Source organism: Neolewinella persica DSM 23188 (assembly GCF_000373105.1).
GTDB classification, from domain to species: Bacteria; Bacteroidota; Bacteroidia; order Chitinophagales; family Saprospiraceae; genus Neolewinella; species Neolewinella persica.
The window spans coordinates 57672-112189 of the sequence record NZ_KB890430.1 but is presented as its reverse complement, the minus strand read 5'-3'; the positions used below and the strand labels follow the sequence as shown (position 1 = coordinate 112189).

Annotated in this window: 35 protein-coding genes, 6 tRNA genes and 1 pseudogene (1 of these 42 only partly in view); 29 read left to right on the top strand and 13 right to left on the bottom strand. The window is 52.5% G+C overall.

Features of this window, described 5'->3' with window-relative positions:
• Window positions 1-218 (top strand): annotated as a pseudogene (locus B036_RS34125) (transposase); the annotation flags it as partial.
• A gap of 77 nt (window positions 219-295) precedes the next feature.
• On the opposite strand, the gene B036_RS0112505 reads toward B036_RS34125, so the two are convergent.
• Window positions 296-706 carry a hypothetical protein gene (locus B036_RS0112505; RefSeq protein ID WP_020569059.1) on the bottom strand — a complete coding sequence of 137 codons (411 nt, stop codon included), beginning with the start codon at window positions 704-706 and terminating at the stop codon, window positions 296-298.
• 401 nt (window positions 707-1107) lie between these two features.
• Here B036_RS0112505 and B036_RS0112500 point away from each other — a divergent pair, with 401 nt between their 5' ends.
• From B036_RS0112500 to B036_RS0112490, 3 genes are all read left to right on the top strand, one after another.
• A complete protein-coding gene (locus tag B036_RS0112500) occupies window positions 1108-1503 on the top strand; it encodes a BlaI/MecI/CopY family transcriptional regulator (RefSeq protein WP_020569058.1) in 396 nt (131 codons plus the stop codon).
• A gap of 18 nt (window positions 1504-1521) precedes the next feature.
• Window positions 1522-3726: a M56 family metallopeptidase gene (locus B036_RS0112495; RefSeq protein ID WP_026231934.1), complete on the top strand. Its 2205-nt coding sequence runs from the start codon at window positions 1522-1524 to the stop codon at window positions 3724-3726.
• 165 nt (window positions 3727-3891) lie between these two features.
• A complete protein-coding gene (locus tag B036_RS0112490; RefSeq protein ID WP_020569056.1) occupies window positions 3892-5184 on the top strand; it encodes a Gfo/Idh/MocA family protein in 1293 nt (430 codons plus the stop codon).
• Between the two features lie 45 nt (window positions 5185-5229).
• On the opposite strand, the gene B036_RS0112485 is transcribed toward B036_RS0112490, so the two are convergent.
• Window positions 5230-6030, bottom strand: a complete 801-nt coding sequence (locus B036_RS0112485; protein WP_020569055.1) for an SDR family oxidoreductase — start codon at window positions 6028-6030, stop codon at window positions 5230-5232.
• Between the two features lie 197 nt (window positions 6031-6227).
• Between B036_RS0112485 and B036_RS0112480 the strand changes: the two genes are divergently transcribed.
• The 6 genes from B036_RS0112480 (at window position 6228) to B036_RS0112450 (ending at window position 18286) form a co-directional block, all read left to right on the top strand.
• Window positions 6228-6605, top strand: coding sequence for a hypothetical protein (locus B036_RS0112480; protein ID WP_157472138.1), 378 nt, complete (start codon window positions 6228-6230; stop codon window positions 6603-6605).
• Window positions 6606-6865: 260 nt separating this feature from the next.
• Window positions 6866-8005, top strand: a complete 1140-nt coding sequence (locus B036_RS0112475) for a hypothetical protein (RefSeq protein ID WP_020569053.1) — start codon at window positions 6866-6868, stop codon at window positions 8003-8005.
• 9 nt (window positions 8006-8014) lie between these two features.
• A complete protein-coding gene (locus B036_RS0112470) occupies window positions 8015-8929 on the top strand; it encodes an AAA family ATPase (protein ID WP_020569052.1) in 915 nt (304 codons plus the stop codon).
• A gap of 109 nt (window positions 8930-9038) precedes the next feature.
• Entirely contained in the window at window positions 9039-14075 is a 5037-nt protein-coding gene (locus tag B036_RS0112465) for a carboxypeptidase-like regulatory domain-containing protein (RefSeq protein WP_157472137.1), read from the top strand.
• Window positions 14076-14299: 224 nt separating this feature from the next.
• Complete coding sequence (locus B036_RS32055) at window positions 14300-17074, top strand: FG-GAP repeat domain-containing protein (protein WP_020569050.1); 2775 nt, start codon at window positions 14300-14302, stop codon at window positions 17072-17074.
• Window positions 17075-18286: a TCR/Tet family MFS transporter gene (locus B036_RS0112450; protein WP_020569049.1), complete on the top strand. Its 1212-nt coding sequence runs from the start codon at window positions 17075-17077 to the stop codon at window positions 18284-18286. It abuts the gene before it with no gap.
• 68 nt (window positions 18287-18354) lie between these two features.
• On the opposite strand, the gene B036_RS0112445 is transcribed toward B036_RS0112450, so the two are convergent.
• From B036_RS0112445 to glgB, 3 genes are all read right to left on the bottom strand, one after another.
• Window positions 18355-19071, bottom strand: coding sequence for a DUF5683 domain-containing protein (locus tag B036_RS0112445; protein WP_020569048.1), 717 nt, complete (start codon window positions 19069-19071; stop codon window positions 18355-18357).
• A gap of 91 nt (window positions 19072-19162) precedes the next feature.
• Window positions 19163-20098, bottom strand: a complete 936-nt coding sequence (locus B036_RS0112440; protein WP_020569047.1) for a ParB/RepB/Spo0J family partition protein — start codon at window positions 20096-20098, stop codon at window positions 19163-19165.
• A gap of 452 nt (window positions 20099-20550) precedes the next feature.
• The gene (glgB, locus tag B036_RS0112435; RefSeq protein ID WP_020569046.1) at window positions 20551-22461 is read right to left on the bottom strand and encodes a 1,4-alpha-glucan branching protein GlgB; all 1911 of its coding nucleotides are present in this window, start codon (window positions 22459-22461) and stop codon (window positions 20551-20553) included.
• Between the two features lie 187 nt (window positions 22462-22648).
• Between glgB and B036_RS29155 the strand changes: the two genes are divergently transcribed.
• Entirely contained in the window at window positions 22649-23041 is a 393-nt protein-coding gene (locus B036_RS29155) for a PEGA domain-containing protein (protein WP_020569045.1), read from the top strand.
• 220 nt (window positions 23042-23261) lie between these two features.
• Here the strand turns inward: B036_RS29155 and B036_RS32050 are convergent, their stop codons facing one another.
• Both B036_RS32050 and B036_RS0112420 read right to left on the bottom strand, forming a co-directional pair.
• Entirely contained in the window at window positions 23262-24035 is a 774-nt protein-coding gene (locus B036_RS32050) for a DUF4332 domain-containing protein (RefSeq protein WP_020569044.1), read from the bottom strand.
• A gap of 270 nt (window positions 24036-24305) precedes the next feature.
• Window positions 24306-24962, bottom strand: a complete 657-nt coding sequence (locus tag B036_RS0112420) for a chloramphenicol acetyltransferase (protein ID WP_020569043.1) — start codon at window positions 24960-24962, stop codon at window positions 24306-24308.
• 95 nt (window positions 24963-25057) lie between these two features.
• On the opposite strand from B036_RS0112420, the gene B036_RS0112415 reads away from it, so the two are divergent.
• The 6 genes from B036_RS0112415 (at window position 25058) to B036_RS0112390 (ending at window position 34144) form a co-directional block, all read left to right on the top strand.
• On the top strand, window positions 25058-25486 hold the full coding sequence (locus B036_RS0112415) for an HYC_CC_PP family protein (RefSeq protein ID WP_020569042.1): 429 nt from the start codon (window positions 25058-25060) through the stop codon (window positions 25484-25486).
• Window positions 25487-25728: 242 nt separating this feature from the next.
• Window positions 25729-29790: an efflux RND transporter permease subunit gene (locus tag B036_RS34270; protein WP_020569041.1), complete on the top strand. Its 4062-nt coding sequence runs from the start codon at window positions 25729-25731 to the stop codon at window positions 29788-29790.
• A gap of 173 nt (window positions 29791-29963) precedes the next feature.
• Window positions 29964-31223: a TolC family protein gene (locus B036_RS0112405; RefSeq protein WP_020569040.1), complete on the top strand. Its 1260-nt coding sequence runs from the start codon at window positions 29964-29966 to the stop codon at window positions 31221-31223.
• Window positions 31224-31225: 2 nt separating this feature from the next.
• Window positions 31226-33100 (top strand): efflux RND transporter periplasmic adaptor subunit, encoded by a 1875-nt coding sequence (locus tag B036_RS0112400; RefSeq protein ID WP_044102573.1) that lies wholly within the window; start codon window positions 31226-31228, stop codon window positions 33098-33100.
• A gap of 41 nt (window positions 33101-33141) precedes the next feature.
• Window positions 33142-33429 (top strand): heavy metal-binding domain-containing protein, encoded by a 288-nt coding sequence (locus tag B036_RS0112395; RefSeq protein ID WP_020569038.1) that lies wholly within the window; start codon window positions 33142-33144, stop codon window positions 33427-33429.
• A 145-nt stretch (window positions 33430-33574) separates the two neighbouring features.
• Window positions 33575-34144, top strand: coding sequence for a helix-turn-helix transcriptional regulator (locus B036_RS0112390; RefSeq protein WP_020569037.1), 570 nt, complete (start codon window positions 33575-33577; stop codon window positions 34142-34144).
• Between the two features lie 9 nt (window positions 34145-34153).
• Here B036_RS0112390 and B036_RS0112385 read toward each other — a convergent pair whose 3' ends face one another.
• Together B036_RS0112385 and B036_RS0112380 are read right to left on the bottom strand one after the other, a co-directional pair.
• On the bottom strand, window positions 34154-34402 hold the full coding sequence (locus tag B036_RS0112385) for a DUF7218 family protein (RefSeq protein WP_020569036.1): 249 nt from the start codon (window positions 34400-34402) through the stop codon (window positions 34154-34156).
• 12 nt (window positions 34403-34414) lie between these two features.
• On the bottom strand, window positions 34415-36373 hold the full coding sequence (locus B036_RS0112380; protein ID WP_211217394.1) for a phytoene desaturase family protein: 1959 nt from the start codon (window positions 36371-36373) through the stop codon (window positions 34415-34417).
• A gap of 36 nt (window positions 36374-36409) precedes the next feature.
• Between B036_RS0112380 and B036_RS29140 the strand changes: the two genes are divergently transcribed.
• From B036_RS29140 to B036_RS0112360, 3 genes are all read left to right on the top strand, one after another.
• Window positions 36410-36949 carry a DUF3347 domain-containing protein gene (locus B036_RS29140; RefSeq protein ID WP_020569034.1) on the top strand — a complete coding sequence of 180 codons (540 nt, stop codon included), beginning with the start codon at window positions 36410-36412 and terminating at the stop codon, window positions 36947-36949.
• Window positions 36950-37036: 87 nt separating this feature from the next.
• On the top strand, window positions 37037-37510 hold the full coding sequence (locus B036_RS0112365) for a DUF305 domain-containing protein (protein WP_020569033.1): 474 nt from the start codon (window positions 37037-37039) through the stop codon (window positions 37508-37510).
• Window positions 37511-37716: 206 nt separating this feature from the next.
• A complete protein-coding gene (locus tag B036_RS0112360; RefSeq protein ID WP_020569032.1) occupies window positions 37717-39864 on the top strand; it encodes a prolyl oligopeptidase family serine peptidase in 2148 nt (715 codons plus the stop codon).
• 76 nt (window positions 39865-39940) lie between these two features.
• Here B036_RS0112360 and B036_RS0112355 read toward each other — a convergent pair whose 3' ends face one another.
• Window positions 39941-41275 carry a T9SS type A sorting domain-containing protein gene (locus B036_RS0112355; protein WP_020569031.1) on the bottom strand — a complete coding sequence of 445 codons (1335 nt, stop codon included), beginning with the start codon at window positions 41273-41275 and terminating at the stop codon, window positions 39941-39943.
• A 590-nt stretch (window positions 41276-41865) separates the two neighbouring features.
• On the opposite strand from B036_RS0112355, the gene B036_RS0112350 reads away from it, so the two are divergent.
• The 6 genes from B036_RS0112350 to B036_RS0112330 all read left to right on the top strand — a co-directional run bounded on the left by B036_RS0112350 (window position 41866) and on the right by B036_RS0112330 (window position 42545).
• A tRNA-Leu gene (locus tag B036_RS0112350) sits at window positions 41866-41938 on the top strand.
• A gap of 141 nt (window positions 41939-42079) precedes the next feature.
• Window positions 42080-42152: transfer RNA gene (locus B036_RS33555), tRNA-Pro, on the top strand.
• Between the two features lie 7 nt (window positions 42153-42159).
• Window positions 42160-42233: transfer RNA gene (locus tag B036_RS0112345), tRNA-Arg, on the top strand.
• Between the two features lie 44 nt (window positions 42234-42277).
• Window positions 42278-42351 (top strand) — tRNA-Gln (locus B036_RS0112340).
• A gap of 11 nt (window positions 42352-42362) precedes the next feature.
• Window positions 42363-42430 (top strand) — tRNA-Ala (locus tag B036_RS0112335).
• Between the two features lie 40 nt (window positions 42431-42470).
• Window positions 42471-42545 (top strand) — tRNA-Trp (locus B036_RS0112330).
• 121 nt (window positions 42546-42666) lie between these two features.
• Here B036_RS0112330 and B036_RS0112325 read toward each other — a convergent pair.
• Window positions 42667-43659 (bottom strand): DUF4421 family protein, encoded by a 993-nt coding sequence (locus tag B036_RS0112325; protein ID WP_020569030.1) that lies wholly within the window; start codon window positions 43657-43659, stop codon window positions 42667-42669.
• 170 nt (window positions 43660-43829) lie between these two features.
• On the opposite strand from B036_RS0112325, the gene B036_RS0112320 reads away from it, so the two are divergent.
• Window positions 43830-47099: a S41 family peptidase gene (locus B036_RS0112320; RefSeq protein WP_020569029.1), complete on the top strand. Its 3270-nt coding sequence runs from the start codon at window positions 43830-43832 to the stop codon at window positions 47097-47099.
• A gap of 197 nt (window positions 47100-47296) precedes the next feature.
• Here B036_RS0112320 and B036_RS0112315 read toward each other — a convergent pair whose 3' ends face one another.
• Window positions 47297-47875 (bottom strand): Crp/Fnr family transcriptional regulator, encoded by a 579-nt coding sequence (locus B036_RS0112315; protein WP_044102569.1) that lies wholly within the window; start codon window positions 47873-47875, stop codon window positions 47297-47299.
• Between the two features lie 358 nt (window positions 47876-48233).
• Between B036_RS0112315 and B036_RS0112310 the strand changes: the two genes are divergently transcribed.
• On the top strand, window positions 48234-49262 hold the full coding sequence (locus B036_RS0112310) for a chemotaxis protein CheB (RefSeq protein ID WP_020569027.1): 1029 nt from the start codon (window positions 48234-48236) through the stop codon (window positions 49260-49262).
• Between the two features lie 973 nt (window positions 49263-50235).
• Entirely contained in the window at window positions 50236-53523 is a 3288-nt protein-coding gene (locus B036_RS0112295) for a CheR family methyltransferase (RefSeq protein ID WP_026231928.1), read from the top strand.
• A gap of 5 nt (window positions 53524-53528) precedes the next feature.
• Here B036_RS0112295 and B036_RS29135 read toward each other — a convergent pair whose 3' ends face one another.
• A protein-coding gene (locus tag B036_RS29135; protein ID WP_020569025.1) for a sigma-54 interaction domain-containing protein crosses the window boundary here: on the bottom strand, window positions 53529-54518 show its 3' portion. 789 nt of this gene lie beyond the right edge of the window; the window shows 990 of its 1779 coding nt (coding positions 790-1779); its start codon lies beyond the right edge, outside the window — the gene reads right to left on this strand; its stop codon occupies window positions 53529-53531.

The window sequence follows — 54518 nt, the reverse complement described above, 5'->3', positions numbered from 1 at the left end:
TTTGGGACAACCGCATGAAGCTGATGAGTATCGTCACCTTGGTCTATGACTTCATGCTCCAGATATTGCGCAACTGGAAAGGCTGGGTTCCTCTTTTTTTAAGAAATTACTGTCATAGAACTGGAAAGCGGTACCGAGATGCCTTGGTACCGCTCTACAGACTTAGAATGGCCATCTCGATTTGCCTCACTTTAATGTGGGCTCAAAATTCGGGATGACTCATGTTATTTAAGGAATAAGATGGGTAGCATCATCTCTTCCGGAACTGAGATCTACTAAGCACGAAGTTAATGCGCTACTGAGGGGTAAGCACTGCAGTACAATCAATGGAGCCACTGCCGCCAGTTACGGTAAAGCTGAGCTTAAGTTCTTGATCCGTCAGTGTGCCGCTTCCGGAAAATTCCCGCCAGGACGGCGCCAGTTGCATTGGTATAGTCAGGCGGTCCCCATTTACCGTAGCCCGAACTTCATCGCCTAAATTAAACAGGTTGGCGATAATTATTTCGTTGCTGGTAGCTCCGGCGGTAAGGGAGGAGTTATAGGTGTCCTGGCCGCCAGGACATACTTCCACTACAGAGTAGCTGCCGAGGTAATCCGCGCGGGTAAACATTGGTACTGGTATCATGTCTTCCTCATCCTCCCCACAACTGGTTACCAGGAGTGGCAGTACGAGAAAAAGAAGGAAGAAGAGGGATAGGTTTTTCATAGTCGAAGGCAGTTGGGTTAAGCAGATGATGCCACCGGCGCGGTAGCGACGGCAGCGTTATACTGCAAAGGACGGGGCGCCTCAAAAGCTGTTCCCTACCTGATCGGGTAGTTTTGCCTCGATTTGCTGCGTAGATAAACTTCGTGGCTCCGGCGCGCTCGGGTAGCTTAGTAGGTGGCCGTAGGACAGCCTAGAAATCGAGCGGCACCGCTTCCTTCAACCTTCTCTGCACCCGCGACCGCGCCCAAGAAGCCGAGGTCAACACACCCAATGCATCGGGCCTGACAGCAGTTGAACAGCATGTGTAAAGCCTGCAAAAGAAGTATTACGAAAAAAATCGTAGGGTTTTCTTGTGATTACGAAAAAAATCGTATAGCTTTGTTACGAAAAAAATCGTAGCCATGTCAAAACATACTAAGCCAACCCCACGGGAGATGAGTATCATCCGTATTCTGTGGCGATTGGGTCCGTCCACCGTCCGGCAGATACACGAAGAACTGATCAGCAAGCCGGGAGCAAAGCAAATAGGGTACACCACTTCCCTTAAGTTCATGCAAATCATGCTGGAGAAAGGTTTGTTGACCCGTGAGGAGCAGGATCGGACCCACGTGTACCATCCGACCATTAGCGAAAAGGAAAACGTGAAGGAGGTGCTCGAAGAAATCGTAGAGCGTACTTACCAGGGGTCTCGTTCCCGCCTGGTGATGCAAATTCTCGGTGGCGCGAAAACCAGTAAAGCGGAACTTCAAAGTATCCGAGATTTTCTCAATAGCCTGGACGACGAGTCTAAGTCCTAATCCCAAAAATCCCAACAAATGATTATTTCTGACTTAGTTCCCGCCCTGGGCTGGACGCTCTTACACTCTCTTTGGCAGGGAGCCCTGCTTTTTCTGGTAGTATTACCGCTATTTCACCTGCTAAAAAACAGGCCTCCACAATTGAGATACGGAATTGCCTGTACGGCATTGTTGCTGTTGCTGGGAGGTATGGCCTGGACGTTCGGTACCCAACTGGAATTCTCGAACCCAGGCATGGTACGGGAAATCACGCCGTTACCTTCCTTACCGACCACCACAGCGCTTGAAGAAACCATTGTACCGGTCGTAATCGCTCCTGAACCGTCTGCCTCTTTAAAACCTGATTTCCAGCGTGCCGCCTTTTCTCCGGCTGGCTTTTTGGAAGCCAACGTAGCCTATTTGGTAGCTATATGGGGGCTTGGTGTCTTAGTATTTACTTTCCGTTGGTGTAATATGCTACTGCTGACTTTCCGTTTGCGGAAACGCGGAATACGAAATTTACCACCGGTATGGCAGGAGCGCCTGTTTCGGCTCAAACGGAGCATGGGCGTTGAGCGGGTAATCGGATTAGTGGAATCCAACCAGATTGACTCTCCGTTGGTGATCGGCCATTTTAAACCAATCATTCTGCTACCCATCGGTTTGGTCAGCGGGCTAAGCGTAGCCCAGGTGGAAGCTATTCTGGCGCATGAACTTGCGCACGTAGGGCGGCAGGACTTTGTGGTGAATTTATTCCTGACTGGATTGGAAGTCGTGCTTTTCTACCACCCGGTGTACTGGTGGCTGGCGGGTAAGATCAACCAGGAAAGGGAAAAATGCTGCGACGACGTTGCGGTTGCGGCCTGCGGAAACCCCCGGATGTATGCCCGTACTTTGTTGTCGGTGGAAGAACACCGTCAGTCGGGTTTCCTGGCTATGGGTTTCGTCAAAAAAGGCGGGCAACTCCAAAACCGTATCCAGCGGATCTGCCAACCTACTCCCCGGCACCACCAGTCGCTTTCACTTCGTTTGTGGCTTCTATTACCCTTGCTTGGGTGCGCGGTTGCTTTTGCCTACGCCGGAGTCTCGCCGATAGTAGCAGGGGGTAATACTTTGGCGTCCCCGGACCTTTCTCAACAGGATAATGGTTCCTTATCTGGTGTTACGGATGATGAAATTCCCGTCAAGGACAATGCGTTCGCTCTTCTTCCGGTAGAGGAGCCTACGGAAGCAACACCAGAACACTATTCGGCAGTAACTCCTCTTCCTTCAACTTCTATCGACGCTCCGGTATCCTCTCTAAAATCAGGGGAAAAAGTACTGATTGTTGGGATCGTTACCCCAGAATTTTCCCAAACCAACAACGACAGCTTACCCAAACCTTCCGTTCCCCGGTTGGGGGCTGAACCAGCTTTGCCGACGGCACCGAAGCTCCCGCTTACGGAAACAGAAATAAGGGATTTATTGGCTAAGGGAGACGAAGGCCGTAAGCAACTCCGGGACCAGACGGATGCTTACAGGGCCAGTATCGAGAATTGGAACGAGCGCCTAAGCGAAGACTACCTGCAGCCCTGGGAGGCACATCGCCTGCGCATCATGGAGGCTTATGCAGATTGGAGCGAAGCATTACGAGCTCAGGCTGATAACGAATTAACCTACGCCCTGGCCCACAATGATATGACGGAGTTATTCGAACAAGCCCTTGACCAGAGCGAGGATACCATAGAAGAAGCGGAGGACGCCATCGAGTACCAGCCGGAACAATACGTTGAAGGGTTGGAAAAAGAAATCAAGCGCGGGGAAAAATCACTTGCAGAGCACGGGGACCGGATGGATGTTCACGGAATACGTATGTCCATGCACAGTGTCCGGATGAAAATACATGGAGGCCGAATGAGAGTTCACAGCGGTCGGATGAAAATGCACACTACCCGGATGCAGTTGCATACCGAACGGATGAAAAGTCACCAAATCATTATGGCCGCATTAGAAGCAGAACTGCGGGAGGCATTGATCGCTGATGGTTTACTGGGTAAGGATGACCAGTACTTCCGTTTGGAGGTGACCAGTGAGGTCATGCGCTTTAACAGAAAAATTGTCGATCCCATCTCTCTTGAGCCGAAATACCGGGCTATTTTGAAGCGCTACGGAAAAGGTGATTTTGAGGGAAATGAAGGGAATACCTTCATGATCAATATTAATCCCAGTGGCCGGAATATCGGTACTAAATATAACCGGAATTAATTGCTGAAGAGATAATGTAGTGGTTATGGTGGCGCTTTCGGTGCTTTATGGAATTGTTATTGTGCGCGGCCGCAGGTGCAGAGGAAGTTGGAGAGAGCTGTGTAATTCCAGTAGAAAACGGTCTTACAAACGAGCTTACTTTGGAGAAATCATTATCTTGGCGTCATGACGACACAGAAACGCCGTGACTTCCTCCGCTCCGCCGCGCTTGGCGCAGGCATCGTATTCGCTCCTTCCTGGCTTCGGGCCGGTGTAGTTGGCTCCAGTCCGAACGCCCAGATCAATATTGGTGTCATCGGTACGGGGAAACAGGCCATGGGCTTGTTCAATCGTGCCCATGGAATGCCCGAAGCCCGGTTCGTGGCAGCATGCGACGTTTACGCCACCAATCTGGAACGATTCGCTACTTCAGCAGCTACCCGCTACGCCGAATTGGCCGGCGGTGGCAAGGAGATGGCTCCCACGACTTATTCAGACTACCGCAAACTGCTGGAGCACCCGGGGCTGGACGCCGTCCTGATCGCCACGCCCGATCACCAGCACGCCCAGATGTGCATCGACGCGCTGGACCGGGGCCTGCACGTGTATTGTGAAAAGCCACTGGCCCACACCATTGAAGAAGGTCGGGCCATCGTCGACGCCGTCGACCGCAGCGGAAAAGTCCTGCAAACCGGTAGCATGCAACGCTCAATGCGAACGTTTCAACGGGCAGCAGAACTTATCCAGGCGGGTTCCATCGGAGAACTAAAGGAGGCCATCGTCAGCATCGGTGAACCTGCGCGTACTTTCGATTTACCGGCACAGCCAACGCCATCCGGCATGGACTGGGAGCGGTGGATTGGTCCCAGCGTTGATCGGCCCTTTCATAGTTCTCTGGCGCCGGGTTCCGATAGTCGACAGTGGGCGCAGTGGCGTAACTATGCCGAATTTGGCGGCGGGATGATCACCGACTGGGGAGCACACATGTTCGATATCGTGCAGTGGGTACGCGGAAAGGACGACACCGGACCCACCCAGTTCTTCCCGCCGGGGGGTGATGCGAAATTTGGCCTGACGATGTTTTACGATGATGGCTTCCGGGTGGAGCACCGCCAGTTTGGGCGGGGCAACGCCGTCCACTTCGTTGGATCGGAAGGAACGCTGGACGTAGCCCGGGGCTTCATTGATAGCAGCGTGCCGGGGCTCGTCGGCTACAACGATACGAATGCCTCGATGAAGACCAGCGCAAACGTCCTTCATTTTCAAAGCTTCTTCGACGCGATCCTCAAAGGAACGGCGGTAAACTGCCCGGCAGAAACGGGCCACCGTACCTCCAGCTTTTGTACGCTCGCGAACATTGCTTACCGCCTGAGAAAGCCGCTTACGTGGGACCCCGTCGCCGAAAGCGTCACCAACAACCGGGCAGCGAACCGGCTGTTGGGGCCGGAGTATCGGATGTCGCTGGAAACTAAAAGCTAGAAATCAGGAGCTGGAAATTAGTGGCGTGGTTCCTGGCTCTACCCCTTATCCATTATCCGCAAACCCCGGATACAGCATCATCCCCCCATCCACGTAAAGTGTAGCACCGGTAATGTAGTCGGCAGCGTCAGAGCACAGAAAGGCACATACATTGGCAATATCCTCCCCCTGGCCGATCCGGCCGTAGGGAATGAGGGTGAGTAGTTGTTCGAGGGCTTCGGGGTTGTCCCAGGCATCTTTATTGATGTCGGTCTGGATGGCACCGGGAGAGATCGCATTGACGCGAATCTTGTCCTGTGCCAGTTCCTGGGCCATGGATTCCATCATCATTTTGACACCGCCTTTGGCGGTGGCGTAGTTGACGTGGCCGGCCCAGGCAATCTCATCGTGAACGCTGGACATGCAGATGATCTTGCCGGCAGCGCGGCCGTGTTTGTGAACGCCCTGTTTTTGGAAAATCCTGGCCGCTTCGCGGCATACGAGGAACTGCCCGGTCAGGTTAACACCGATGACCTTATTCCATTGCTTTAGGGTCATTTCTGTAAAGGAAGCGTCTGCCTGGAGACCGGCATTAGCAACCATAATGTCGAGATGGCCGAATTTATCAAGGCAGGCCTTAATCAGTTTTTTGACCTCTTTTTCCTTAGACACGTCGGCTTTTACGGCAATGGCCTTGCCTCCGGCAGCCTTAATTTGCTTAACCACCTTTTTGGCCTCCTGATCACTCGAGTGGTAATTGATCACGACTTTGACGCCTTCGGCCGCCAGGCCGATCGCACAGGCTGCGCCGATTCCGGTACTTGATCCGGTGATGATGGCTACTTGGTTTTTGAGGTTGAGGTTCATGGTAATAATTTGATAGCGTAACCGGAATTGACTGGTGGATGTTTGCCCGAAGTACTTTCCTGACCAACCAAAAAATCAATTCCTTCCACCGATTAATAATTCCGGGTGGTGTAAACCCGCTTGGCCACCGATTATTGTTGGTGAAAAGAGGGCATCCAAACCCGGAAGCCCATCCTGTTACCCATAAAACTTATCCCATGTTTCGTCTTTTTATTTTTATCCTTTTGCTGGGAAGCTTTGGCACGTTGCAGGCCCAGACCGCCACGGGGCGACAGGCTACCAATGGCCTTTGCGGCAACTATGATGGTGACGACGACTGTCGCCTGCGGAACGATGAGGTCTTCCCGGGCAGCATACTTGACCTGGAGATTGTCTCCTGCGTACCCGATGTGGCCACCATCAGCCTGAGAAGGATGGCTGACGGCCAGCCCTTGGTGGAGGTCGCCCGACGCCTCTCTGCTGGCCGGCAGGTGATCTCGGTCGGTATCCCTGACTTCGCCGAGCCGGGCATCTATCGGTTGGAAGTCGGTGGCAGAACGGTAGGGGCCGGTATAGTTGTTTATGTTCTGGAGTAATTAGCGTTGAAACGGACCCTGCTTTTGAAACCCTTTTTTTGCACCTGCGATCTCGCCTCCTTATGCGCGGTCGCGGGTGCATAATTATTGGTGAAGGGCAGGGTGGGGCAGTACGGAACGAATGGTGGACCAACACTTAATTAACTCAGCCAAAGCTTAAAACGGAGTTAACAAATCCCAATTACGATTATAACCAAAGACATATATCAAATTTCGTAACTTTAGGCGACGTTACCCCTGCCCATAGCAGCGCCATATTCATGCTGGAAAATCTTAAAAATGAACTACGAGATCTCGTTGCTGAAAATCGGCAGGGGGATCTGCTGCGTCGTTTGATTGATGACCTGCTCCTGGAAGGGACCCGGTTACATGATTTATGTATAACCACCAGCGCCCGGGTGAGGAACTGGGAAATGGCCACTGCTGCCAACACCCAAAGTAAAGAGGAGCTGGGCATAGAGCAAGCGAACATCAACGGGAGCTTACTCTACGTGCTGGGAGAAATCTCCTCTGCGGACCTAAAACAGGACGGAGCGAAAACAAACCGGGAACAAGAATTCATTCCTCCTTTTCATGCCTTTGGCGTTGACCGGGCACCGCAGGAAGGGCAGTTCTTCGACGAACAGTTCGAGGCTTTTGACCAGAAAGTATTCTTCTACTACCTGCACGGAGACGACCGCCAGCAGGCATCGAGCCTTGCCGAGCGGCTTGGCTTCAAACTGGTGGGGCTCCAGCTCACCGCAGATGACCTGAGCGCTGACATAGAAGCTGATCCGCCCCTGATCGTGCATTGTCGCCCCGTTCTAAACGGAATGCGCGAAGAGCATTGCCGGGCTTTATTGGTGCATGCTATTACCCAGCAGTTCATGGGGGGAGCGGTAGGGATGTCCCAGATGCGGGGGATGCTGAACCTGACAATTCTGGATTTGCTCAATCGCCCCAAACTGAAGCGGGCTGACGGTAGCCTGCACCCCATCGTCTGCATCAACGTAACGGTTGGGCACAGCTACTGGCGTAAGGACCTGGTACCGGGGATGCTTCGCAAGTTTTACGAGACCTTTTGCAAAGTCGAACTTCCTGAAGATGCTCCGACTTTCTACTTCTTCTTTGGACTGGAGCACTGCGACAACAAACCTACCGTCCGCAAAGAGGTAGCCGAAGCCATTGCTGGGCGCCAGAACGGTAGTGCCCTGCCGGAGCTGGAACCGGTGTTGATTTCAGACATCGTCAACTGGTTCACGCACCACGGGCTGATGATCCCCGACGGCTACGACGCGGAACAACTGGTGGCCGAGAATTTTTCCACCGAAGGCGATCAACTCGATATGCTGGTGGTGGAAGCGGACTTGAAACGACTGATTGACAAATTCAACGAAGGCATCTGCCTGAAAAAGAAATAATAGAAAACCATGGCTTACCAGACCCAGGATTACGTTTTGCCCCCCGGCCTGAAAGAGGCCCTGATGGGCGCAATACATCTCAAGCGCCCCCTGCTGCTGACCGGCGAACCCGGCACCGGTAAAACAACGCTGGCTGACTGGGCGGCCTGGTACCTGAGCCAGCATTACAAGGATGCTGCTTTCGGGTTTGACCCCAAACCGCTCAAGTTCTCAACTAAAACGACGAGCCAGGCCAGGGACCTTTTTTATACCTACGATGCCCTCTCACATTTTCAGGCGGCGAATCTTCGTACGGGCGAAGCGACGGACATCAGCAAATACCTGGAGTTACAGGCGCTCGGTGAAGCGATTGCGCGCAGCAATCCCAGTCCGGAATTGGCTGCCAAAGTCGGCACCGTGTTACCCAAGAAACCGCAGGGTGGGGTCGTGCTGATCGATGAGGTCGATAAAGCTCCAAGGGATTTTACCAACGATGTGCTCGATGAGATTGATCGTCAGTGCTTTTACCTGCGTGAGCAAAACCAGGAGTTTAGCCGTGGTGATGCGCCAATTGTGGTTATCATGACTTCTAACTCAGAAAAAAACCTGCCGGATGCCTTTCTGCGTCGTTGTGCTTTCTTCCACATCGAATTCCCGGGCAACGACAATCCCTTACTCCGGTCCATCGTGAGTAAGCACCTGGGAGAAGCAACCGGCGCTACGGCCGAGGCCCGTGAAGAACTTTTCAAATTCTTCTATGATGCCCGCGCGGCGTCTCCCCGCAAGAAACCCGCTACTGCCGAATTACTCGGCTGGCTGGAGCTGCTGGAAATGCAGGACTACGCCAGTAAAAACGAAGCAGAGAAGAAGCAACTCCAGGAATACAACCTTTCCTTCCTGGTAAAGACCCAGGAAGATTTGGAGGCTGTGCGTAAACTTCTTTAAGCGCAAGGTCTCCTCCTCCGGTACATCATTTTTCGAAGGCTTAGCCGGAAAGAAAATGTTCATCGGAGGTGTAGAACCGACGAAGTAAATCCACGTAATCAATCCCTCCTTGACCAACCTCCCCAATCATCTTCCTCTTCCCTTGGCGGGCTTTGTCCGGCGCCTCCGCGCCGCGGGCTTCGCAGTGGATGCAGGTCGGGAGTTCCAGTTGCGAAGGGTCCTTCACGAGCAGGGAGCGGATTACATCGGAAGGTTTGAAGAGTTAAAGTATGCCCTGGCTCCTTACGTGGCCACAAATGCTGGAGAACAAAAGCGGTTCTACCGGCTTTGGGATGACTACGTAGTCAGCCTGGAGGAACAGCTGGTGGACAAAAAGGAAGATGCACCGCCCGCCGGTTGGCGAAAATGGGCCAAACAGCTCCGGTATTTACTGATCGGTACCATCTTGATTTTATTGATCTGGATGGCGTGGACCTTAGCTAAGAATAAGGGGCCCGTAAAATCTGAAGCTTTTGTAAAGGTTGAGTTGCAGCAGGAAGCGGAGGCCCGGGCCGGGCAACCGCTTCAGGTTCAGAACATGACCTTGCTGGAGACGGCAAAAGATTCGGTCGATTTCGTCTGGTCCATTCGTGATGCCAAAACTGGAATTTCACTGCACCGGCAGGATTCTTTTGACCTACATTACATTATTCCTGATTCCATGACGGGGCGGTCCCTGAAGGTTGTGTTGTGGGCACAACAGGTTGTAAATGAAAACCAACTGGGCGTAGATACGATTACGCTGGCGGTACTTTGTGGAGATCCACCTCAAGTGCCCTCACTTGCGACGATACCATTGAAGGTTTTGCAGGGAGAGTCCTGGGATTTACCAGTGTCTGCTAGCCAGGTTAGGTCTGCAGCAACATCAGGTCAAAGCGGGGAGACTAATTCGGATGTTGTTTTCCGGCTGTTGATCAACGGAGAGCTACTGGAAGAGACACCGGAAGAATATGTTTTTTCGGAGGAGGGACAAACCAAAGTCCAGTTTTTGGTACAACGGGCTGATGATCCGGAGAATTGTTTTGCCCTCTCTCCGCCGCGGACCGTTCAGGTAGGGTCGAACATTCCTATCATTCCAACTATTCCGCTAAAGAAGGATATTCCCCGGCAAATATTGCAGACTGGTAGTTGGTTGTACTTATTACCGCTCTTGTTTGGTCTTTGGATCTATTGGTTGCACCGTCGAAAATGGAACAAGAAAAAGGAGGATTCCCGGGAAAAAACCGATGAGGAATTGGCGGAAGAATACCCGTTTCATGACGTCGGACCCTATGTAATCCCCTACCAGGACCAGACAGGGCAGATAGCTGTTCCAGCTGATTTTTACCGAATTGCCGATCAGTTGCGCGTTCGGGAAGCGGGGCTGCGGAAGACTTTTGACGGTAAAGCAACGATAGAAGCTACCGTCCGGGAAGGCGGGTTTCCTTCCTGGCGGGAGCGGGCGGTTAAACGTCCGGCCAACTACCTGGTCCTTCTCCGCCATACGGATGAGTTCCAACAACAGGACCGATTGCTCAAACGCCTGACCGATTTCCTGATGTCCCGGGAAGCAGAACTCGACGTTTATTACCATAGTGGTGATTTCACCTGGTTCTGGAACGAAGCGCACCCCAAAGGCTGGAGTCCCGCCCAAATGAATGGCCGTTATGGCGAGCACCGGCTCATCATTCTGGGAGATGGGCACGGCCTCGTCGATGCCTTCTACCGTCGGGAACCACGTTTGGAACCAACCAAGGAACGGTGGCTTTTGAAGTGGTCGCGTCGTTTGCTGCTGACGACGGAACCTGCCGTAGACTGGTCCTTCCAGGAAGTCCTCCTGCACAAGGACCTGTTGTTGTACCCGGCCACGACCAACGGCATCCTGCGGGGCGTAGCGGACCTCAACCAGGTTGAGGAGTACCAAGGAAGTAGTTACCCCCGGTGGAAGGCCGAGCGCTTCCGCCGTAACCCTGAACCCAGCCATCGGTACCGGACCTGGACCACTGTTGCTGACCACCGCGATTACCTGGCCAATGACCCGGAACTCTTCCGTTGGCTAACGGCCCTGTCCGTGGCCCCTAACCCGAACTGGAGCCTGACCATTGCCATTGGGCGGGGACTTGGTCTGAACGTAACGCATGACCGACTGCTGCAACTCAGCCGGATCCCCTGGCTGGCAGCAAATGCTCCGGATCAGGATCTACGCCTGGCTTTGCTCGCCGAACTATCCGTTGCAGATGAACAACTGGCGCGCACTGCTGCCCTGGAACAGCTGGAGGCGGTCTCCGGAGAAGTAGAAAATACCTTTGCCGAAAGCGAATGGACGGCAAACCAGGCGGTACAAACCTTCGCCCTGGCGCCGCTGGAAACCGGTAACCAGGCTAAAATCCGTGACCTGCGCCGGATGGGGATGTTGACCCCCGATCAACTGGCGGAGCTTAACCAGGTGGCCGAGCGGCAGCTCCCGACCACTAAAAAAGGGGGGGGGACGATGGGAGATAATTCTTCCCTCGACGAATTGCTCAATCCACCGACAAAGGCCGGAGAAATCCTCAATGAACGAGAGAAAGAGTTACTGGGGCTGTTCATAGTCTGCCTGCTGATGTTCTTACCGATGTACCTGTATAATAGGGCAGGGCATGAGCTTCTGCCTGGCGAGACAAAGTCCTTATGGCAGGAACTGGAGAATCCTACGGATGATGCGCACCGGGCATTGGAAAAGAATAATCAGGCGGTTATCCAGTCGAATTTTTTAGATCGGGGTAATGGCTTTATGAGTTCAAAGGATAAAAAAGACCTTCTGGTAAACCGGATCGAGTCAGCGCTGGACAGTGCCCTTTTGCTGAAGAATCAGCAGTATCCTTTAGTAGACAGCAACCTCGCTGCTTTCCAACTTAACCGCCTGGCGTACACCCTGAATTGGGTAGCTGCCGACAGTGCTCTGCTGGGGCCAATGCTCAATGAGGACATCAATAAGTTGCTGGCGGCTGCTGACACGTCGATTACTGGCAAGTTCCCAGAGGACTCCCGCTTTGCGTTGCAAAGGCTTCATGCGGAGGGGATTTTTAACTGGCTGTCCTTTCGGGCGGTCCAGCTTACTGCTGAAGATAAATCCGGAGCAATAAACCCCTGGATTAATGCGCTCAGAACCAAAACTAGGATCGATAGCTTAAACCCTGCATTCTTCGATAATTTGTTGGATTCGATGCCGGTGAACCTCGCGTATTTGTTAACCAGTGACCCTCGGCCAACTTTTGATTTTGATGGCCAGATTATAACCGGAAGTGTGGTAGATACAACGGAAAAACCCCTCATCGGCGCTGTGGTCAGGCTTGGTGGGACCAATAAAGGTACGGTGACTGATGAGCAGGGTCAATTTGCGCTTGCCCTGACCCGGGGTAAACCCTACCTGGAAGTTTCCTGGCAGGATGCCACACCAATAGAGGTGAGCCTGCTTTCGCCGGGAGGAAATTTTGAACCAAGTATAGATCTTAAGCAAATTGTACTCAATGTGCCTGATGGGACGGAGCCACCAGTGCGACCTTCAAAGGAAGTATTCGGTCGGGTATTGGGCCCTAATGGGAACGGTATGTCTGGGGTAACGGTAACTGCCCGCCTTCAGGATGTTAATACGAAAACTGACCAAAACGGGTATTATTTCCTTAAACTGGAGGAGGATCCGGAAGCGCTTGTGCTTATTTTTGAAATTGGTGATTTACGGCGGGAGCGGAACTATCGTTTGACTACAGGGCCAAGGGTGGACCTGGGAGAAATCCTGTTGGTCGAACAACAAACATCTACACAGTCACCGGAGTCGCTTGAAATTACCTTAAGGGGACGTGTGATCGATGAAACCGGAGCGCCGGTCTCTCCGGCTTCAGTAATACTGGCGGGCACCTCAATCAGGACGACGACAGACTACGATGGGAATTTCTCCATAATTTGGGATAAAACTACGGGGTCTATTGAAATATCCTATCCTGGTTTCGCAACTAAAAGGGTCAATCTGGTGGATACAAATGGTAAGCTGAACAGAAGGTCTTTGGGGCTTATTGTGATGGTTGAATCCGGTAATGGTGGACAACCGACGGAAGAAGAGAAGAGTATTGAGCGAATATTGGACGGTTACGCCACCAATAAATTCAACCGCGGCCTAACCGCTACATGGACCCCCGCGGCGGCAAACAGCTGCATTAATAGTATCACTACGATTTTAAAATTGAAAGCCGGGAAAAGCAAGTTTTTCACGGGCGACGCGCTTATTACTGCATTACAGGAGGAATATGGAACAAGGGTTGCCGTTGGGAATGGGCCGGGTAATACGGCTGGTGGGCAGTTCTTGTTTTTTGGTCCATCCATCCGGATCCCCAGGTTGCGGGATCGCATTGATGGCTTGAGAAGAAACAGTGAAGCCCTGATCCTGACCACCTCTAGATTTGAAGATCCTGCCTTTAAAAATTATCCCGATCTGGCTGGGTCGACAGCCAACCTGACCAACGAACTAAGAAGCCTGGGCTTCAACGTCAGAACCATCCTTGACCCAACTCGGGCACAAATGAAGGCTGCGCTGCTAAAAGCTACGCAGGAGATCAAGGACCCCAATAGCCAGTTCTTATTGATGTTCAATACTTATAAAATTGGAGATGATATCATTGCATCAGACTCGAAGTACGGTGATCCGGCTACCTATCTGAGTGGTCGTGAAGTGGATGCCTATCAGAATAGGATGGCCAACGTACAGCATATGTTAGTATTTGGCAATTTTATGAAAATCAGCGAATTGCCAAATGGTGTTAGCCAACAAAATACCGGCACGCAACAACCCACTGCAGAGGGGGCAACTTTTTTAGCCAGTTCCGGTGTCACGAAGGGGGAACTAGGACTGGGAATTAGCTACCGGCCGACCCTCACTGTACCGGTTACCACTCCCGGTACCATGGTATTCTCCGTTTGCATCGATTCTTACGGACGGGTCACGAGTGCTACATTCAACCAGGAAAGGAGCGGTAAATTTGAGAGCGATCAGATTCAGGCCGTGGGACAGAATGCCAGTGACTGGCGGTTTGACATCAGCCCTAAGGGACAGCCTGATCAACAGTGTGGGGAGGTCAGTTTTGTGTTTAGGTAGTAGTCCCGAAGGGACGTCTAAGGTAGCGAGGGGTGACCGCAGGGCCGGAGGCCTGAGGGAACCCCTCCGCCTTCCGCCCCGACGTCCCGGCTGCTCGCTGAGGGGTTCCGTCGTTGGCTACGCCAACTCCATCACCCCTCGCTACAGTAGACGTCCCTTCGGGACTACCGGTTAAAAATCCCCCCGCCGCGCTACCTTTGTCCCCGTCAAAATCCCACGTCATCTTGCTCCGCAGACTCAGCACCCTCTTCCTTCTTTGCTCCCTCATCCCCTTTCTCTGCACCTGCGACCGCGCCCCCGATGCCGAAAATGCAGCGCCGCTCTTCCTGGACCGGACGGATACCGGCATCACCAGCACCAACCAACTAACCGAAACCGAAGACTGGAACATCGTCGAATACCTCTACTACTACAACGGAGGTGGGGTAGCGGCCACGGACATCAACGGTGATGACCTGCCCGATCTCTATTTCACCAACAACCAGGGGCCGAACAAATACTACATCAACGAGGGTAATTTCAAGTTTCGTGATGCGACAAATGAGGGCGGGGTCGCAGGTGCAGGGGATTGGTCTACGGGAATCAGTGTGGTGGACGTGAACGCCGACGGACGGATGGACCTCTACGTCTGCAACGTCTCCGGCTACAAAGGACTCACCGGTCGCAACGAACTCTTCCTCCAAAACGAAGACGGCACCTTCACAGAAGCTGCCGCCGACTACGGTCTCGATTTCGCCGGCTTCAACACCCAGGCCTACTGGTTCGACTATGACCGCGACGGCGATCTGGATATGTACCTCCTCCGTCACTCGGTCCACAACGACGCCACCTACGGCACCGCTAAATCCCGCGACATCCCCGATAGCCTGGCCGGGGATCTCCTCCTCCGTAATGACCTGAACGAGCGTCCTGCACTTATGGGCGGCAGCCAAATCAAGAATCAAAAATCGAGAATCGAGACCGCCGGAGGCAGCAGCGCAGCTAATCGAGAATCTTTTCGTGATGTCACGAAAGAAGCCAATCTCTACTCCTCCAAAATCGCCTACGGCCTCTCCGCCGCCATTGCCGACTTCAACCAGGACAGCTTCCCGGACATCTACGTCTGCAACGATTTCAGCGAGAACGATTACTATTATTTGAATCAGGGCGACGGTACCTTCAAGGAATCCGTCCGGGAACTCGCCGGCCATACCTCCAACTTCAGCATGGGCTCCGATGTCGCCGATTTCAACAACGACCGCTGGCCGGATCTGCTTACCCTGGACATGCGACCCGGCAAAGAAGAAATCCTTAAGTCGACCATGAGTGCGGACCCCGTCAACGTGTACAACATCAAGCGAAAACTCGGCTACCACGATCAACTGCCCCGCAACAACCTGCAGTGGAACCGGGGCGATGGCAACTTCTCCGAGATTGCCGAAATGGCCGGCTTGGCCGCCACCGACTGGTCTTGGTCCTGCCTGATCGAAGACTTCGACCTCGATGGCCGCCTGGACGTATTCGTCGCCAACGGTATCGAACGCCGGCCCAATTCCCTGGATTACCTCAAGTTCATTTCTTCCGACCTCGCCCGCTCCGCCTCCAACCTGGAAGTGATCGCCAATATGCCCTCGGGTCAGGTGGCCAACCAGGCCTTCCGGATGACGGCGGACTGGGCCTTCGAGGAAGTAGGCGCAGCCTGGGGACTCGACTTCGTCGGAAGTTCCACCGGCGCCGCAGTCGCCGATTTTGACCGGGATGGAGACGCAGATCTTGTCCTCAATAACCTTAACGCGCCAGCCAAGATTTACGAGAACGTCTACTTGCCGAAACCCCGTTCTCCCGGTGCAGCCTTTAACCCAACCTCTCCTTCAAAACGACGTTACGACCCCGACACCCGTCTATGCCCCCAACGCGGTATGATGTCCCAGTCAGAAGGCCGCTACGGTCCTGACCGGGGAACAGCTGCCCGCTATACGCCGCTATATACGGTAACGCCAACTGGCTTCACCCGCTCCGCTGCGCTGGATGGCTTCTTCGATCAGGCACCTCTGGCCCCCTTTAAGCCCAAGCCAAGTAACAACCCTGCACTTCTGTTGAAAAACGGGGACCTGGCAATTTCTATCAACGAGTCGGGGCAGCAGTACGAGATCCTGCATTGGGAATACGGACAGCTGGTTTCGGTGGGGGTGGAGCCGTGGTTGACCGTAAAACAGCGGTTGGCACAGCATGAACCTACGAATACGCTGCGGCTTGCCGCTACCCGGGCCAGAGAAGAAATCTACGCCCAGCCTTTTGCCGGGATAAGAAGTAAGCAATCAGATGGCAAGGAAACAAGCATTGCGCCTGAGAAGTCCGGTATCTGGCAATCGCTCTCCGATGCATCCGAAACCGAAGAACCCGGCACCGTTTTACTGGCTGGTAACTGGGGGCTGAACTCCGGACTCGGGAATCCAACCTCCGGGTCGCCGCTGCGGCTTTACATTGAAGATGTAGACGGAAATGGGCAAACTGAGCCCCTGCTAACGTACGTGCGGCAGGGCAAGGAAATAACGGTAGCAGACAAGGATGAACTGGCCGCGCGGATCCCATCACTGAAACGGAACAACCTGAATTACGTCGATTACGCAAAACAGCGCTTTCAGGAATTATTCCCATCGATCCAAAAGGAACCGCAGGTGGTAAATACCTTAGCCCACCTGCAGTTGGTCCGTCAAAACGGCGGAAACTGGAACGTTGAAGCCCTGCCCCGGGCCGCACAAATCACTACCGTCAATTGCGCCCTGGAGGTGCCACAGGGGATATTGCTGGGCGGGAACAAACACCACGTTCAACCGCGGATCGGCCGGCAGGATGCAGCTGCGCTGCAGCTGCTCCGTGAAGATGGTAGCGTAACCTTCATCGATCTGGGCGGAGCACGTAACCATCAGGAGGTCCGGCAGTTGGTCCGGTTGGATGATCGCCATATCTTGGTGGTGGTAGGTGAGGGGGAGCACCTGATCCTGAAAACTAAAAACTGAATGCAAAAGCCGCCCCGTAAAGCTGCCGTAAATTTTATCCTGATTACTGTCCTCATGGACGTGCTTGGTTTCGGTATCATCATTCCTGTATTGCCAAAGCTGCTGGCGGAGATGCAGGGAGTTGCCACGAATGAAGCCGCCATTTACGGAGGCTATTTACTGGCTGCATTTGCCATCGCCCAGTTCATTTTCTCTCCGATTATGGGAAGCCTCAGTGATCAGTACGGCCGCAGGCCGGTACTGCTGATCTCCCTGTTCGGCTTCGCGATAGATTACCTGATCCTGGCGCTGGCACCTACTTACATCTGGTTGCTGGCTGGGCGTATTTTTGCGGGCATATGTGGGGCCAGCTTTACCACCGCATCGGCTTACATCGCTGATGTGAGTACCGAGGAGAACCGATCGAGAAATTTCGGGATGATCGGTGCTGCTTTCGGATTGGGCTTCATCATTGGTCCGCTTATGGGCGGTTTGTTGGGAGAACTGAGCACCCGCCTCCCATTTTATGCCGCCGCTGGTCTGTCTTTTATGAATTTTCTTTACGGCTATTTCATTTTGCCCGAGTCGCTGGCGCCGGAAAATCGTCGCGCCTTCAACTGGCGGAGGGCAAACCCCATTGGCGTATTTCGCCAGCTGTTCAGCTATAAATCCATTGGCTATTTATTGGTCGCCTTCTTTCTGCTTTACCTGGCTTCGCATGCGGTGAACAGCAATTGGGCTTACTTCACGATGTACCGCCTCGGGTGGTCTGAATTCATGGTAGGGCTCTCCCTTGCGTTCGCAGGAATATTGGTGGCCATCGTCCAGGGCGGGTTTGCGCAAAAGGCGTACAACTATTTTGGGCCTGGGAAGAGCATCTACTACGGCATGGCTATGTATTTCCTGGGGATGTTTCTGTTCGCTTTCGCGTCCTCTACCTGGATGATGTTCCTGTTTACGATCCCTTATTGCCTGGGAGGTATCTGTACACCCAACCTGCAATCCTATCTGGTCAGCCAGGTCGCTGCCAATGAGCAGGGAGAGCTACAGGGAGGATTAACGTCTTTACAGAGCCTTACGACCATTCTCGGCCCCCTGATAATGACCGGCATCTTCTTTTATACCACCCAAGAAGGAACCCCTTTCTATTTTCCCGGCTCCGCATTTATGCTGGCAGCGTTGTTGATTGCGGGGAGCTTCCTGATTGCTTACCGGTTGTTGAGGGACAAATAAATCCCGGTGGTGTAGCCGGGAGCGTCCCAGTGCCTTACCCCTGAATGCTGATTCCTGACCCCTAAATACTACCGAGCCAGCGCCCGAAGTCGTTGAACCCGCGTTTCTTCTCCCTTCAATCGCTGTCCACTTCCCAGCGGAACGGTTAATCCGGCAGCCATCATCCCGTCGGGTTGGGCGATTGGTCCGAGTTGAATACTCAGATCATCCGAAATATCGAATTCCTGCAGGTGAGCGTCGGTATAGGCTTCTACGGCCTGGAGTAAGTAGACCACAAAGATGCCGATGTAGGCCGTTTGTCGGGATTTGTCGGCGTTGGCCCGGGCTTGTAACAGGGCGTTATCGCTGATTTGGTTGGCGGGGAAAGCATCCTCGGTAGGTACGCATTCGGAGGCAGGAGGAATAATGATGTTACCGTCGCCTAGGCAGCGGTTCTCCAATGCGGTAGTGAAACGGGTGTAGCTGGTTTGATTGAAATCCGCATAGGCAACCATACCAAGCAGGCCACCATACACGAGCGGCACCTTCCACCAGCGCTTATTGTACACTTGGCCGCCCCCGGGAATGGCACTCCACAGGAGGGCATTACGGGGTTTACGCCTGATTTCTTTCAACGCTACTGCCGTATCGGCACGAATGGATTCCAGAGCAGGCGGTGGCAGGGTGTCGGTAATTTGAGCTGGCGCGGTCGCAGGTGCAAGGAACAGGATGAAGAGGGCAATGAACGTGACTACGCTGCCTGCGGCAGCGTGGCAAAACCCGGTATTTCTGTTTGTTATGTCCATGCTTTACTGACCTCTCTTCTCCGCGAAACGCTGGCCGCTGGCCATACCTTTAACCTTCCGCTAACGGTTTCACTCCGGGCAACCTGGTTGTCTAGAGTTCTACGGTCTTGTAAAAATGCTCCAGCTCATCCTTACTGGTAAACTGGATGGTGATGGTGCCGGATTCCTTTGCCTTACCGTCAAGCTTTACGGTTACCTTCTTAGTCTCGAAGAAGTCTTCAAAAGCTTTTTTGACGGTTTTAAGGTCGTCGCTAGTGCCTTTAGCAGCGCTACTTTTCTTAGCGGCTGTTCTTTTTGCCTTATAGTCGGCTGCTTTCCGCTCTATCGCCCGAACACTCCAATCTGGGTTCACCAAAATCTCGGCCAGAAACATCTCCTGCAGGGAGATGTCTTTGATGCCGGCAACGGCCTTGGCGGCACCAATGCTGATCTTCTTATCCCGTATGGCTTGCTGAACCTGGGGGGAGGTCCTCAGGATGCTGAGGTAATTTGTAACCGTAGTTCGCTGCTTACCGACACGGTCGGCCACCTCGTGTTGGGTGAGGGAGAAGTCTTGTGAGAGTCGGAAATAGCTGTAGGCCACTTCCATCGGATTGAGGTCTTGGCGCTGAATGTTTTCGATCAGGGCCATTTCCAGTAACGTCTGGTCATCCGCGGTACGGATGAAGGCTGGAACTTCTTTCAAACCCGCCAGCTGGCTGGCGCGGAAGCGCCGCTCTCCACTGATGATCTGGTAAGTTCCATCACCCATGTGTCGAACCGTCATCGGCTGGATGATGCCGTGAATCCGAATGGATTCGGCCAGTTCCTGTAATGGGGCTTCTTCAAACTCCTTACGCGGCTGGTCCGGGTTCGCATGGATTTTACTGATCGATAAACGGAGAAAATCTTTGCTCAGTGCAGCTATTGTCTCTGCCGGAGATTCTTCTATCGCCTTATCCAGACGCTTTCCCTGGAAGAGAGCGTCGAGGCCGGACTTTACCGCTCCCTTGGGAGCTTTACGGGGTACAGGTCTTGGTTTAGCCATATTAGTCTTACAAAATTTTGTCTCGGTCGGCAAAGATAACCAACCCGACGGAAGGAAAAACCCGGACGACCGTAACGTTTTGATAACAAGCGGTATTAACACCCGAGAGCAATACCTTAGGGGTATTCGTAGGGCCGCTTCTGGAATGAATAATTTTCCGGAGGCGGTCTTTAGTTATACGAAAACGAGCGGAGCGAGTTTTCTTGTAGACGGCCGCTTCGCGACCTCGTAGACAGCACTTCGTTCTTTGTAGACGCTTCGCTTGTAGGCTGCCGCACAGAACTGCTCGCTCCTCTCGTCTGTTGACAACAGTCTATTCTTAATGTAGCTCCTTAATGCCTTAGTGGCCTTAATGGTTCTTCCTCAACTTAGTGTAGAACTTAATGCCCTGAGTGCCTTAGTGGTGAAAAAAACTGAGCCCTTAAACCTCCCATTGTACCTGCGCCCGCGCCCTACTTCCCAAACTTAAGCAACAAAGTACTCAACGGAGGCAGGGACAACTCGATGTGGTACGGACGTCCGTTCCACTCCGACTCAATAGCTTTTAGCGGCTTCATGTTAAAGTTGCCGGTACCGCCGTACTTGTCGTCATCACTGTTGAGCAATACGGAGTATTTCCCTTTGAAGGGAACCCCCACCCGGTAATGGTGCTGCACGGTTGGTGTGAAGTTGTTAAGTACCACTACAACATCTTTCTCCTTCTTGCCACGCCGCAGGTAGGTCAGGACGCTATTCAGGTGGTCTCCAAGGTCGATCCATTCGAACCCTTTGGGGTCGTAGGCCCGTTCGTAGAGCGCAGTGGTGGTTTTGTAGACCTTATTGAGGTCGGCAAAGAAGGTTTGTAATGTTTTGTGCGGCGCATATTCGGTCAGGGCCCATTCCAAGCCACGTTCGATGGACCATTCGCTGGTCTGGCCAAACTCCCCACCCATAAACATGAGTTTACTGCCCGGGTGGGTGTACATGTAGCCGTACATCGCCCGTAGGTTTGCGAAACGCTGCCATTCATCTCCCGGCATCCGGTCAATCAGGGGACCTTTGCCGTGTACTACTTCATCGTGGCTCAGCGGGAGCATGAAATTCTCGCTGAAAGCATACACTAAGCTAAAGGTAATTTCCCCGTGGTGATAGCTTCGGTGTATCGGATCTTGCTTGAAATAGTCAAGGGTATCGTGCATCCAGCCCATCATCCACTTCTGGCCGAAGCCAAGACCACCAACGTAAGTTGGCCGGGAAACACCGCTGAAAGAAGTGGACTCCTCCGCAATGGTCATGGTATCCGGGTATTCCCGATATACTGCTTCGTTGAATTCCCGGAGGAAGGAAATCGCTTCCAGGTTTTCGTTGCCACCATATTTATTGGGGATCCATTCGCCTTCGTTGCGACTGTAATCCAGGTACAACATGGAGGCTACTGCATCCACGCGCAGGCCGTCAGCATGGTAGCGATCAAGCCAGAACAGGGCGTTACTGATCAGGAAGGAACGTACCTCGTTCCGGCCGTAGTTGAAGATGGCACTCTTCCAGTCGGGATGGAAGCCAAGGCGGGGATCTTCGTGGTCGAACAGGTGGGTACCGTCGAAGTTGGCCAGGCCATGTGCATCAGTAGGGAAGTGGCTGGGAACCCAGTCAAGAATGACACCGATACCGGCCTTGTGTAACTCCTGGACGAGGTACATGAAGTCCTGTGGTCCACCGAAACGGCTGGAGGGCGCAAAGTATCCGGTACACTGGTACCCCCAGCTTGGGAAGTAGGGGTGTTCCATCACGGGCATGAGCTCTACGTGAGTGAAATTCATCTTTTTCACGTAAGCAACCAGGTCCACGGCAAGTTCCCGGTAGCTGAGGCTCTCGTTGCCCGTAGGCTTTTTCCAGGAGCCGAGGTGGACTTCGTAGACCGAATACGGACGGTCGATACCATTGTGCTCGGCACGCTTGGCCATCCAGTCCTGATCTTCCCATTCAAAGTAAGTATCCCAAACAACGCTGGCCGTCTTGGGAGGCATTTCCCATAACCGGGCAAAGGGATCACCTTTCTCTAACCAGCGACCGTCCGGGCCGTCAATGGCATATTTATATACAGTGCCATTTCCGACGTCGGGTATGAAGCCTTCCCAGATACCGCTACTGTCCCAGCGCGGACTAAGTTGGTGGGCACCCCGGTCCCAACTGTTGAAATCGCCGACTACGGCAACATATTTGGCGCTCGGCGCCCAAACAGCGAAATAGGTTCCGGACTTACCATCTACCTCAATGACGTGGCTGCCGAGCTTATCGTAAGCGCGGAAATTCTTGCCAGCTTTCCAGAGGCTGATGTCAAAATCGGTAAACAGGCTGTGTGCAATTACTTTAGGGGTGGTCATACTACTGGTTGGTTATACTTATCGAAAACTCCGACGAAGGTACGTGACGCTAACATAGTGGTAACGGATTAAATAGTCGGATGTTAATTTGATCTTACAATTTTCCCAATTCGGGGTTTTCTGACCCTACTTGTTGGATATTCAAGCCCTAATTACCGCAAAAACCTAATAACTCAATCCTTGAACCATGAAAACACTCTTATTCCTTGGCCTGGCGGTCCTGCTTTTTACCTCAAGTTGTGCCACCATCCTTAGTGGTACCCGGGAGGAAATCCTGTTTACTTCTGAGCCAAGCGGCGTTAAAGTAATTATGGACGGCTACACTATTGGTAAAACACCGATAATGCTCGATGTTCGGCGTAACCTCGGTGGCAGGTGGGTAGCCTTCGAGCTGGACGGCTATGAGAGCCAGTACGTTAAGTTGGAGGCTGATTTCAATGCGGTATCCATTCTGAACCTGACTTGTCTTATTTGTTGGGGGGTAGACCTGGCCACTGGCGCAGCCACCAGGTACTCACTTCCAAGTCTGTACATTGAGTTGGAACCGGAACTTCCTGAAACAATCAGAAATCCTAAGTAGGCGCGCTACGCGCTGGTTTCAGAGTCGCTTCGCTCCTGTTGCAGGGGTTGCAGGTTGCAACAATGCGACGTCTGCAACAACTGCAACCCCTGCAACTTGCAACCCTTGCAACGTGAGCGCAGCGAACTCTGCAACGTGAGCGCATGCGAACCTTCGCAAAAAGAAAGTGACCAACGGAAAACTCCGCTGGTCACTTTCAGTTGGGGTCGTAAAGAAGATGTTATTTCTTTACACCACCCTTCAGCTCGTCCTGGAGCTTCTTGAGTGCGTCAGTTTTACCTGCAGCGGCCAGTGTAGCCTGCTGCTGCCAGGTATCGGGCTTAGCCAGGCGGAAGCGTGCACCAGCTGCGGTGAGTACGTCGCCAAGTTTCTTGGGGCTTGCTTTGCTCAGTTCCGCGAAGGTGAATATACCTGCATCATTAAGCAAACCTGCAATCTTCGGGCCGATGCCTTCGATGCGCTTCAGGTCGTCTGCTTTAGCAGCAACGGCCTTCTTTGCGGGAGCAGCTTTTTTAGCAGCTGGCTTAGCAGCGGCTTTCTTTACGGCTGGTTTAGCGGCAGCTTTTTTAGCAACTGGCTTAGCAGCGGCTTTCTTTGCGGCTGGCTTAGCGGCAGCTTTTTTAGCAACTGGCTCAGCAGTGGCTTTCTTTGCAGCAGGCTTTTTTGCGGCAGCTTTCTTAGCTACGGCAACCTTTTCGAGGGAAAGCAGGCAGTTGTCGGAGTTGTATCCGCTTGAGGTGTACCCCTGCGCTTCCCAGTCGTTTTTCCATTCCTGGTTGTCGACGAGGTAGCGGAACTGGTACTCACCGGGGGCGAGGTTGATCTCAGCTTTGTAAGTGCCTTTTCCGTTGCTCATTGCCAGGCCTTTGTCCCAGCTCCAGCCGTTGAAGTTACCAAGGACACGAACGTCGCGGCCTTTGCCTAAATGTTCTACAGGTACTTCGAAAGTTACCTTGTACTGCTTCTTAGCTTTTACGAATGATTTCTTAATCATAATTCTAGTAGATTGGTGTGGTTTTCTTTGGGTTGTGGAGACACATTCTTAGTGTCTCAGTTACACTAACACGAATTATAAACGCAAAGTTAGGCCGAAGTCACTGAAAGTCAAATGTTTGGGCGGGGTCGCAGGTGCAGGGAAAGTAGAGGCAAAAGCAGTGATCAGGCTCAGTTTCCCTTAAATATTTTGTTTTTTAGCCTTTAAGCAAAGAAGTCGCATTGTTGACAAATGCCGACCAAATTTTTGTTTGGCTTGAAAAATTTGTGTTTATCTCAAAAAAAGTTCAAAAATTTCTTCACTTTTTTTAAATGATCGCTGAATTTGCTGAAAATAGCTTCCGAGATCACTTCCATCGACTACTGCGTGGTGGGCCTGTACGGCTAACGGCATCAGTACCTTTCCTTCCCGTTTGAAGTATTTTCCCCAGGCTATTCTCGGTACACTGTCTTTGCGGCTGTGATTCATCGCATGGGTTACGCTGGTAAAACTTACCCACGGGAAGGAACTGAGGAAGAGATAGTCGTCGGCGCCCGGCTCGTCTTCAAAACTGGGGTCCGATTTCATGCGCTCAATCATTGCCTCCGCTGCAGCATGAAACGCTATTGGGTCTTCTGTATACGGCACGGTACAAAAGCTAAAGGCAGAAGACGCAGCCGTTGGAACCGCGAAACTCGGTCTGAGCCCATCGTGCTCTACTACCTCGTCTCCCCGAATCCGCCAGCGGAACGGCTGCACCTTCATGGCGGTATCGGCAATCATATAAACCACTGCAGGGGTGAAACGCAGAGTGGGAGAGCGGCGGACGCAGCTCAGAAATTCGGTAATGTCCACTTCTGCGGTAATCCCGAAATGTGGCTGGTCCATAGACCGGAAGAAATCAAAATGCTTTTTTCGGTGAGGATCGGTGAAGGTTACCTTGCGCATGGGAGGAGATGAATTTGTCCCACATTACTCATTAATTCAGAGCTGACAAAACAAAATAGCTTATTAGGACGTAGATTGCAGTAGCAACCTATTATATGGTACTTCGCATTTCTACTTTCCTACTGACCATCCTGGTCTTGATCGGTTCGGTTGGCCTCTCGGTCAACCGGCATTTCTGTATGGAAGAGTTGAAGTCTGTCGCCTTTTTTGGCGAGGCGGAGAAATGCCACAAGGACCAGACCAAAAAGCAGTGCCCTTTCCATTCAGCTGCCGGGGAGAAAGTGGAAGGGAAGAAAAAGGGCTGTTGTGACGACGAGCATGAGTTGGTCAGGATCGACGATCAGGAACAAACCGTAGTCGAAGCGCTGCCTGCCATTGTAGCGGTACTACCGGATTTTCCACCACTGCTCATTAACTACCTGCCTCCGCACCCGCGGCCCCGCAAAAACACAAACTTCCAGAACTACCGCCCGCCTCCCTTGATACCGGATGCCATTCGCGAGTTCCAGGTATTCCGCATTTAACGACTTGATGATCTTCTGTTTCCCCGCCAGTTTTGGTGGTCTGTCAGATCGATTCTCATCACAATATCCACGATGTCTTTTAACGCCTGGCGGCGTTACTCAAATCCTCACTTAGCTATGGCTAAGTTCCGGTTTGAGTGCTTTGCCAGTCAACAAAATCCACCTGCGCATAATGTGACAGCATCAATCTGACAGACCACAATCTGACCGGGGCTTTCGTGATTTTCGTCAAGTGTCGTTTTATGATTAATGCTTTCGTGCGCTTTTTTCTCGAGAATAAGCTCGTAGTCTGGCTACTGCTCCTACTTTTTGTGGGCTGGGGCCTGGCTACCGCACCCTTTGAATTCAACATTCCGGGCCTGCCCCGTGACCCGGTTGCCGTAGATGCTATCCCCGACATCGGGGAGAACCAGCAGATCGTTTTTACCCAATGGCCGGGGCAGTCGCCACAGGACGTAGAAGACCAGATCACTTACCCATTGACGTCGGCCTTGCTCGGCATTCCCGGCGTAAAATCTGTCCGCTCCAACTCAATGTTCGGCTTTTCAAGTATCTACCTGATCTTCGAGGAGGACGTGGAGTTCTACTGGTCGCGCAGCCGAATACTGGAAAAATTGAACTCCTTACCGGCGGGCCTGCTCCCGGAAAACACTACGCCTACCCTTGGTCCGGACGCTACGGCGCTGGGCCAGGTTTTCTGGTATACACTGGAGGGCCACTCGGCTGACGGTACCCCTGCAGGAGGCTGGGGCCTGGACGAACTGCGTAGTATTCAGGACTTTTATGTCCGCTACGGACTGAGCGCGGCAGGAGGGGTGAGTGAGGTCGCCAGTATCGGTGGTTTCGTGAAGGAATATCAGGTGGACGTTGACCCGGAAAAAATGCGGGTGTACGGTATTTCACTTGGGCAGGTAATGCAGGCCGTCAGGGGCTCTAATCTCGATGTTGGTGCAGCGACCTTGGAAATCAATCTGGCCGAATACTTCGTTCGTGGACTGGGCTATCTGCAGAACCTCGATGACCTTGAAATGGCCGTCGTTAGCGAGCAAAATAACGTACCGGTTTACCTGCGGGATGTGGCAAGGGTGACGATCGGCCCGGCGGCCCGCCGGGGCATTCTGGATAAGTCAGGAGCCGAAGCGGTGGGTGGGGTGGTGGTGGCGCGCTACGGCGCCAACCCGCTGGAGGTGATCAATAACGTTAAGGCTAAAATTGGAGAGTTGGCGCCGGGGTTGCCGAAGCGGGAGCTCGAAGATGGGACGATCAGCCAGGTTACGGTTGTTCCGTTTTACGATCGTTCGGTGCTGATCAAAGAGACCATCGGTACATTGGAGGAGGCCCTGACGTTGGAAATTCTGATCACGGCCATCGTCGTCATTCTGCTGCTGTTTAATCTGAAGTCGTCGTTACTGGTGGCGGGCACCTTACCAGTCGCGGTGCTGATGTGCTTCATCGCGATGCGCTACTTTGGGGTGGACGCCAACATCGTCGCCCTCTCAGGTATCGCCATTGCCATTGGTACAATGGTGGATATGGGAATCGTACTGACCGAAAGTATGATCTATCGCCTGAATGATCCGCCGGACGGGGAAAGCAGATTGGAGAGTATTTACGAGGCAACCGTTGAAGTGGGCTCTGCGGTGCTGACGGCCGTGGCCACCACCATCATCAGCTTCCTGCCGGTCTTCACCATGGAGGCTGCAGAGGGGAAATTATTCCGGCCACTTGCCTTTACGAAGACTTTTGCACTGATTTCGGCGATCATCGTTGCACTGGCCATAATTCCTGCATTGGCACACACGGTGCTGGGGTGGGACCAGGATAGTAAACGGGTGAAGATAATTGGTAATGGAACCCTGGTGGTGATGGGAATTGTTGCCTGGGTTTTCGTTGCGTGGTGGCTGGGGATAGTTACGATTCTGGCTGGTATACTGGGTGTAGTGACGGGGGCTTTGGGCGCGGACGCGGGTGCAGAGGAAGTTGAAGGAGCAGTGGCCCCCCCCTCCCCAACCCCTCCCCACGGGGGAGGGGCTTTTTGGGGAAGCGCTCAGCGCTTAGTAGGGTACTTCACGCCGATGGTCAACGTCGCCATCGCTCTCGTACTCGCCTGGCTACTGGCTGGCTACTGGCTCCCACTCGGGGTAAATCAAAGCCAGGCAACGAACTTTCTTTTCGTGGTCGTGGTCGCCGGTAGTTTGCTGAGCTTCTTCTGGCTGGTGATCCATTTTTATACGACAATTCTCGGCTTTTTACTAAAAGTGAAGCTCCTCTTCCTGGCGTTAATCGCACTGCTGATTTTTGCCGGGTTCCAGTCTTATCGGAGCATTGGCGAGGAATTTATGCCCGCCCTCGGCGAGGGCGCTTTCCTGTTGATGCCCACCAGTATGCCCCACGCCGGCATCGAAGAGAACCTGCGTAACCTCCGGACGCTGGATATGGCGGTGACGACGATTCCAGAAGTAGAGATGGTCGTCGGCAAAGCAGGCCGCGTAAACAGCCCATTGGATCCCGCACCACTATCCATGTACGAGAACATGATCCTCTACAAGACGGAGTACATCACCGACCAAGATGGTCACCGACTTCGGTTCAAGGTAGACGACAACGGAAATTTCCTAAAGACTCCGAAGGAGTCGAATCGCTTTAACCCCGGATGGAGCACTGGAGCGCAGCTCCGTGCGGAATCCGGGGACCTACCCGGCCGCAGCGACGATCGACAGCCCGGTGCGTACTCTGGGGCCCTACCCGGTCGCAGAGACGATCGACAGCCCGGTGCGTACTCCGGGGCCCTACCCGGTCGCAGCGACGATCGACAGCCCGGTGCGTACTCCGGGGCCCTACCCGGCCGCAGCGACGATCGACAGCCCGGTGCGTACTCCGGGGCCCTACCCGGCCGCAGCGACGATCGACAGCCCGGTGCGAACTCCGGGGATCCACCCCCGCGCACCGACGGCCTAATCCCCGACCCCAACGGCCAATACTTCCGCCAGTGGCGTGACCACATCAAATCCCCCGACGACATCTGGGACGAGATCATCGCCGCCGCCCAACTCCCCGGCGTGACCTCCGCCCCTAAGCTCCAGCCCATCGAAACCAGGCTGGTGATGTTACAAACTGGGATGCGCGCGCCAATGGGCATCAAAGTCCGTGGACCGGATCTGGCCGCCATCGAAGCCTTCGGCCTCGAACTGGAGCGGGAACTGAAGAACGTCGATGGCGTGAAAGACGCGGCGGTCTTCGCCGACCGCATAGTCGGCAAGCCCTACTTACTACTTGACTTGAAGCGGGAAATGATCGCCCGCTACGGCCTCAACGTAACCGACGTCCAGCAACAGATTATGGCCACAGTTGGCGGGATGAAGATGACCACTACGGTAGAAGGCCGGGAACGCTATGCCGTTCGCCTCCGCTACCCGCGAGAATTGCGGGATGATCCGGAGGCCATTAGGAATATCCTGGTCCCCACGCGCAGCGGTCAGATCAAATTGGGCGAGCTGATCGACATCCGTTACGAGCAGGGGCCACAGTCGATCAAATCGGAAGACGGCTTTCTGGTCGGTTACGTCCTCTTTGACCGCCTGGACGGATTCTCCGAAGTAGAAGTAGTTGAAAATTCAAAGGCCTACCTCGATGGACTGTCAGATTCGGGCGAACTGGACATCCCCGCCGGCATCAGCTACCGGTTTGCGGGCAACTACGAGCAGCAAGTGAGGGCCAACGAACGGCTCAGCCTGGTGGTGCCAATCGCCCTGGGGCTGATCTTTCTGATCCTGTACTTTCAATTCAAATCGGTAACAACGGCGCTGATGGTTTTCAGTGGCGTCTTCGTCGCCTTCTCCGGTGGCTTCCTCCTGCTGGGCGGGTATGCGGATCCGGACTTCATGAACTTCAATTTCTTCGGGACGAACCTGAGGGACCTGTTCCAAATGCGGACGATTAACCTGAGTGTAGCGGTCTGGGTCGGCTTCCTGGCCCTGTTCGGCATCGCAACCGATGATGGGGTGCTGGTAGCGACCTTCCTACGGGACAGCTTCGAGCGTAATACCCCGGATACCGTAAAGGAAATACGGGAAGCCGTGATCGAAGGCGGACTACGCCGGGTTCGTCCGGCCATGATGACCACCGCGACTACGCTATTGGCATTGCTGCCCGTACTAACGGCCACTGGCCGCGGCGCAGACATCATGCTGCCGATGGCCATTCCCAGTTTTGGCGGCATGGCGCTGCAGGTAGTGACGATGTTTACGGTGCCGGTGCTTTGGTGTATGCGGGAGGAGATTAAACTTAAAATTGGGAAAAGATGAGGAATGTAAAAGCAACAAACGCGATCCTGGGTCTCCAATTTCTCATCGGATGCATATTTGGCCCTGACGCAGTCGGGCCAAAGTTCATCCGATGTGTAAATTGGTCAACGAGATTACGCGTTACACATCGGATGAACATTTTTGCGACTGTGTCAGCAAAAAGGATGCATCCGATGAGAACGCTCAACGCGAAAATGCCCCTAACCCTGCTCCTCCTAACCTTCCTCTGCACCAGCGTCCGCGCCCAAAGCCTCGACAGCCTCAAAGCAGAACTTCGCCGGGAAAACCCCGAACTCCGTGCCCTGCAACTCGATTATAACGCAGCCATGAAAATCGGTGCTCAGCAGAACCAATTACCCGACCTGGAGGTCGGTGCCGGCGTCTTTGTACTTCCGGTGGAAACAAGAACTGGCCCACAACAATTCCGGGTCGGTGCCACGCAGATGTTGCCCTGGCCAGGTAAGCTTGCCGCGATGGCTGCTGCGGCGGATGCCCGCGCCCGACCTCTATTAGAAAAAGCGGCTACCCGTCAGTTATTACTGATTTTTCAACTGGAAAAAGCCTACTTCAGTCTGGCTGGCCTGGAGGCCCGACGGGGAGTAGTGGAGGAAAGTCTCGACCTCTATGCCAGCCTTAACCGACTGGCATTAAGCCGCGTCGAAAGCGGCAAGGGAAGCTCGGTGGACGTGTACCGGATTCAACTGCAGCGGCAACAGGTGGACCGCCAATTGGCGGAACTCCGCTACCTCGCACAGCAGGAAATGGTGACCATTAATGAGCTACTCAACCGCCCGGCGGATACCCAGGTGGAGGCCCGTCTTAATATTGCCGGACGGGTGGCGGAGACCCTGGATTTTGCCCCCGATCTGGCCAACGACGATCCCGAATTGGGCAATCACCCGGGGCTCCGGATTTTCGGGTTACAACAAGAAGCCAACCGTGCAGCCATTCAATTAACGAACCTGGATCAGCGCCCGGATTTTGGCATTGGTATTGATTACATCGCTACGGGCCTCCGGGACGACATGGACCCTCCACGCAACGGCCGTGACGTGATTCTTTCGCGCGCGATGGTGACTATCCCCCTGAGCAAAGGCAAATTTTCCGCCAGGCGGCAGGAAGAAGAAGTCCGGATTCTTGCGCTGGAGGCACGGCGGGAGGCCACCGAAAATGAGTTCCGCGCGGAGATCAGGCGCGCGCTGAACATCATTGATAACGCCGCCAATGAGCTGTACTTCCTGCGGGAACAATCGCGGGTGATGGATGCTACGATATCGATTGCGAGGAGTGAATTTGCCAACGGTCAACGCGCCTTTGACGAACTGCTGCGGCTAGAAAACGAACTGATCGGATTCCGCACTAAAGCGGTGCTCGCACAAACCAACATCCTTGTCCAAAGAGCGGTGATTGATCGCTACCTCATAAATAATTGAAGATGAATACTCGAACGATAATTTACCTTTTTGGGGCGGTAGCCCTGGGCCTTATGGGCGGCTATTTTCTCTTCGGTGGTTCAGCCGAGGAAATGGATGACCACAGTGGACATGATCACGAAATGGTGGACGCAGGCGGCGGTGAAGCGCAGGTCTGGACGTGCTCGATGCACCCGCAGATCCAACGTGATGAGCCGGGGGACTGTCCGATTTGCGGAATGGATCTCATTCCGTTGTCTACCGGGAATTCTACCGATCCGGCAGTACTGACTATGACGGAAGCGGCGGTGGCCATGGCGCGGGTGAGAACTATGATTGTGGGAGATACTCCGACGTCACCCCTCTCCGGGGGAGAGGGGCCGGGGGAGAGGCGAATGGATATGGGCGCGGCCGCAGGTGCAATGAAGGACTCAAAAGCAGGGTTGAAGCTAACCGGTCGCCTCGCCCCCGACGCAAGGACTGCCGCCGTCGAAGTTTCCGAATTCGGTGGGCGGGTCGAGCGCTTGTTTGTCTCCTTCGCGGGAGAGCAGGTTCGCGCCGGCCAGCGGATCGCAACGGTGTATTCTCCAGACCTGGTCGTTGCGCAGGAAGAGTTATTACAGGCCAAAAAGTTTGCCGATGTCAACCCGGAGCTGGTTGCTGCTGCTCGTACAAAGCTGAGTAATCTGGAGGTGACCGAAGAGCAAATTTCCGCACTTGAATCCACCGACGAAGTGATTAGCAATTTCCCGATATACGCAGACCGTAGCGGGACCATCCTAGAGACCAAGGCCGAAGTAGGGGAGTACGTTAAGGCTGGCGGGGCCTTATATACCTATACCAATCTGAGTAATCTTTGGGCCCTGTTTGATGCTTACGAAACTGACTTGGCACTGATCAGGGTGGGGGACAAGGTCACTTTTTCTGTCGCTTCCCGGCCGGGAGAAACCTACAACGCCCGGGTAACTTTCATCGACCCGGTCATTGACCCCAAGACGCGGACGGCGGCGGTGCGCGCCGAGGTCAGCAACCGTGGGGGACGGCTGAAGCCGGAGATGTTTATTGAGGGGACGATTCAGGTGCGGAATCGCTCGGCGGACAAGTCAGGCGTAAGTGCCGCCTCGGCCGACGAGCTGGTGGTTCCCCGCAGTGCGGTGCTTTGGACGGGCGAGCGCTCCGTTGCCTACGTAGAGTTGCCGGGTGTGGAAGTACCAACCTATGAATTTCGGGAGATCACCGTTGGTGAGCGGGTAGGGGAAGGATACCGAATTACCTCGGGCCTGGCTGCTGGCGACCGGGTGGTCGTCAACGGCGCCTTCCAGATCGACGCCTCGGCTCAGCTCAACAATAAAGCTTCGATGATGAACCGGGATGTGCTGGTGCAGGGGAATAATTCTGCGGCGAACCAGTCAGGGCTAACGCCCGCCGAGCAACCCATCCCTGATTACCGGGCGGATACACCGGAAGCCTTTCGGATACAGCTGGGTAAAATCGTTGAGACTTACTTGCCCCTGAAAGATAGAATGGTCGCTACTGAGCTGGCGGATAAAGCCTTACTGGTGCCGCTGCAGGAAGCCTTGACAAAGGTTAATATGAGCCTGGTCAGGGGCGACGCGCACGTCTACTGGATGCAGCAACTGGAAGCAGTGCAAGCCCACGCGAACACCCTGCTGAAAAAGGACGACGTAGAAGCCCAGCGGAAACAGTTTGGCTTTCTTTCCCAGGCCCTGATCAATGCCCTGACGGCCTTTGGGGTAGAAGGCACTTACTACGTACAACATTGTCCGATGGCGTTTGACAATGCCGGTGCCAACTGGCTCAGTAACGAAGAACAAATTCGTAACCCCTACTTCGGTGAATTGATGCTGAAGTGCGGGAGCGTAACTGATGAATTGTAACCAATAATTAACCTGGAGTACTGCTCCAAATTCTACTCAATATGCGTTTTTTCAAATCATTGACCGCCCTGATGCTGGTCCTTTCTTTCACCTTCGCCTTCACCGCTTGTGGTGATGCTGCGTCGGCTAGTGAAACTACAACGGAGGCCGCTACCACAACGGAAGCCGTTACTGAAACCCCACACGGAGAGGGCAAGGAATTTACCTCCGCCTACGTCTGCCCGATGCACTGCGCCGATAGCGGCAGCGACCAGGAAGGCGAATGCCCGACTTGCGGCATGGCCTACATCGCCCAGGCAGACCATACGGAGAACGGACATAAGCACTAAACGGCAGTCCTGGTTATCCTCCTTCTACTTCCGCTAACTGGTCGCTACCAGCGACTGGTTAGCGGGCAGGGGTTGATTCTTTTAATAAATATCTGGTGGTTAGCCATAAGGGGGCATCGCTACGCCAAACCAATTTTTACCCTTCATGGAACCCAAAACCATTTACATCAACGGCATGGTCTGCCAGCGCTGCATCCTGGCGGTGGAGCGCATCCTGATGGAAGCGGGCTGGACGATCCATGACATAACGCTGGGGGAAGTCCGGGCAACTCCACCGCCAGGAGGAGATGGGGTAATGGAGCGGGTAGCGCGGAAACTGGAAGCGATAGGCTTTCGGTTAGGGGAGGATCAACACGGTTTCATAGTGCGGGTAAAAGGTGTTGTAATCGACCATGTGTACAATGATGCGGCATCCGCCACTGTAAACCTCTCGGAACTGATCGTGAATGCGGTATTTAAAGAGTACAGCTACGTGAGCCGCACCTTCTCAGCGGTCACCGGCCGGACCATAGAGACCTTCTACACCGACCATCGGATGGAACGTAGTCGCAAATTGTTGGCGACGACGGATACGCCCATTTCGGACATCAGCCGCCGGTTAAAGTACGCGGCACCATCTCATTTCTCTGCCGCCTTCCGGCGGGAGGAGGGGGTGACGCCGTCAGCGTATCGTAAAAACAATGATTTTGTTCCCAGGGCATTGGACGAGATTTAAGACGCACTATCAGTGATTTCGAAGCGCTTCGATCAGTTCGGATTTGTTCATCTTGCTGCGCCCCTCAATCCCTATTTTTTTGGCCTGTTCGTACAAATCTTTTTTGGTCCTTTCTTCGTAGGGCCTGGCCTTTCCACCTTTTTTACCGGCGTTTGGGGTATTGGCGATACGGGCGGCCTTTTCTTTACTCATCCCTTCGTCGCGCAAGGCTTCGTATTGCTCGTCATTTTTGATGCTTGGTCCGTGATTTTTTGCCATGGTCGTTTTGGTTTAAATTTTGTTCGCTACAAGGTATCCGGAAGTCCCGTTTAGGCCCGGCCCGGGGTGAGTGCTTGCACCGATGTGGTATAGATCTTTGATCGGAGTGGCGTGCCCGCGCAGGACGGGCAGGGGGCGCCAGAACAAGAATTGGTCCAGGCTGGCCGCACCGCTGTAGGGATCACCATTAACCAGGTTGACGTTGCGTTTGGCCAGTTCTGCGGGGCTGATGATGTTTCGTTCCAGGATGCTTTCCTTGAAGCCCGGCAGCTGTTTGTCCAACCGGTCGATGATCCGGTCCGCGTAGGCATTTGCGATGGCCGGGGTCCATTCACCATGACAATTGATCGTGCCTCCTTCGTCGCCAGTGGGAAAGCCCGGTAGCTCCTGGAGTTGTAACCAAACGGTCCATTTGCCGTCCGGCGCGCGGCTGGGGTCGAGGGCGGTGTGCTGGCCGACTACGATGGTGCCGGTGGTGGGAAGTAGTCCGTTAAGGGCGGCATTGACGGCACGGCTTACGCCGTTGAGACCGGGGGTGACGTGGACGATGGCAGTTTCGAGCAGGCGTTCGTCGGGCCAGGCCGGGGGATGGTCCAGGGAGAGGTGGATTTGCATGTTGCCACGGCCGTAGCGGTAATTCGCGGTGTCACTCTTCACTTCCTCCGGAACTTCACTTTGTGGTAACAACCGTTGATATAGTGCGGTTGGGGTAACGTTGGCCAGCACCACGTCGGCATCGTGATGGGCTCGGTTAACGGTCAGTCCTCGCAGGTTACCATCGGTGACGGTGATGGCCTCTACGTTAGCATTCAGGTGGACCTTGCCACCGTTTTTTTCGATAACGCGGACCAGGACCTTGACGAGTTCGGAGCCACCGCCCCGGGGGACGGGCATCCCGGTTTGCTCAAAACTGGCGAAAATGACACGCAGCATCAGGCTACTGGCCTGGTTATCGGGGCCAAGGCCCGTATGCAGAACCCAGGGGGCCATGAGGGCTTTGTTCAGGTCACTGCCGAAGGTATTGTCGAGCCATTTGCGGGCGTCGGGAAGCGTCTCGCCAAAAAACTCCAGCAGTCCGGTGGGGCCGAGATTCCAAACACTCTTCGCGGCCAGGCCTGCCCCTCCCGTAGACCAAAGCTCGGTGTTCAGTAAGCCGAAGACCAGGTCTGCGTTCTTTTCGAACTTGGCCATCGCTTCGTCGTAGGCATCTCCATCTCCGGCGTTTACTTGGTTCATCTCCCTGATGGTTTCCTTGCGATCACGATAAAAAACGGTGCTTTTACCATTGGGCAACAGGACGCCGGTAGGTATATCGGTATTAAGGTAGGTCAGTCCGTTTTCCTCCAGCAGCTCCCGGTATTCCTGGTAAAACGGACCGGTGGTAAACAAGGGGTGAAAGCCCGAGTAAATTTCGTGCCTGAAGCCCGGTACCGTAAGCTCTTTGGTCAGGATGTTTCCGCCAGCGTGCGCATTACGCTCGTGAACGTGGACGGTATGTCCCTTTTGGGTGAGGACGACGGCGGCGCAAAGACTGTTAATGCCGGAGCCGATGATGTGGATGGTTTTGGACATGAAGGTTGGATTTTGGGGGGGGCGGCGGTTGGAAATTTCCGAAAAAGCTTCTAAATAGATAAAGTAGAACCCGGTCCACGGGTTCGCACCGGAATAAAATTCGGAGGGGGCAGGTTGTTGTTCACCATCAATAAGTCGCTGTCCTTCAACAAAGTGCAGAAAGTCAATATTTCGATAGTTTAGGCCTAAATCATGTCGCACTTGAGCGCTGAGTAGCTTGTTTTTAAGGGTATGGAAACAGTCACAATGACCAAACAGACCTTTGGGCTGGCAGGCCTGACTTGCGGGAGATGCGTCGACCAGGTAACGAAAAACAATGTGTGCCTGCGTTGGCGACGTATATAATCTGCCCATGTGTACCGTCACCATCGTCGAAGAGGTGGAGATGGCTGTGGCCATGCTTACCATTAAATAATTTTAATACAACCAGTAACCATGAAATATTTACTCTATTCCATTATTCTATTCGCCGCAACCGTTTTCACGGCTTGTGGCGGCGGAGATAACCACACCGACGTTTCGCTCAACACCCCGGAAGAAGTGAAGGCGGAAAAGGCCGCTACGCCGGATGCCTTCGATGCCTCTTTTGCTGACGGTATGACTGAAACAGTTTATCAGTACTACCTGAAGCTCCGCACGGCACTGGTGAACAGCAATGCCGGTGACGCAACCTCCGCAGCCGCCAACATGGCCGAGGCGCTGGGCGATGACCGTCCTGATGTCCGGATGAAGGCGCAGGCCGTAGCTGATGCCGGTGACCTGGAGGCCATACGCACCGCTTTCGCTGATCTGACCACAGCCCTGGAACCACTCTTTACCGAAGGCATCACCGATGGGGTCATGTACAAACAGTATTGTCCGATGGCATTTGATGGTGCGGGAGGGAACTGGTTCTCTGACGTATCCGATATCCGAAATCCCTACTACGGCGACAAGATGCTGAAGTGCGGCAAAGTCGTTGCTGAAATCAAATAGACCCCGGCAAACATCCATTGCCTTTTAACCACTTTTTATTGCACCCGCGGCCGCGCCCACACCTGCGGCCGATAACAACAATTACCAATGAACGACCACAAAGAAGGGATGAACCCTTACCTCAAATTTGCGATCATGATGGCGACCTCCTTCGTCATTATGTACGCCGTAATGTACCTCAATGTCGACGTTTTCGACCACATTTACCTCGCCCCGACCCGCACTTACATGACCTTTTTGATGATTGCCCCGATGGCTTTCACCATGCTGCTGTTTATGTGGGGGATGTATAAAAAGAAGGCCTGGAATTACGCCATTCTGGGCGTGGCGGTGCTGACGTTTGTACTGTGCTACACCGGGATGCGCCAGCAAACTTTTGTTAGTGACGTGCAATGGATGAAAGCCATGATACCGCACCACAGTTCCGCTATTATGGTGAGTCAGAAGGCGCACCTGAAGGACCCCGAAGCGATTGAACTGGCCAAGGAGATCATTGAAGCGCAGGAACGGGAGATCGCGCAAATGAAGAAGATAATTTATCGGTTGGAGCGGGCGGAATGATATGGTTTTTGAATAGAGAACGCAGTGTTTTCTTACTTTTAACCAATAAAGAGAGAAGTTGGCCTGCTCCGCTTTATAAACCATTCTCTTGCACCTGCGTTTGCGCCCAAAGAAGATTCAGGACCCATAAAGCAGGAGTCTACTTAATGCCTTATTTTACCTGCCTTTAATCTGCTCCATCTGCAGACCTAACCAATCCAAATAAAATGCAAAAGTTCCTTTTCTGCCTGTTCGCTTTTTTCTGCCTGTTTGCCTGCCAGGAAGCAGACAACACCGTGGCGGCTCCCGAGCCGCTTACTTACCCAGAGACCAAATCAGTAGATACAGTTACTAACTACTTCGGTACTGAAGTCGCCGATCCCTACCGCTGGCTGGAAGACGACAGGAGCGCTGAAACCGGGGAATGGGTGAAAAGCCAGAACAAAGTCAGCTTCAGCTACCTCGAGAATATCCCTTTCCGCGACGCCCTGAAAGAACGTCTGGAAAAACTCTGGAATTACGAGAAAATCAGTGCCCCATTCACGGAAGGAAACCATACGTACTACTCTAAGAACGATGGCCTCCAGAACCAGTCTGTCTTCTACCGCGTGAACGAAGACGGAGAGGACGAGGTATTCCTAGATCCAAATAAATTCAGTGAAGACGGTACCATCTCTCTTGGTGGAATGAGCTTCTCCAAGAGCGGAGAAATCACGGCTTACGCCATCTCCGAAGGCGGGAGCGACTGGCGGAAAATCATCATCATGGACGCCGAAACGATGGAGATTATGGAGGACACCCTGGTCGATATCAAGTTCAGCGGTATGTCCTGGAAAGGAGATGAAGGCTTCTATTACTCCAGCTACGATAAGCCGAAGGGTAGTGAGCTCTCCGCCAAGACAGATCAGCACAAGCTCTATTTCCACAAGTTGGGCACGCCCCAGAGTAGTGACGCCCTGATCTTTGGCGGTACTCCGGCAGAAAAGCATCGCTATGTCGGTGCTTCGGTCACCGAAGACGACCGCTACTTACTCATTTCTGCCAGCGTATCCACCTCCGGTAATAAGCTGTTTCTCCTGGACCTGAGCAAGCCTGGCAGCCCGATGAAGACGATCGTAGACCATGCAGACAGCGATACCAACGTATTGGATAACAAGGGATCAAAGTTGTTCCTGCTTACCAATTTGGATGCTCCGAACCAGAAAATCGTTACGGTCGATGCCAGCGACCCTGTCCCCGCCAACTGGAAAGACCTCATCCCCGAACGGGAATATGTGCTGAGTCCCCGGACCGGCTCCGGCTCCATCTTTGCAGAGTACATGGTAGACGCGATCTCCGAAGTGAAACAGTATGATTATGACGGAAAGTTGGTGCGCGAAGTGGACCTGCCGGGTATCGGCTCCGTGGGCGGTTTCGGCGGTAAGGCCGATGCTGAGACGCTGTACTACAGCTTCACGAACTACAAGACCCCGGGCTCCATCTATGCCTACGATGCCAAGACCGGCGCCTCCAATCTGTACAAGGAGCCAGCCATCGATTTCAATGCAGACGATTACGAAAGCGAGCAAGTGTTCTTCACTTCTAAAGATGGAACGAAAGTGCCGATGATCATTACCTACAAGAAGGGAATGGAACGCAACGGTAAAAACCCGACCATCCTCTACGGCTATGGCGGCTTTAACATCAGTCTGACGCCGCGCTTCAGCATCACTAACGCTGTTTGGATGGAGCAGGGCGGTATCTACGCCGTACCAAATCTCCGTGGCGGTGGTGAGTATGGCAAAGCCTGGCATGATGCCGGTACGCAGCTGAAAAAGCAGAACGTATTTGATGATTTCATCGCCGCTGCGGAATACCTGATCAGTGAAAACTATACTTCATCCGACTACCTGGCCGTTCGCGGGGGCTCCAACGGTGGCCTGTTGGTAGGCGCTACAATGACCCAGCGTCCTGAGCTGATGAAGGTCGCTCTACCCGCAGTTGGTGTAATGGACATGCTACGTTACCACACCTTTACGGCCGGTGCCGGCTGGGCCTACGATTATGGTACCGCCGACGATAATAAGGAAATGTTCGAATACCTTAAGGGGTACTCGCCAGTACACAACGTGAAGCCAGGTACGAAGTATCCGGCTACTATGGTGACCACGGGGGACCACGACGACCGGGTGGTGCCAGCGCACAGCTTCAAATTTGCGGCTGAGCTACAAGACAAGCAAGCGGGAGACAATCCAGTGATCATCCGCATCGAAACCGACGCGGGCCACGGTGCCGGTACACCCGTGAGTAAGCAAATTGAGCAGGCCGTGGATATGTTTGGCTTTACGCTCTATAATATGGGCTTCCGGGAGCTGCCGAAAAAGTTGAAGGGGTAGAACCTTTGGCCAGTAACGACGAAAGCCCATCCTCAAAATGAGGATGGGCTTTCGCAAAACCAGTAAAAGCAGTTCATCAGCGCACCACAAATCGCTGCAAGCTCAGCGAATTACCAGCTTCGTCGCGTAGCACCGCGATCAGGACTCCGGCGGGCAGGGTGGAGGAGGAGAGGCGATAATTTTTCGCATCTGCCGTAACCGAGGTTTGGAAAATCTCCCGGCCGTTGAGGTCCAGTACCCGGAGGCTGGCCGGTTTGTATTTGCCGAAATCAACGGTAACGGCCTCGTGGCGACTCGCCGGGTTCGGGTAAACACCGGTAGCTTCGGGATGGGTGGGGTCATCGTCGGAGGCGTTCGCTGTGGCACGTTTGCTACCGCCATTTCCCTTGAAACAGTCGGGCTCAAAATCCATCTTGAAGGAACAACCTTTGCGCCAGTAAAAATTTATATGGACGGGAACCACCTCACCGGGTTGGCTGAAAACCATGTAGGGATTTTCGTCTAATATTCCATTGTTGTCCCACTCAATGCTCGCCTCGCTAAGGGGGTGTCCGGCACCGTCCACGATGGTCACCTCTCCGTAGAACATGTCCTTGAAGCAATCGTCCGTAGAATATTCGAAGCCTACCACTGGGCAGTCATCGCCGCAAGTGACGGCAATACTTTCCTCGATGGTGCATTCCTCGCCATTCTCCAGCATAAAGGTTATCTGCGCAGTGACGACGAGCGGGCCTTCGTAATGGGTCACAATATCGTCTGAGTTGAGGCCGATCTGCGTGGGGACACCGTCCAGCAGCCAGGTTAATTGGAACGTCCCGAATTCAAATTTATCGCCGTTGCTGTCCCGAACGTTGACGGAGAAGACCGGCTTACTACAACCGCAGGCGTGGCAGCGAGTCGACAGGCTGATGTCGCAGGTCAGCGGTGGCGTATCGTCGCACTCTTCCTTAACTGTGATGGTGACGAGGTCCTCCTTTTCGCAGTTCGGGTCGCCGGGGAAGGAGTAGCGGAAGGTGTAGGACTGGCCGGTTACAAGGCCGGTTACAACGGGATTGCGAATGGTGACGTCGGAGATGACGACGCCGGGGTAATTTTCCACTGTTTCCCAGAGGATGTTGATGTCAACGGGAATTCCGGCAGCATTGCGGGGGGTGGAACCATTGAGCTGGATGTTGTCATCACAGATGGTGGCGTCGGAGCCGGCGTCGATTTTGGGGATGTCGTCTACTACTATGGTGAAGGTGTCGCGGTTGTCACAAAGAATACGTGTATTCAGAAAATCGTCTTGAATGGAAGTAAGACTTTTAAGCACAACTGTATAGGTGCCAAACTGGCTAAGTTGTAAGATGTCATTGCCGCTTGGAAGTGTTCCCTGGGTTCCTCCATCATAGCCGGGCGGGAAGTCAGACAAGGCATCCTATAAGGTCAATTACCTCTTTTTTACTGAAAAGGTATGATGCCGTATTAATCTCTGCGGGGTAGGGTATAAGCTGGTTACGGATTAGTGGATGCCGCCAGACGTTTTGTTTTAATGCTGGTCGGCTGGGGTAAGCCCCGCCCGACCAGCGTCAGGTTTATTGGCCGCGTTCGCTTAGCGAACGCGGGGTGATACTGTCTTGGCCAGCAGGGGCGGGGCTCGCCCCTATGGTGTGCACACATCTTTACGGTGCTCTAAATGATCGCGATTTTACACATCCGGTGAACTTTCAGCCGACTACGTCAGGCTGAAAGATGCATCGGATGAGAAAACCGCCTGACTGTCGAGCCGTTTTCTCATCGTAGGCATCTTTTTTGAGCACGGAGGCGAAGCCGAAGCGCTCAAAAAAGTTCCTCCGATGTGTAAAACGGCGGGTCTGTAAACTTGTGTGCACACCATAGGGCTCGCCCCCGCCCGCTGGCACGTCCCCGCCCCGCTGGCGAGAAGTTCCTGTTGAAGTAGCACGGGATAACAAAAGTTTTCTCCCCCGCAACTTTTGCCGACGCCCATTCCATTATCCCCCCGCAGGGTGGAGCAGTTTGGTAGCTCGCCGGGCTCAAAATCCGGAGACCGTCGGTTCGAATCCGACTCCTGCCACAAATCAAAATTAATCGAGTAATGAATACGCGACGCCAAGCATCTTGGAATCAGGCCCCGGCCCCTTAGCGGAGCAGAACTCGTATGTACATACTTGATCGGCGCCCCGCTAGGAATTATTCTGGTGGGGCGCTGTTTGTCAGGATGGTCCTCTAACGGCTAAGAGGCTGCATTTGGAGTGCAGGAAATGCCAGTTCAAATCTGGCCCATCCTACTTTTTTCGGGACGTGGCGCAACTGGATAGCGCTTCTGGTTACGAACCAGACGGTTGCAGGTTCGAACCCTGCCGTCCTGACTTCAGCGTTGGTATGGAAACTTGTTTTCCACACCAACGCTTACAGACCGCTAGCTCAATTGGCTAGAGCGTCGGATTTTGATTCCGAAGGTTTCAGGTTCAATCCCTGAGCGGTCTGCTTTTTGGGCAGGAAGCTCTACTGGCTGAGCGTCTCCTTTGCAAGGAGGAAGGTGTGGGTTCGAGTCCCATCCGGTCCACTATAGTCTAACAAGTTCAGGGTCATAAGACTATATATTCGCAGGCGTGGTGTAATTGGCAGCACGGGAGATTCCAAACCTTCTGGTCCGGGTTCAAATCCTGGCGCCTGTGCCAAAATAAGGGGGAAGGGACGAATGGGGAGAAGGGAAGGTGGGCGAGGCCGCAGGTGCAAGGAAGGTGTAGAGGAGCAGAAGACCCGGTTGGCCCCAAATGGACGCCCTGTACCATCCTGAAATCAATCCATGGGTACCACGCCTCCGGCTCCTTGCATCGGTTTGCCGAGCCGACGCCCAATACGTAATTCTATTTGCAGGTTTCCGACCCGGGTGTCGAGATTATCGGTAGCGTCTACGCTGGGAAGGTAGATGCCAGTGAGGGCCGCATAATTGCGGCGACCATTGTAGCCGAAGGCAAGGCGGGCCCGAATTCGGGGACTGACCCGAAAGCGTTCGCGCTCCCGCTGGCTACCGAACAAGTCATAATCGATGAACCGAAACTCTGCCCCGCCGAAAACCGCTGGCGTAATGGACCAGAATTCGTCAAAAGCGTAAGTATAAGCGTAGCCAGCCCCAATACCCAGTTTGTGCTGGCGGAACTTCGTGATATTGATGTTGCCCTCGCTGGAGAGCGGAATCGTGATGCTGTCAGCACTCAGTACCTGCCTGTTCACCAGCCCTCCCAATAATAAGGAGCCACTACTGCGCAACTGCCGCCCCTTTTGTTTGAAGGCGGAGCGGAAGCTGAACTTGTCGTGTCGGAGCACGTGAAAACCGAAGAGGGTAGCGGTGAGCAGTTCAACATCGGGGCGGAAAGACGCTGGCATCCCGGGCCGCAGGGTACGAAAGCCTTTAGTTTTGCGAACATCCGTCAGCAGGTAAAACTTGGGACGGTAGAACTGTAGGGCGAGCCCGAGGGAGCTCCCTTGTTCCAGGTTACTACCGGTACCCAGGTCACTGATCGGGATGCTGAAAGTGTAACTCACAGCTTTGTAGCGGCCGCCAATGCGCGCGGCCAGTCCGCGGTTCTCGAGGCGGAAAGTCTCACGGCCGGCGGTGGAGAAGTCTACGGTACGGTCGCGAAAACGTAACCCTCCGTTGATGCGCGCCGGGTAGCGGATGGACTCGATGTAGGTAGTATCAATTTCGATGTTTTGAGCAGGGAGCAGCAGCGGGGAAAGGAGAAAGGAGAAAAACAGGAAGCAGGGAAATAAGAATAAAGTAAGCCGCATTGATAATGATTTATAAGGAAAGACGCGATTAACCGTGGCTGAATCCGACGCCCACTCTTATCAAATACGTGGTTGTTGTACCTCTGGTTCGTACTGAAATCTTTCAATTCGAGCGCAACCCACCAATAGCCCAAATTCCCTACCTTCCCACCCCAAAACCAACCCAACAGATGCGTCCATTGCTCACCCTGCTTCTTATTACCGTTCTGTGCACCTGCGGCCGCGCCCAGGAAACCGCCAACTGGCTCCGTCACAGTGCCATTTCTCCTAATGGAGATCAGGTAGTTTTTACCTACAAAGGCGACTTGTACACCGTGGCCACCGCCGGTGGTCGTGCGCAGCAATTAACTTTCCATAAAGCCCATGATTACGCCGCGACCTGGAGTAAAGATGGGCAACAGCTCGCCTTCGCCAGCAACCGGTACGGTAATTTCGACGTATTCACCATGCCCGCCCAGGGCGGGCCAGCCACCCGGCTGACCTATCACTCCAACGACGAAACTCCCTACACCTTCGCGCCCGACGGGAAAGCCGTACTCTTCGGTGCCCTGCGGCAAGACGAGGTCACGCACCGCCAGTTCCCCCACCGCTCTCAGTCAGAATTATACTCCGTTCCCGTAAGCGGCGGAAGAGTCAGCCAAATCCTCACCGTTCCCGCAGAGTACGTTCAGTTTAGCCCGGATGGCAAAAGCATGTATTACCAAGACAAGAAAGGCGGCGAAAACGAATACCGAAAGCACCATACCTCCTCCATCACCCGAGACCTCTGGCGCTACGACCTGGCCAACAAAAGCCATACCCAGCTCACCACCAATACTGCCGAAGACCGCCAGCCAATCGTAAGTGCAGATGGAAAAACGGTGCACTTTCTAAGTGAACGCAGTGGGACCTATAACGTATGGAAAGCACCAGCTGGCAACCTTAAAGAAGCTACGCAGGTAACCGATTTTAAACTCCACCCCGTCCGGTTCCTCAGCCAAAGTAAAGACGGGACAATCTGCTTCGGTTTCGATGGCGAACTCTATACCCTGCGCGAAGGCGCGCAGCCGAAGAAACTCCCCGTAACGATCATCACCCAGGGAGCCGCCAACCAGGATAAATTTGTGACCATCAGTGGAGGTATTACTGAAATGTCCGTCTCTCCAAGCGGTAAGGAAATTGCCTTCATTGCCCGGGGAGAGGTGTTCGTGACTTCCGCCGAGGAGTCTTTCACTAAACGACTGACCAATACGCCGGAGCAGGAACGTTTTGTCTCCTGGGGACCGGAAGGAAAATCTGTCGTCTACAGCCGGGAAACGGCCGGCAAGTGGAGTACTTTTAAAAGCGAAAAAAACAGAATGGAGGAACCGTTTTTCTATGCCGCTACGCTGACGAAAGAAAGTCCGGTCATCGAAAACGAAAAGGACAACTACCTCGTGCAGTACTCCCCCGATGGCAAAAAGATGGCCTGGGTGGAAGACCGCCGTTCCATCAAAGTGCGTAATGCCGACGGCACCGGAGAAGTTACTTTGCTCAGCCCTAAGGAACTTTACCACATGAGCGATGGTGACAAGTACTTTACCTGGAGCCCCGATAGCGAATGGCTGCTGGTGGAATGGGACGTATTGATGAACAACAGCGATGTATTGCTGATGAAAGCAGACGGCAGTAAGCGCGTCAACCTGAATGAAAGTGGCTACTACGACTCACGCCCAAAATGGGTTGACGGCGGCAAGCAAATGATCTGGTTAAGTAACCGGGACGGACTGAAGTCCTACGCCACCAGCGGCCGGTCTGAGCAGGATGTTTACTCGATGTACTTTACCCAGGAAGCCTGGGATGAAGCTAACCTGAGTGACGAGGAATTCAAACTAGCGAAGGCCATCAAGGAAGCGCAGAAAAAGGAGAAGGACGGCGACAAAAAAGGCGACGACAAAAAAGACGGCGATAAGGATAAAGACGATGACGATAAAGATGATGACGACAAGGACGACGACAAGAAGAAGGAAGTGAAAAAACTCACCTTCGACTGGAATAACCTCGATGAGCGAAACAAGCGCCTCACCATCCACTCTTCCCGCCTGGGAGATGCCGTGCTTTCCAAAGACGGAGAGAAACTGTACTACCTCGCCACCTTCGAGAAAGGAGCGAACTTATGGTCTACTAATCTGCGTACCAAGGAGACCAAGATGGAAATGAAGATCGGCAGTGGTGGTCGGCTGGAATGGGACAAGGAGCATAAAAACCTTTACCTGCTCAGCAGCGGTAGTATCTCGAAAATTGACGTGGCGAAGAGTAAGAAAACGCCGGTCAAGATCAAGGGAGAAATGGAGTACGACGTAGCTGCCGAGCGCCAGGCGATGTTTGACCACGTCTGGATCCGTACCAACGCAATCTTCTACGAGCCGACTTTTCACGGCATCGACTGGAACCAGATGCGTAGCGAATACAGCAAGTACCTGTCTGGCATCGGCAATGCCTTTGAGTTTACCGAGATGCTCTCTGAGATGCTGGGGGAGCTGAACGTGAGCCATGCCGGCGCACGCTTCCGGCCACAGGGCTTTACCAATCCGGATGCCACTGCTTCCCTGGGCATCTTTATGGATTATGCGTACACCGGTAACGGTATTAGAATCGCGGAAGTAATGGATGGTGGACCACTTGACCGTGCTGCGTTTGACCTCAAGCCCGGAACGATCATCGAATCGATCGACGGGGAAGCGATCAGCCCAAACCGCGATGTAGCCAGCTACCTCAACCGCAAAGCGGGTAACTTCACCCTATTGGAAGTTACTGACCCTACGACAAAAAAGAAGCAATCCATTACCGTAAAACCCATTTCACTGGGGGAAGAAAACGGGCTGCTCTACAAGCGTTGGGTGAAGATCAACGAAGAGGAAGTGGACAAACTATCCGGCGGTACCCTGGGCTACGTACACATCCCCGGAATGGGTGACGGCCCTTACCGGAGCATTTACGAAGACATGATGGGTAAATACTTTGACCGCAAGGCGATGATTATCGATACCCGCTTCAACGGCGGTGGTGACCTTGTGGCAGATCTGGCGATGTTCTTCACCGGGGTTTCCTTCATCACTTACGAGACGGAAGCTAAGGTGGTAGGCGGAGAGCCGACCTCCCGTTGGACGAAGCCAACGCTTGCCCTCATCAACGAAGCCCAATATTCCGACGGGCACTGCTTCGCCTGCGGTTACGACGACCTCAAGATTGGTACCACCCTCGGTATGCCGACACCCGGAACCTGTTCCTTCGCAGGGTGGGAGCGCTTGCCCGATGGATCAGTCTGGGGCGTAGTTCCGGTCAGTGCCAAAGACATCAACGGCAACTGGATGGAGAATAACCAGACGGAGCCGGACGTGCGCGTAAAGAACCTGCCGGGCGATATTGCCAAAGGCGTTGACGCGCAGCTGGTGCGGGCGGTGAAGGAGCTGATGAAGTAGGCAAGTGGCCCTACCCGGCTGTAGCTCTAAACTAACAACTACCGTGCCTTCAATATTATTAAAAAGTAGCCAGCCTTAACAAAGGCTGGCTACTAGAATGAAAAACACTTGAACAACACTTATTTGTAATCCCATTTTGAATGAGGCACAAGATTACGTTGTTATTTGTTACAGCGCGTTGCGATATAGCAACTCGCTTAATCTTTTTTCACCTGGTTCTTGATCCTGCTGAAAGTGTACTTGGAAATACCTAAGAATGAAGCAAGGTGCCGATCCGTAACGCTATTGGCGATCTCAGGGTAAGTTGAAATAAAAGATTTGTAGGCGCCCAATGCGTCATCATTGATAAGGCTTCTTGAAAATTGCAACTGTTCTAATAACCTGCTTTGGGTAATTTGTCTAAGTGCCAGTGCCCAGCCGTCTACGCTTCCGAGTAGCGTTTCGTTTGCCTGAGCGTCAAATACCAGTACTTTAGCGTCCGTTTCCGCTTGGATGAATCCGCTGCTAGGCGTTCTGTTTTGGAAGCTTTTCAGGTCGGTAAAGAAGTCGTTAGCCTGCATAAACATTGCCGTCACCTCGTTGCCTTCATCGTCCAAATAATAATACCGTAAAACGCCGGACAGGACAAAGCCAATTTCAGTGCTCACCTTTGGAAATTTCAGAAAATAATCACCCTTGTTGTACCTCTTTTCTTGCGCATACTCCGCAACCGTTTCCAGCTGTTGCTGAGTAAGCGTTGTCTGCTTTTCCAGGGCTTTCATTAATTGTAAATTCATAAGATATTTTCATGTAAGTGGTTGAAGATTTTCCAACCTGATTTTCTTTGCAACAAGAAAACTTCTTGAAAACGCCAGTTCTTAATACTCACCTTCACGGGCAGAGAAACCCAAGTGCAGCGGACTATTGGCAAAAAAGTAATCCATGTTAATCTAAGACTTCGGGGATGCCTGCTGCCATAGTAGTGTGTGTTAAAGAAGCGGGTAGCGAAGAAGAGGAACTGCGACTGAGAAATAAATCTTCTCATATTCTACCGTGATAATATTCAGGTTAAACCTTAGCTGTTTTAACAATGTTCATTCCCAACTCATACAGAACCTCTACTGATGACATGCTGTTTGATTTACAAAAAGTAGTATGCTCAATGATGAAAAACAGGCTATTATAGTAATCGGAGCATCAGCCGGGGGAATGACTCCACTACTGAATTTGATTGAAAATATACCTGAAGACTGCAGGGCGTCCATATTCGTAGTCCAGCACATGCCTTCATACGCAGAGAATAACCTAGACCAGATTCTAGGCTACCGGTCTAAGCTCCCCGTCTTAAATGCTAAACACGACGTGACCATTTGTCCCGGAACGATATACACGGCTGTTCCGGATCACCATCTAATACTAGAAGGCGGTAAAATGCTGGTCACCAAAGGTCCCAAGGAGAATCATTGGCGGCCTTCCGTTGATGCCCTGTTCAGGTCAGCTGCCTACTCTTATCGGCAAAGGGTTGTCGGTATAATTCTCAGCGGTGCGCTGAACGACGGTACTTCCGGTCTGTGGAACATAAAGCATTTTAGTGGCACCTCCGTCATCCAGTCCAGGGAAGATGCCGTTTTTGATGGAATGCCCGTCAGTGCAGCCATGTATAATGAAATTGACTACGAATTACCTGGCGATCAGATCGGTCAGCTAATCGGCTCCTTAAGCAAACAAATAACCTCCGGAAAGCAATCTACCATACCTGTTACTGCCGGGCGGAAAAACTTCGTCGAATTTGAACTTGGGGTTGCAAAAGGAGAGAATGCATTAAAAAAAGGTGTAATTACCTATGGGAAATTTTCCCCCCTAACTTGTCCGGAATGTCATGGCGCGCTAACGGAATATGCTGAAGGCAAGTTAAAAAGATTTCGCTGCCACACGGGCCATGCCCATACCGCTGACTCTCTATTGGTTGGCATCAATAATAATATAGAAGCAAGTACGTGGGAAGTCATGCGAGGAATGGAAGAAGGTCAACTGCTGCTAGGTCATATGGCCGATATACTGGAGACAGAAGGCCATGCTAAGATCGCGGGTAAGTACCGGGATAATGCAAATAGCCTCTCAAGGCGATCAAAAATTATCAAGTCCACCATCATGGAAAGCCAGGAACTGGAACTTGAAAACTAACGTCACCTGTAATCCAGACCTCGTCAGAAAAGTGGAGATAAAAAACGATCAGGCAGTAAGACTTACACGTTACCAGGCGATCAAGGCCTTGTTTACCTACTCCTCTTATCGAAGTTTATTTTACTTTTACCCTCTCTTGTCAGCTGGCGGCACCCAGGCCGGTTTGAACACCTGCAGCAGCAGCAGACTCACCGCCTAAAAAAGGCTGCTTTACGTAATTTCTTATTTCATAGATATTATATCGCATAAAGGTATTAAATATAATAATTAAGTTTATTGTATTTGATAAAAATTATCGACTTGCAAAATTGAGTTTAGCTGATTATCAATGACTTATCAGGTTGGCACGTATTTTGACTGTACAATGTCTCACCAGCCAACAATACACACCGTGAACCATATGCCTTCTGATTTGAGCTGCGTCGATTTTCGACTTAGATCCTTACAAGTTCTTGAAAAAAAGACAGAAAAATCGCTCGCATTCATTGACAAGCACGAACTAAAAGATTGGTGCTCAGTAGATCGCTACTATTGGACGTATAGCCTCTCGTTTATTCGCTGTATCGCTGGGAAATGGAAAACGGTAACAACAGAAAATTACCCAAACATTGTGCAGTTACATGACATTTGTCTGCGCCAAACATTGATCCGCAATGTTTTGAAAGTGAGAAGAGCAATAATAGCCACCGATAATCACCATACTGCTCTCCATGAGTGGGACAGGCTTTGGAAATGGCTGTAAAAACGACCTTGCCTCTACATTAACCCTGAAAAATAGTTTGTGAAATTACGGTTGACGATTAGTGAGACGGACGAATTATCATATTTTCTGACTGGTGTGAAATTTTAGCAGTCTGCCCCACCGTCAACCATTTTCAAGCTTAGCCATTAATAGTTCCTGATCCAATACTGTGTTTCTTTCTCCTGACTCATATATTGGCTTTTGATTTTTTCAAATAAGCTTATCAACCCATTGCAAGATAATACCCGCATTGTCGGTATCGGAGCTTCCGCCGGAGGGCTCCAAGCCATCGAATCGTTGCTCGGTACACTGCCAAGTGACACGGGGCTTGCTTTTGTCATCGTCCAGCATTTAAGCATCGACTACGACAGTAATCTTGCGGTAATTCTCAGTCGTGCCACGGAAATGAAGGTGACTTTCTTACGGGAAGACACTGCCCCCAGACCTAACACCGTATATATCCGTCCTGCCGACAAAGAGCTTACCGTCAAGAAAGGTAGGCTTCTTCTTAGTCCAAGAGAGCAAGAGAACGATTATGTTTACCTCCCGATAGACCATTTTTTACTTTCCCTTGCCGTTGATCAGGAAAGTTACGGTATTGCCGTTATTCTTTCCGGAATGGGGTCCGACGGAAGCCGCGGCTTAAAGGCCGTTAAGGAGAGCGGTGGCATCGTTTTGGTGCAATCTCCTCATTCTGCTCAGTTCTCTGGTATGCCGGCCGCTGCCATACGCTTCGAGGTAGCGGACTATATCGGCTCGCCAAAAGAATTGGCTCAGACCATTACCTCCATCGCTCTCCGGGAGCCCGGTCCTAACCAGGTGAAAGTTTTTCAGGAGTTGGCTCAGCCGGAATTTGAAGGGTTCATTGCGGAAATCATTCGCCGAATCAACGAAGGGTTGACGATGGATTTTAGTCACTACCGCCCCTCAACCATCAGGCGCCGAATTGAAAAGCGATTGTTGATCCACATGATCGATCAACCTACCGATTATCTGGAACTACTGGACAGCAAAGAAGAAGAACTACAAATTCTTGCCCAAAGCTTTCTGATTGGCGTAACCCGTTTTTTTCGTGACCCCCAGGCGTTTGAATTGATCGAGCGAAAAGTGTTGCCTCAACTGGTGGCTTCGGCCGTCCCCGACCGACCGCTGCGTATCTGGGTACCGGCCTGTAGTACGGGGGAGGAAGCTTACTCTATCGCAATGGTGCTTGACGATTATTTATCGGTGCACGGTAAAGGCTTAGATTATAAGATTCTAGCTTCCGACGTCGATCCCAAAGCGATCAAAGTCGCCGGAGAAGGCTTTTATCAAGAGAACATTTTTGCGGATATCCCCGAACGTTATTTAAAAAAATACCTACAGCACACCCATGGGGGGTACCGGGTAGTTCCGAGGCTGAGAGAGAAAATTCTCTTCGCCATTCAAAACCTCCTTACTGACCCTCCCTTTATTCATATCGATTTTCTCAGCTGTCGGAACTTTCTGATTTATATAGACGCTGCGGCACAAGCAGGAATCCTGTCTAATTTTCACTTCTCGCTCAATCCTGAAGGATTCATGATGCTGGGTCCGAGCGAAAGCCTGGGGCGGATGCAACAGGCTTTTTCAAGCATAGACCGCCGTTGGAAGATATTCACCCCCCGGCCGATAGAAAAACGGCATTTAGACTTGAGCAAAAGGTCACGGCTATCCATAGCAGCACGCGAAAACAATGTAGGCATGGAAGACAACATCATTAACCAGGTTTCTTCAAGAGAAAACTATCGGGCCAGCAATTTCGATGAGTTCGCACAATACCTCGCTGGTCAGTATGCACCCGCCTGCTTGTTTTTAAATCAAGCTTTTGAAATTGCGTACATAAATGGCAACCTCGACGCTGTTCTTCACTTTCCTAAATTCCACACGGAATTTGTCCTTGATAAGGTCCTGGATAACAATACTGTAACCCTTCTCCGGGCAGGAATAGACGCCCTATTCAGCTCAGAGAATCAAGACGCCAATAGTGAAATTAGCGTTGATGCACTTGATATAAAGGGGATTACCTACCAAGCAATGCTTAGTCAGGTTGAACTTGACAGCTACCCGGGTAAATTAGTGATGATCCAGATCTCTCCAAAAACACTTTTGAGCGAAGATGAAAATCCTGGAAAGCCGCTAAAAGCAGACCAACTACTTCAGCGGAGAATTCACACTTTGGAGGAACGACTCATCCTTTCCGAGCAACGGGCCCGCAAGCTACTCACCGAACTGGAAGCAACCAATGAAGAACTCCAGACAAGTAACCGGGAACTTCTGGCCTCTAACGAGGAAATGCAGAGCACCAATGAAGAGCTTCAAAGCGTCAACGAAGAATTATATACGGTCAACCAGGAAATGCAGTTCAAGAACGAACAGCTGAAAACCCTCAACAATGACATCAATCAACTCTTGGAAAGCACCGAAATAGGAACGATTTTCCTTGACAGAGATATGATTATCCGGCGCTTTACCCCCAGCATTCGGCGTCAGTTCGATCTCCACGAAACGGACATCAGCCGTCCTCTTTCTGCCTTCTCCAGTTCCTTCACCGACCTTCATTTAACTGATAACTGCCGTCAGGTCCTCGACACAAGGCAACGCTACGAAGAAGAAATCATTGATAGCAGTGGACGCCATTACCTGCTTCGCATACTGCCCCATTTAATCCCCGACAAAGACGAAGGTATCGGCCTTATTATTACTTTTATCGACATCAACGAGTTGGTGGAAGCAAGGCAAGAACTTAGTGAAACCGCAGCGAAGTATGAAGTCTTGCTCAACTATTCGGAAAATTCCATTGCGCTGGTCAGTCAGCGCGCTCGTATTGAGCAAATCAATCGTTGGATATCTCCTGATGTTCCGGTAGAGAATCTTTTGGGTGCCTACATCGTAGACGTGATAGAGGATGATGTGGAACAGTTGAAGTTTCATAATGCCCTGCGTAGTGTTTTTGACGAAAAGGTTGCTATAACGGAAAAAATAAAAATAAGTGGTGAGGGGGAATCGGCCGTGTACGCTGAAATCACCTTCATCCCTAATCCCGCCAGAACCAATGGTTCGCATGGCAGTCGGGAAGACCAAGCCATTCTGATTATGCGGGATGTCTCCTCCGAGGTGATCGAGCTGCAAAACACTTTGACGCTGCTGGAACAATACCGGAAACGGCTGCGTGCAACCGAGACCCAGGCCGGCCTAATGGACCTGGATGGCAATATTCTCGACCTCAATAAAAGCCACGAACCATACAAAGGTCCCGAGGATTTCATTCAGAAAAACATCAGGGAATTTCTGACCGAAAGCGGATGGGAATTGATAAAAGAGGCCCTATCGAGAATTGAAAATGGTAGCTATCGTGAAGTAGTCGTCTATCAAAAAGAGGATTTGACAATTTCGGGATACGGCGACTCCCTGGCCGTAGCCTACGAACCGGTAATTTCCGGTGGAGAAATCATTTGCGTAACTGTTACAAACATGGATGAAGGTACCCCGGAAAAGTAACCCAGTTACCGTTTGACCCCCAGCTTTCTGATTTTGGAAAACAACGTCTGGGGTTTAAGTCCCAAAATTTCTGCTGCACCACCCTTTCCGCTAACCTTACCGCCCGTTTTACGGAGGATGGCCTCAATGTAGTTCTTTTGCATTTCATCCAATGTCGAATCAGCCACAGGCAAATCAATCTGCGCTGACGATTTTTGACCTTCCTTCGAAACTCCTGATGAAACCTGGGGAAGTATGCTCCAATCTAAGCGTAGTAACCTTCCTTCGCTAGTGATGAGTGCGCGCTCAACGATATTTTCCAGCTCCCTGATATTGCCGTAGAATGGATTTTGCATAAGTTGATCAAGCATAGTAGGGTGTACTCCTTCAACCTGGGTATTCAAGCGCCGCCCGTGTTTCTGGATGAAATGATCGATCAACAAGGGAATATCCTCCCTTCGTTCCCTCAACGGTGGGTTGTAGATCGGAAAGACATTCAACCGAAAGAAAAGATCGGATCTGAATTTTCCTTTTTTTACCATTGCTTCGAGGTTTCGATTCGTTGCGGCAATGATCCTGACATCCACATAAATAGGCTCACTTCCTCCTACTGGCGTGAATTCACCCTCCTGCAGAAAGCGAAGCAGTCGCGTCTGTAATTCAAGTGGCATCTCTCCAATCTCGTCGAGAAAAAGTGTTCCCCTGTCAGCAAGTTCAAAACGGCCTGCCTGGTCGCGAATCGCACCCGTAAACGCCCCTTTCCGAAATCCGAACAACTCACTCTCAATAAGTTCTCGCGGCAAAGCTCCGCAGTTAACAATAACCATGGGCTCATTGAAACGGTGACTGCCGGCGTGGATAGCACGCGCCGCAAGTTCTTTGCCCGTACCCGTCTCTCCCATGATCAAAACAGTAGAATCAGTAGGGGCTACTTTTTTAATCTGCTCAATTACCCGTCGGTAGCTTGAGTTTTTACTTAACGTCTTTTCTAATTTGTTTGACTGCCTGAATTGGTC

Coding starts and splice junctions, on each gene's coding strand:
- B036_RS0112505 (WP_020569059.1), bottom strand. CDS start 706: ATGAAAAACCTATCCCTCTTCTTCCTTCTTTTTCTCGTACTGCCACTC.
- B036_RS0112500 (WP_020569058.1), top strand. CDS start 1,108: ATGTCAAAACATACTAAGCCAACCCCACGGGAGATGAGTATCATCCGT.
- B036_RS0112495 (WP_026231934.1), top strand. CDS start 1,522: ATGATTATTTCTGACTTAGTTCCCGCCCTGGGCTGGACGCTCTTACAC.
- B036_RS0112490 (WP_020569056.1), top strand. CDS start 3,892: ATGACGACACAGAAACGCCGTGACTTCCTCCGCTCCGCCGCGCTTGGC.
- B036_RS0112485 (WP_020569055.1), bottom strand. CDS start 6,030: ATGAACCTCAACCTCAAAAACCAAGTAGCCATCATCACCGGATCAAGT.
- B036_RS0112480 (WP_157472138.1), top strand. CDS start 6,228: ATGTTTCGTCTTTTTATTTTTATCCTTTTGCTGGGAAGCTTTGGCACG.
- B036_RS0112475 (WP_020569053.1), top strand. CDS start 6,866: ATGCTGGAAAATCTTAAAAATGAACTACGAGATCTCGTTGCTGAAAAT.
- B036_RS0112470 (WP_020569052.1), top strand. CDS start 8,015: ATGGCTTACCAGACCCAGGATTACGTTTTGCCCCCCGGCCTGAAAGAG.
- B036_RS0112450 (WP_020569049.1), top strand. CDS start 17,075: ATGCAAAAGCCGCCCCGTAAAGCTGCCGTAAATTTTATCCTGATTACT.
- B036_RS0112445 (WP_020569048.1), bottom strand. CDS start 19,071: ATGGACATAACAAACAGAAATACCGGGTTTTGCCACGCTGCCGCAGGC.
- B036_RS0112440 (WP_020569047.1), bottom strand. CDS start 20,098: ATGGCTAAACCAAGACCTGTACCCCGTAAAGCTCCCAAGGGAGCGGTA.
- glgB (WP_020569046.1), bottom strand. CDS start 22,461: ATGACCACCCCTAAAGTAATTGCACACAGCCTGTTTACCGATTTTGAC.
- B036_RS29155 (WP_020569045.1), top strand. CDS start 22,649: ATGAAAACACTCTTATTCCTTGGCCTGGCGGTCCTGCTTTTTACCTCA.
- B036_RS32050 (WP_020569044.1), bottom strand. CDS start 24,035: ATGATTAAGAAATCATTCGTAAAAGCTAAGAAGCAGTACAAGGTAACT.
- B036_RS0112420 (WP_020569043.1), bottom strand. CDS start 24,962: ATGCGCAAGGTAACCTTCACCGATCCTCACCGAAAAAAGCATTTTGAT.
- B036_RS0112415 (WP_020569042.1), top strand. CDS start 25,058: ATGGTACTTCGCATTTCTACTTTCCTACTGACCATCCTGGTCTTGATC.
- B036_RS34270 (WP_020569041.1), top strand. CDS start 25,729: ATGATTAATGCTTTCGTGCGCTTTTTTCTCGAGAATAAGCTCGTAGTC.
- B036_RS0112405 (WP_020569040.1), top strand. CDS start 29,964: ATGAGAACGCTCAACGCGAAAATGCCCCTAACCCTGCTCCTCCTAACC.
- B036_RS0112400 (WP_044102573.1), top strand. CDS start 31,226: ATGAATACTCGAACGATAATTTACCTTTTTGGGGCGGTAGCCCTGGGC.
- B036_RS0112395 (WP_020569038.1), top strand. CDS start 33,142: ATGCGTTTTTTCAAATCATTGACCGCCCTGATGCTGGTCCTTTCTTTC.
- B036_RS0112390 (WP_020569037.1), top strand. CDS start 33,575: ATGGAACCCAAAACCATTTACATCAACGGCATGGTCTGCCAGCGCTGC.
- B036_RS0112385 (WP_020569036.1), bottom strand. CDS start 34,402: ATGGCAAAAAATCACGGACCAAGCATCAAAAATGACGAGCAATACGAA.
- B036_RS0112380 (WP_211217394.1), bottom strand. CDS start 36,373: ATGGCCACAGCCATCTCCACCTCTTCGACGATGGTGACGGTACACATG.
- B036_RS29140 (WP_020569034.1), top strand. CDS start 36,410: ATGAAATATTTACTCTATTCCATTATTCTATTCGCCGCAACCGTTTTC.
- B036_RS0112365 (WP_020569033.1), top strand. CDS start 37,037: ATGAACGACCACAAAGAAGGGATGAACCCTTACCTCAAATTTGCGATC.
- B036_RS0112360 (WP_020569032.1), top strand. CDS start 37,717: ATGCAAAAGTTCCTTTTCTGCCTGTTCGCTTTTTTCTGCCTGTTTGCC.
- B036_RS0112325 (WP_020569030.1), bottom strand. CDS start 43,659: ATGCGGCTTACTTTATTCTTATTTCCCTGCTTCCTGTTTTTCTCCTTT.
- B036_RS0112320 (WP_020569029.1), top strand. CDS start 43,830: ATGCGTCCATTGCTCACCCTGCTTCTTATTACCGTTCTGTGCACCTGC.
- B036_RS0112315 (WP_044102569.1), bottom strand. CDS start 47,875: ATGAATTTACAATTAATGAAAGCCCTGGAAAAGCAGACAACGCTTACT.
- B036_RS0112310 (WP_020569027.1), top strand. CDS start 48,234: ATGCTCAATGATGAAAAACAGGCTATTATAGTAATCGGAGCATCAGCC.